Origin of the sequence: Streptomyces sp. NPDC088766 (genome assembly GCF_044750845.1) — a bacterium.
Classification (GTDB): domain Bacteria; phylum Actinomycetota; class Actinomycetes; order Streptomycetales; family Streptomycetaceae; genus Streptomyces.
Map to the genome: position 1 here is coordinate 1 of NZ_JBIVKQ010000037.1, position 57,671 is coordinate 57,671.

45 protein-coding genes and 2 pseudogenes are annotated in these 57,671 nt (G+C 72.3%); 22 read left to right on the plus strand and 25 right to left on the minus strand.

Annotated features, from left to right (window positions below):
* Nucleotides 1–301 precede the first annotated feature (301 nt).
* Both ACIP5W_RS33345 and acnA read right to left on the minus strand, forming a co-directional pair.
* Complete coding sequence (locus ACIP5W_RS33345; protein ID WP_401481409.1) at nt 302–979, minus strand: hypothetical protein; 678 nt, start codon at nt 977–979, stop codon at nt 302–304.
* Between the two features lie 118 nt (nt 980–1,097).
* On the minus strand, nt 1,098–3,815 hold the full coding sequence (gene acnA, locus ACIP5W_RS33350) for an aconitate hydratase AcnA (protein WP_401481411.1): 2,718 nt from the start codon (nt 3,813–3,815) through the stop codon (nt 1,098–1,100).
* 615 nt (nt 3,816–4,430) lie between these two features.
* Between acnA and ACIP5W_RS33355 the strand changes: the two genes are divergently transcribed.
* The 3 genes from ACIP5W_RS33355 to ACIP5W_RS33365 all read left to right on the plus strand — a co-directional run bounded on the left by ACIP5W_RS33355 (nt 4,431) and on the right by ACIP5W_RS33365 (nt 7,765).
* Nucleotides 4,431–4,631 (plus strand): DUF4236 domain-containing protein, encoded by a 201-nt coding sequence (locus ACIP5W_RS33355; RefSeq protein WP_363090398.1) that lies wholly within the window; start codon nt 4,431–4,433, stop codon nt 4,629–4,631.
* Between the two features lie 64 nt (nt 4,632–4,695).
* Nucleotides 4,696–6,225 (plus strand): helix-turn-helix domain-containing protein, encoded by a 1,530-nt coding sequence (locus ACIP5W_RS33360; protein ID WP_401481413.1) that lies wholly within the window; start codon nt 4,696–4,698, stop codon nt 6,223–6,225.
* Between the two features lie 382 nt (nt 6,226–6,607).
* Entirely contained in the window at nt 6,608–7,765 is a 1,158-nt protein-coding gene (locus ACIP5W_RS33365; RefSeq protein ID WP_401481415.1) for a DUF4765 family protein, read from the plus strand.
* A gap of 871 nt (nt 7,766–8,636) precedes the next feature.
* On the opposite strand, the gene ACIP5W_RS33370 is transcribed toward ACIP5W_RS33365, so the two are convergent.
* From ACIP5W_RS33370 to ACIP5W_RS33395, 6 genes are all read right to left on the minus strand, one after another.
* Nucleotides 8,637–9,725 carry a CU044_5270 family protein gene (locus tag ACIP5W_RS33370; protein WP_401481417.1) on the minus strand — a complete coding sequence of 363 codons (1,089 nt, stop codon included), beginning with the start codon at nt 9,723–9,725 and terminating at the stop codon, nt 8,637–8,639.
* The gene (locus ACIP5W_RS33375; RefSeq protein ID WP_401481419.1) at nt 9,722–10,378 is read right to left on the minus strand and encodes an RNA polymerase sigma factor; all 657 of its coding nucleotides are present in this window, start codon (nt 10,376–10,378) and stop codon (nt 9,722–9,724) included. Before ACIP5W_RS33375 ends, ACIP5W_RS33370 begins: the two co-directional genes overlap by 4 nt.
* Nucleotides 10,379–10,436: 58 nt before the next feature.
* Nucleotides 10,437–12,737, minus strand: a complete 2,301-nt coding sequence (gene secD, locus ACIP5W_RS33380) for a protein translocase subunit SecD (protein WP_401481421.1) — start codon at nt 12,735–12,737, stop codon at nt 10,437–10,439.
* 63 nt (nt 12,738–12,800) lie between these two features.
* Complete coding sequence (locus ACIP5W_RS33385) at nt 12,801–13,199, minus strand: hypothetical protein (protein WP_401481423.1); 399 nt, start codon at nt 13,197–13,199, stop codon at nt 12,801–12,803.
* A gap of 135 nt (nt 13,200–13,334) precedes the next feature.
* Nucleotides 13,335–14,003, minus strand: a complete 669-nt coding sequence (locus ACIP5W_RS33390) for a response regulator (RefSeq protein ID WP_401481425.1) — start codon at nt 14,001–14,003, stop codon at nt 13,335–13,337.
* Entirely contained in the window at nt 14,000–14,950 is a 951-nt protein-coding gene (locus ACIP5W_RS33395) for a HAMP domain-containing sensor histidine kinase (protein ID WP_401481427.1), read from the minus strand. Before ACIP5W_RS33395 ends, ACIP5W_RS33390 begins: the two co-directional genes overlap by 4 nt.
* 403 nt (nt 14,951–15,353) lie before the next feature.
* Between ACIP5W_RS33395 and ACIP5W_RS33400 the strand changes: the two genes are divergently transcribed.
* Genes ACIP5W_RS33400 through ACIP5W_RS33410 form a run of 3 tightly spaced genes read left to right on the plus strand, consistent with a single transcriptional unit; the run spans nt 15,354 to nt 16,999 of the window.
* The gene (locus ACIP5W_RS33400) at nt 15,354–15,683 is read left to right on the plus strand and encodes a TraR/DksA family transcriptional regulator (RefSeq protein WP_401481429.1); all 330 of its coding nucleotides are present in this window, start codon (nt 15,354–15,356) and stop codon (nt 15,681–15,683) included.
* A gap of 45 nt (nt 15,684–15,728) precedes the next feature.
* Nucleotides 15,729–16,097: a TraR/DksA family transcriptional regulator gene (locus ACIP5W_RS33405; RefSeq protein ID WP_401481506.1), complete on the plus strand. Its 369-nt coding sequence runs from the start codon at nt 15,729–15,731 to the stop codon at nt 16,095–16,097.
* Nucleotides 16,094–16,999 (plus strand): hypothetical protein, encoded by a 906-nt coding sequence (locus tag ACIP5W_RS33410; protein WP_401481431.1) that lies wholly within the window; start codon nt 16,094–16,096, stop codon nt 16,997–16,999. Before ACIP5W_RS33405 ends, ACIP5W_RS33410 begins: the two co-directional genes overlap by 4 nt.
* A gap of 12 nt (nt 17,000–17,011) precedes the next feature.
* Here ACIP5W_RS33410 and ACIP5W_RS33415 read toward each other — a convergent pair whose 3' ends face one another.
* The gene (locus ACIP5W_RS33415; protein WP_401481433.1) at nt 17,012–17,458 is read right to left on the minus strand and encodes a DUF6299 family protein; all 447 of its coding nucleotides are present in this window, start codon (nt 17,456–17,458) and stop codon (nt 17,012–17,014) included.
* A 225-nt stretch (nt 17,459–17,683) separates the two neighbouring features.
* On the opposite strand from ACIP5W_RS33415, the gene ACIP5W_RS33420 reads away from it, so the two are divergent.
* Nucleotides 17,684–17,872: a DUF5999 family protein gene (locus ACIP5W_RS33420; protein WP_401481435.1), complete on the plus strand. Its 189-nt coding sequence runs from the start codon at nt 17,684–17,686 to the stop codon at nt 17,870–17,872.
* On the opposite strand, the gene ACIP5W_RS33425 is transcribed toward ACIP5W_RS33420, so the two are convergent.
* Nucleotides 17,873–18,274 carry a RidA family protein gene (locus ACIP5W_RS33425; RefSeq protein WP_401481437.1) on the minus strand — a complete coding sequence of 134 codons (402 nt, stop codon included), beginning with the start codon at nt 18,272–18,274 and terminating at the stop codon, nt 17,873–17,875.
* Nucleotides 18,271–19,551, minus strand: coding sequence for an acyl-CoA dehydrogenase family protein (locus ACIP5W_RS33430; RefSeq protein ID WP_401481439.1), 1,281 nt, complete (start codon nt 19,549–19,551; stop codon nt 18,271–18,273). Before ACIP5W_RS33430 ends, ACIP5W_RS33425 begins: the two co-directional genes overlap by 4 nt.
* A 157-nt stretch (nt 19,552–19,708) precedes the next feature.
* Here ACIP5W_RS33430 and ACIP5W_RS33435 point away from each other — a divergent pair, with 157 nt between their 5' ends.
* Nucleotides 19,709–21,313, plus strand: a complete 1,605-nt coding sequence (locus ACIP5W_RS33435; protein WP_401481441.1) for an AMP-binding protein — start codon at nt 19,709–19,711, stop codon at nt 21,311–21,313.
* A 15-nt stretch (nt 21,314–21,328) separates the two neighbouring features.
* On the plus strand, nt 21,329–22,153 hold the full coding sequence (locus ACIP5W_RS33440) for a PaaX family transcriptional regulator C-terminal domain-containing protein (RefSeq protein WP_401481443.1): 825 nt from the start codon (nt 21,329–21,331) through the stop codon (nt 22,151–22,153).
* Nucleotides 22,154–22,166: 13 nt separating this feature from the next.
* Here the strand turns inward: ACIP5W_RS33440 and ACIP5W_RS33445 are convergent, their stop codons facing one another.
* Together ACIP5W_RS33445 and ACIP5W_RS33450 are read right to left on the minus strand one after the other, a co-directional pair.
* A complete protein-coding gene (locus tag ACIP5W_RS33445) occupies nt 22,167–24,569 on the minus strand; it encodes a bifunctional salicylyl-CoA 5-hydroxylase/oxidoreductase (protein WP_401481445.1) in 2,403 nt (800 codons plus the stop codon).
* Nucleotides 24,554–25,381 carry an enoyl-CoA hydratase family protein gene (locus tag ACIP5W_RS33450; RefSeq protein ID WP_401481447.1) on the minus strand — a complete coding sequence of 276 codons (828 nt, stop codon included), beginning with the start codon at nt 25,379–25,381 and terminating at the stop codon, nt 24,554–24,556. Before ACIP5W_RS33450 ends, ACIP5W_RS33445 begins: the two co-directional genes overlap by 16 nt.
* Before the next feature lie 339 nt (nt 25,382–25,720).
* Between ACIP5W_RS33450 and ACIP5W_RS33455 the strand changes: the two genes are divergently transcribed.
* Nucleotides 25,721–26,182: an ATP-binding protein gene (locus ACIP5W_RS33455; RefSeq protein WP_401481449.1), complete on the plus strand. Its 462-nt coding sequence runs from the start codon at nt 25,721–25,723 to the stop codon at nt 26,180–26,182.
* Between the two features lie 181 nt (nt 26,183–26,363).
* On the opposite strand, the gene argF is transcribed toward ACIP5W_RS33455, so the two are convergent.
* Nucleotides 26,364–27,374, minus strand: coding sequence for an ornithine carbamoyltransferase (gene argF, locus ACIP5W_RS33460; protein ID WP_401481451.1), 1,011 nt, complete (start codon nt 27,372–27,374; stop codon nt 26,364–26,366).
* A gap of 228 nt (nt 27,375–27,602) precedes the next feature.
* A complete protein-coding gene (locus tag ACIP5W_RS33465) occupies nt 27,603–28,826 on the minus strand; it encodes an arginine deiminase (RefSeq protein ID WP_401481453.1) in 1,224 nt (407 codons plus the stop codon).
* Nucleotides 28,827–28,966: 140 nt separating this feature from the next.
* On the opposite strand from ACIP5W_RS33465, the gene ACIP5W_RS33470 reads away from it, so the two are divergent.
* The gene (locus ACIP5W_RS33470) at nt 28,967–30,031 is read left to right on the plus strand and encodes an SPFH domain-containing protein (RefSeq protein ID WP_401481455.1); all 1,065 of its coding nucleotides are present in this window, start codon (nt 28,967–28,969) and stop codon (nt 30,029–30,031) included.
* Nucleotides 30,028–30,921 carry a hypothetical protein gene (locus ACIP5W_RS33475; RefSeq protein WP_401481457.1) on the plus strand — a complete coding sequence of 298 codons (894 nt, stop codon included), beginning with the start codon at nt 30,028–30,030 and terminating at the stop codon, nt 30,919–30,921. The genes ACIP5W_RS33470 and ACIP5W_RS33475 overlap by 4 nt, the downstream gene beginning before the upstream one ends.
* 452 nt (nt 30,922–31,373) lie before the next feature.
* Here the strand turns inward: ACIP5W_RS33475 and ACIP5W_RS33480 are convergent, their stop codons facing one another.
* From ACIP5W_RS33480 to ACIP5W_RS33515, 8 genes and pseudogenes are all read right to left on the minus strand, one after another.
* A complete protein-coding gene (locus ACIP5W_RS33480; RefSeq protein ID WP_401481459.1) occupies nt 31,374–33,962 on the minus strand; it encodes a polynucleotide kinase-phosphatase in 2,589 nt (862 codons plus the stop codon).
* The gene (locus ACIP5W_RS33485) at nt 33,959–35,428 is read right to left on the minus strand and encodes a 3' terminal RNA ribose 2'-O-methyltransferase Hen1 (RefSeq protein WP_401481461.1); all 1,470 of its coding nucleotides are present in this window, start codon (nt 35,426–35,428) and stop codon (nt 33,959–33,961) included. Before ACIP5W_RS33485 ends, ACIP5W_RS33480 begins: the two co-directional genes overlap by 4 nt.
* 107 nt (nt 35,429–35,535) lie before the next feature.
* Entirely contained in the window at nt 35,536–36,459 is a 924-nt protein-coding gene (locus ACIP5W_RS33490) for a DUF4232 domain-containing protein (RefSeq protein WP_401481463.1), read from the minus strand.
* A 329-nt stretch (nt 36,460–36,788) separates the two neighbouring features.
* Complete coding sequence (locus ACIP5W_RS33495) at nt 36,789–37,712, minus strand: LLM class F420-dependent oxidoreductase (protein ID WP_401481465.1); 924 nt, start codon at nt 37,710–37,712, stop codon at nt 36,789–36,791.
* 143 nt (nt 37,713–37,855) lie between these two features.
* Nucleotides 37,856–38,317 carry a DUF6099 family protein gene (locus ACIP5W_RS33500; RefSeq protein ID WP_401481508.1) on the minus strand — a complete coding sequence of 154 codons (462 nt, stop codon included), beginning with the start codon at nt 38,315–38,317 and terminating at the stop codon, nt 37,856–37,858.
* A 257-nt stretch (nt 38,318–38,574) separates the two neighbouring features.
* Nucleotides 38,575–38,901 carry a nucleotide pyrophosphohydrolase gene (locus ACIP5W_RS33505; RefSeq protein WP_363090362.1) on the minus strand — a complete coding sequence of 109 codons (327 nt, stop codon included), beginning with the start codon at nt 38,899–38,901 and terminating at the stop codon, nt 38,575–38,577.
* 28 nt (nt 38,902–38,929) lie between these two features.
* Nucleotides 38,930–39,272 (minus strand): annotated as a pseudogene (locus ACIP5W_RS33510) (ATP-binding protein); the annotation flags it as partial.
* Nucleotides 39,273–39,348: 76 nt separating this feature from the next.
* Nucleotides 39,349–39,729 carry a cell division protein SepF gene (locus ACIP5W_RS33515; RefSeq protein ID WP_401481467.1) on the minus strand — a complete coding sequence of 127 codons (381 nt, stop codon included), beginning with the start codon at nt 39,727–39,729 and terminating at the stop codon, nt 39,349–39,351.
* 482 nt (nt 39,730–40,211) lie between these two features.
* Here ACIP5W_RS33515 and ACIP5W_RS33520 point away from each other — a divergent pair, with 482 nt between their 5' ends.
* The 7 genes and pseudogenes from ACIP5W_RS33520 to ACIP5W_RS33550 all read left to right on the plus strand — a co-directional run bounded on the left by ACIP5W_RS33520 (nt 40,212) and on the right by ACIP5W_RS33550 (nt 50,757).
* Nucleotides 40,212–40,652, plus strand: coding sequence for a Fur family transcriptional regulator (locus ACIP5W_RS33520; protein ID WP_401481468.1), 441 nt, complete (start codon nt 40,212–40,214; stop codon nt 40,650–40,652).
* 104 nt (nt 40,653–40,756) lie between these two features.
* Nucleotides 40,757–42,982: a catalase/peroxidase HPI gene (gene katG, locus ACIP5W_RS33525; protein WP_401481470.1), complete on the plus strand. Its 2,226-nt coding sequence runs from the start codon at nt 40,757–40,759 to the stop codon at nt 42,980–42,982.
* Between the two features lie 675 nt (nt 42,983–43,657).
* Nucleotides 43,658–44,074, plus strand: coding sequence for a hypothetical protein (locus ACIP5W_RS33530; protein ID WP_401481472.1), 417 nt, complete (start codon nt 43,658–43,660; stop codon nt 44,072–44,074).
* Nucleotides 44,071–44,736 carry a hypothetical protein gene (locus tag ACIP5W_RS33535; RefSeq protein ID WP_401481474.1) on the plus strand — a complete coding sequence of 222 codons (666 nt, stop codon included), beginning with the start codon at nt 44,071–44,073 and terminating at the stop codon, nt 44,734–44,736. The genes ACIP5W_RS33530 and ACIP5W_RS33535 overlap by 4 nt, the downstream gene beginning before the upstream one ends.
* 2 nt (nt 44,737–44,738) lie before the next feature.
* Nucleotides 44,739–49,499, plus strand: a complete 4,761-nt coding sequence (locus tag ACIP5W_RS33540; protein ID WP_401481476.1) for a putative T7SS-secreted protein — start codon at nt 44,739–44,741, stop codon at nt 49,497–49,499.
* Nucleotides 49,496–49,858, plus strand: coding sequence for a hypothetical protein (locus tag ACIP5W_RS33545; protein WP_401481478.1), 363 nt, complete (start codon nt 49,496–49,498; stop codon nt 49,856–49,858). The genes ACIP5W_RS33540 and ACIP5W_RS33545 overlap by 4 nt, the downstream gene beginning before the upstream one ends.
* Before the next feature lie 93 nt (nt 49,859–49,951).
* A pseudogene (locus ACIP5W_RS33550) lies at nt 49,952–50,757 on the plus strand (IS5 family transposase).
* A gap of 912 nt (nt 50,758–51,669) precedes the next feature.
* Here ACIP5W_RS33550 and ACIP5W_RS33555 read toward each other — a convergent pair.
* Nucleotides 51,670–51,882, minus strand: coding sequence for a hypothetical protein (locus tag ACIP5W_RS33555; RefSeq protein ID WP_401481479.1), 213 nt, complete (start codon nt 51,880–51,882; stop codon nt 51,670–51,672).
* Between the two features lie 153 nt (nt 51,883–52,035).
* Complete coding sequence (locus tag ACIP5W_RS33560; protein ID WP_401481481.1) at nt 52,036–53,019, minus strand: hypothetical protein; 984 nt, start codon at nt 53,017–53,019, stop codon at nt 52,036–52,038.
* Nucleotides 53,020–53,210: 191 nt separating this feature from the next.
* Here ACIP5W_RS33560 and tap point away from each other — a divergent pair, with 191 nt between their 5' ends.
* The 3 genes from tap to ACIP5W_RS33575 all read left to right on the plus strand — a co-directional run bounded on the left by tap (nt 53,211) and on the right by ACIP5W_RS33575 (nt 56,919).
* The gene (gene tap / locus ACIP5W_RS33565; RefSeq protein WP_401481483.1) at nt 53,211–55,520 is read left to right on the plus strand and encodes a telomere-associated protein Tap; all 2,310 of its coding nucleotides are present in this window, start codon (nt 53,211–53,213) and stop codon (nt 55,518–55,520) included.
* A 12-nt stretch (nt 55,521–55,532) separates the two neighbouring features.
* Entirely contained in the window at nt 55,533–56,090 is a 558-nt protein-coding gene (gene tpg / locus ACIP5W_RS33570) for a telomere-protecting terminal protein Tpg (protein ID WP_401481485.1), read from the plus strand.
* Between the two features lie 130 nt (nt 56,091–56,220).
* The gene (locus ACIP5W_RS33575; RefSeq protein WP_401481487.1) at nt 56,221–56,919 is read left to right on the plus strand and encodes a TIGR02391 family protein; all 699 of its coding nucleotides are present in this window, start codon (nt 56,221–56,223) and stop codon (nt 56,917–56,919) included.
* Nucleotides 56,920–57,671 lie beyond the last annotated feature (752 nt).

The following is a 57,671-nucleotide window of genomic DNA, read 5'->3' on the forward strand; positions in this document are numbered from 1 at the left end:
CCCGGCCGGGGGGGGGCCGGGGGGCTGTGGGGGGGGGGCGGCGCGGGGGGGGGGGGGGGGGGGGGGCCCCCCCCCCCCCCCCCCACCGGACCGGCACGGCCGCTGCGGCGCGAGCGGGTCCGCGGTGGGGCGACGGAGGAGGGTTGAGGCGGGAGCGCCCCCGGCGGGTTCCGGTCCACCGGGTGGGAGCGCTCCCACCTCACCTGTGGCGCAACGTAGCGCCGGAGAGCCGACTTGTAAACGGAATCGGCGTCACTTCACGAAACCGAGGTCCGGCCGGGACGCGGAGGCGGCGGACGCGTCACCGTTGTCTCTCGTGGGCGGGTGTGCCGTACCAGCGCCATCGGGTGAGGCGGGGGTGGTCCGGGAGGTCCGTGCGGCCGGTGGCCCACAGGAGGGTGGGCCACCGGGGGGTGTCCGTGGGGGCGTTCGGGAAGAGCCTGTTCAGCACCCGGCCGCACAGGGCGTCGTCGGGTGTCCAGGCGAGGCCGAGTCCCTCGGCGACGTCGTGCAGGTGCACCAGCGTCTCGACGACGCCCATCGCGGCGAAGCCCTCCGGATCGGCCGCGCCGAAGACGTGGTGCGACCGTACCGTCGGCGGCGTGGTGCGCACGACGGCCGCGAGCAGCGCGCCGCACGCCTCCAGGACCTGCAACAGGCCCGCCGGGCCGGCGGCACGGTCGGCGAAGACGACATTGGCCGGACCGCCCGGCCTCCTCCGGCTCCACACGAACGGCACGTGGGTGTCCGACGGCGGGTTCCGCGGGCCCAGTTGGGCGGCGTAGGAGAACAGGTCGTCGGCGAGGTGCTCGACGGTCTCCCAGCAGTCCCACTCCAGGCTGCCGGCCCTGGCTTCCCAGTCCGGTGCCTTCGCTCCCCGCAGGGTGGCCACGGCCAGCCGGACGGCGTGCTCGACGTCGGCCGCGGTGACGGATCCGCCGGTTGCGGAGGAGCCGCTCGCTCCGTGTGTTTCAGGCATGGCCGGACCGTATCAACGGCCCCCGGGGGCAACGTCGGTGCGGCTCACGGCACGGCGAAGGGCCGCACCCCCGTCACCGGGGGAACGGCCCTCGCACGCCTGCCGGACCGCCGGCCGGTTACTTGCGGATCAGGCTGCGCAGCACGTACTGCATGATGCCGCCGTTGCGGTAGTAGTCGGCCTCACCGGGGGTGTCGATGCGGACGACCGCGTCGAACTCGACGCCGGTGTCGGTGGTGACCTTGACCGTGCGCGGGGTGGTGCCGTTGTTCAGCTCCTCGACGCCGGTGAAGGAGAAGGTCTCCTCGCCGGTCAGGCCGAGGGAGGCCGCGGAGGCGCCCTCCGGGAACTGGAGCGGCAGGACGCCCATGCCGATGAGGTTCGAGCGGTGGATGCGCTCGTACGACTCGGCGATGACGGCCTTGACGCCGAGGAGCGCGGTGCCCTTGGCGGCCCAGTCGCGGGACGAGCCGGAGCCGTACTCCTTGCCGGCCAGGACGACCAGCGGGATGCCCTGCTCGATGTAGTTGCGCGAGGCGTCGTAGATGAACGACACCGGCGCGCCCTCGACCGTGAAGTCGCGGGTGTAGCCGCCCTCGGTGCCCGGCGCGATCTGGTTGCGCAGGCGGATGTTGGCGAACGTGCCGCGGATCATGACCTCGTGGTTGCCCCGGCGGGAGCCGTAGGAGTTGAAGTCACGACGCTCCACACCGTGCTCGGTGAGGTACTTGCCGGCCGGGGTGTCGGCCTTGATGGCGCCGGCCGGGGAGATGTGGTCGGTGGTGACCGAGTCGCCCAGCTTGGCCAGGACGCGGGCGCCCGTGATGTCGGAGACCGGGGTGGTCTCCATCGTCATGCCCTCGAAGTACGGGGGCTTGCGGACGTACGTCGACTGCGGGTCCCACTCGAAGGTGTTGCCGGTCGGGATCGGCAGGGACTGCCACTGGGCGTCACCCGCGAAGACGTCCTGGTAGGACTTGTTGAACATGTCCTCGCCGATGGCGTTCGCCACGACGTCGTTGACCTCGGCCTCGGAGGGCCAGATGTCCTTCAGGTAGACCGGGTTGCCGTCCTGGTCGATGCCCAGGGCGTCCTTGGTGATGTCCACCTTCATGGAGCCGGCGAGGGCGTACGCGACGACCAGCGGCGGGGAGGCCAGGTAGTTCATCTTGACGTCGGGGTTGATCCGGCCCTCGAAGTTCCGGTTGCCGGAGAGGACCGAGGTGACCGCGAGGTCGTGGTCGTTGACGGCCTTGGAGACCTCCTCCGGCAGCGGGCCGGAGTTGCCGATGCAGGTGGTGCAGCCGTAGCCGACGAGGTTGAAGCCGACCTTGTCGAGGTACGGGGTCAGGCCCGCCTTGTCGAAGTAGTCGGTGACGACCTTCGAACCCGGAGCGAGGGTGGTCTTGACCCAGGGCTTGCGGGTCAGACCCTTCTCCACGGCCTTCTTCGCGACGAGCGCGGCGGCGACCATGACGTACGGGTTGGAGGTGTTGGTGCAGGAGGTGATGGCCGCGACCGTCACCGCACCGTGGTCGATCTCGTACGTCGAGCCGTCGGGGGCGGTCACGGTGACCGGGTTGGACGGGGCGCCGTCGGGGTGGATGGCCGGGGCGTCGGAGGCCGGGAAGGACTCCTTGCCGGCCTCGTCGACCTCGTCGACGTAGTTGCGCACGTCCGTCGTGAACTGCTCGGCGGCCTTGGCGAGGACGATGCGGTCCTGCGGGCGCTTCGGGCCGGCGATCGAGGGGACGACGGTGGACAGGTCCAGCTCGAGCTTCTCGGAGAAGTCCGGCTCGGCCTTCGGGTCCAGCCAGAGGCCCTGCTCCTTGGCGTACGCCTCGACGAGCGCGACCTGCTGCTCGGAACGGCCGGTGAGCTTGAGGTACTTCAGGGTCTCGTCGTCGATCGGGAAGATCGCGGCGGTGGAGCCGAACTCCGGCGACATGTTGCCGATGGTGGCGCGGTTCGCCAGGGAGGTGGCGGCGACGCCCTCGCCGTAGAACTCGACGAACTTGCCGACGACGCCGTGCTTGCGCAGCATCTCGGTGATCGTGAGGACCAGGTCGGTGGCGGTGGTGCCGGCCGGCAGCTCGCCGGTCAGCTTGAAGCCGACGACGCGCGGGATGAGCATGGAGACAGGCTGGCCGAGCATCGCGGCCTCGGCCTCGATGCCGCCGACGCCCCAGCCGAGGACGCCGAGGCCGTTGACCATGGTGGTGTGCGAGTCGGTGCCGACCAGGGTGTCGGGGTAGGCCTGGCCGCCTCGGACCATGACCGTGCGGGCCAGGTGCTCGATGTTCACCTGGTGGACGATGCCGGTGCCGGGCGGGACGACCTTGAAGTCGTCGAAGGCGGTCTGGCCCCAGCGCAGGAACTGGTAGCGCTCCTTGTTGCGGCCGTACTCCAGCTCGACGTTCTGCGCGAAGGCGTCGTTGGTGCCGAACTTGTCGGCGATGACGGAGTGGTCGATGACCAGCTCGGCCGGGGAGAGCGGGTTGACCTTCGCCGGGTCGCCGCCCAGCTCCTTGACGGCCTCACGCATGGTGGCGAGGTCGACGACACAGGGCACGCCGGTGAAGTCCTGCATGATCACGCGGGCCGGCGTGAACTGGATCTCCTGGGAGGGCTGGGCCTGCGAGTCCCAGTTGCCGAGGGCGCGGATGTGGTCGGCGGTGATGTTCGCGCCGTCCTCCGTGCGGAGCAGGTTCTCCAGCAGCACCTTCAGGCTGTAGGGAAGGCGCGCGGAGCCCTCGACCTTGTCCAGCCGGAAGATCTCGTACGACTCGTCGCCCACCTGCAGCGTGCTGCGGGCGTCGAAGCTGTTCGCCGACACGACAGTCTCCTTCATTGATGTGCGCGTACCACCGCATCCTGCCGTCACGCGGACTTGGCCGATCCGCTTAGGACAGGCTAAGTTAGGTCACCCTTACTCGAGTGGCGGCTGCGGTGCGCCTCGGCAGATATCTCGATGTCGAGATAACTCTAGTACATGGGGGCTGGTTGGTCATGCCCGGGCCCGCCGCGTCACGGAACCTTCCCGACATCGAGGCCGGGGTGACGGACGGCGAAGCCCCGGCGGGAGCGGCGGCCGGAAGGCCGCCGCGGTGACCGTCCGGCCGACGCGGTGACCGTCCCGACTCACGCCCGCCGGAGCCGGAGGGGGAACCACTCGGCTTCGCCCCCGGACCGCGGGGCAGCCACCGGGCGCACCTCCGGCCGGAGCAGCGGCCACCGGGCACGCCTTCGGACGGAGCGGCGACCCCGCCGGCGAGGGCGGCCGCCGGGTCGCCCGTCCTCGCCCGCCGGACGCCCGACGGCACGTCAGCTGCCGGTGCGTCAGCCCGGCCGCGCGACGGCCATACCCCGGCCGAGCGGGGGTAGACGGAAGCGGAGCGTTCCCGGCGCACCCGCGGAGCGCTCCCGACGCACCGACGAGAAGGAGACCCCGATGCCCCTCACTTTCCGCAAGAGCTTCCGCATCCTTCCGGGGGTGCGCCTGAACATCAACAAGCGCTCGTGGTCCATCACCACCGGCGGCGGCTCGCACGGCCCGCGCCACACCCACAGCAGCACCGGACGTCGTACGACATCGATGGATTTGCCCGGACCTTTCGGGTGGCGTCGTACGCGTACCGCCAAGCGACGTTGACGAGGCGTCACCCGAACGGACCCCCCAAGAGGCGCGATCTCATATCTGAGATAACCTCAGCCTCATGGCAGACGACTACCTCGTACGCATCGGCAGGCTCATCCGTGACGCCCGGCAACACCGTGGCTGGACACAGGCGCAACTGGCCGAGGCGCTCGGAACCAGCCAGAGCGCCGTCAACCGCATCGAGCGCGGGAACCAAAACATCAGCCTTGAGATGATCGCTCGAATCGGTGAAGCCCTGGACAGTGAGATCGTCTCACTGGGCTACGCGGGGCCGATGCACCTGCGCGTCGTGGGCGGCCGACGGCTGTCCGGCGCCATCGACGTGAAGACGAGCAAGAACGCGTGCGTGGCACTGCTGTGCGCCTCCCTGCTGAACCGGGGGCGCACGGTGCTGCGCCGGGTCGCCCGCATCGAGGAGGTCTACCGCCTCCTGGAGGTGCTGAACTCGATCGGGGTCCGCACGCGCTGGATCAACGAGGGCGTCGACCTGGAGATCGTGCCGCCGGCCGAACTGGACATGGCGGCCATCGACGCCGAGGCCGCCGTGCGCACCCGCTCGATCATCATGTTCCTCGGCCCGCTGCTGCACCGCACGGACCGCTTCATGCTGCCGTACGCCGGCGGCTGCGACCTCGGCACCCGGACCATCGAGCCGCACATGATCGCGCTGCGCCGGTTCGGGCTGGACATCGCCGCGACGGAGGGGCAGTACCACGCCGTCGTCGACCGCGCCGTCCGCCCGGACCGTCCGATCGTGCTGACCGAGCGCGGGGACACCGTCACCGAGAACGCGCTGCTGGCCGCCGCCCGGCACGACGGGGTGACCGTCATCCGCAACGCCTCCTCCAACTACATGGTCCAGGACCTCTGCTTCTTCCTGGAGGCGCTCGGCGTCGCGGTCGAGGGCATCGGCACCACCACGCTCACCGTGCACGGCGTGCCGGACATCGACGTCGACGTGGACTACTCCCCCTCCGAGGACCCGGTCGAGGCGATGAGCCTGCTGGCCGCCGCCGTCGTCACGGAGTCGGAGCTGACGGTGCGCCGGGTGCCGATCGAGTTCCTGGAGATCGAGCTGGCGGTCCTGGAGGAGATGGGCCTCGACCACGACCGTACGCCCGAGTACTCCGCGGACAACGGCCGTACCCGCCTGGTGGACCTGACCGTGCGGCCCTCCAAGCTGGAGGCGCCGATCGACAAGATCCACCCGATGCCGTTCCCCGGCCTGAACATCGACAACGTGCCGTTCTTCGCGGCCATCGCGGCCGTCGCCCAGGGCAAGACCCTCATCCACGACTGGGTCTACGACAACCGCGCGATCTACCTCACCGACCTCAACCGCCTCGGCGGCCGGCTCCAGCTCCTCGACCCGCACCGGGTCCTGGTCGAGGGCCCCACCCGCTGGCGCGCCGCCGAGATGATGTGCCCGCCGGCCCTGCGGCCCGCGGTGGTCGTCCTGCTGGCGATGATGGCGGCGGAGGGCACCTCCGTGCTGCGCAACGTCTACGTCATCAACCGGGGTTACGAGGACCTGGCCGAGCGGCTGAACTCGATCGGGGCGCAGATCGAGATCTTCCGGGACATCTGAAGGCCTTCAGGAACAGCGGCGCCGAACCCACTCCATCACCTGCGTACAGGTGAGCCGGGAGGGGTTCGGCTTCCGCTGCGCGCAGAGCCGCATCGGCCGTGTCGGCCGTGTCGGCCGTGTCGGCCGGACCGTCCGGGAGGCGCGGTCTCCCGGCTTCGGGGGGGGGCGGTCCCACCCGCTCAAGGCACACGCGAGCGGGCGCGGACCAGCCGGTCCGGTGTGACCGAGCGCGCCGGTCGGCGAGTCGAGCAACCCCATGGGCAACGGTGGCTGCCCATAAGGGCAAGGTCGTTGCGCCATGGAGCAGTATCCGCGTAAGGCGGTTTCACGTTGTGGTCGGGCATGGTGGAGTTCCCGGCAAGCCAAGGAGAGGTCCTCACCGATGCGCCACGACGACAAGGCCCGCACGTCCCCTCGGTCTCCGGCGCGGACGCCACCGAAACCGGTGCCGTCCCGGACGACAGCGGCGGCCGGTTCGTCCGGGGGGCTGATGGCTCTGCAGCGCAGTGTCGGCAACGCCGCCGTGGTGCAGTTGCTGGCTGCCCAGCGAGCCGAGGAGGAGCACCAGCACCGTGAGGGCTGCGGGCACCGGCCGGTACAGCGTTCCGCTGCCGAGGAGGTCCTGCGTTCGGCCGGCCGCCCGCTCGAATCCGGCAAACGCAGGGAGATGGAAGCCCGGCTGGGGGCCGACTTCTCCGATGTCAAGGTGCACACCGACGCTGTGGCCCAGCGTTCGACCGCAGACCTCGGCGCCCGGGCCTGGACCTCGGGCAATCATGTCGTCATAGGCAAGGACGGCGGTGACGACCACACGCTGGCCCATGAACTCACGCACGTGATCCAGCAGCGCTCGGGACCGGTCGCCGGAACCGTCGGAGGCGACGGCCTCAAGGTCAGCGATCCGAGCGACCGCTTCGAAAAAGCGGCCGAGGCCAACGCCTCACGGGTCATGTCGCAGCCCGTCCCCGCTGTGCAGCGGGCGAAGCCGGAGGAGACGAGCAGGTCGTCCGAGGCGGAGACGTCCGTGCAACGGGCCCGCTACACGACCTCGAAAACGGAGCGTGACCCGGACAGCGACAACTACGACTCGGACGACGACAACTTCGACACGTTGATCGGGAATCTGACTCCTCCCACGGACTACGCGACCGTGGCAAGCATGGTCGAGGAGGGATCCGAGCACGGGGTCTACCTCTGGCGCGGCACCGGCCTGGCCACCGCCAGCAAGATGGCGAGCAAGGGAAGCGCGGGGGGAAGGACGCCAGACCCGAGTGTCGGCGCGCCGAGCAGCGCGAGCAGCCGGTCCCAGGTGGGGCACGGCGGTCAGCTGCCTGAGTTCACCACGCACACAGGGGTGGCCGAAGGCTTCAGCTTCCGGAACGCGCTGGTCGTCGTCTATATCGCCGCGAAGTACCTGTCCAAGGGCAGCTCCAGCGAGGAAGGCTGGATCGCGAACCCGAAGGCGCCGCTCATCGTGGTGGACATCGTCGACCGCACACGCCAGCAGAGTTCCGGCCGACGCACCGCGAACGCGTCCTGAATCGGCCGGCTCCCCCGCCCGCCGGCAGGGCGGGGGCGGTCGAGGGTGTCGACGGGTGGCCGGGCCACCGCGTCGGGCACGGGTCGCCGTCCATGAACAGAGAGGCACGTCCCCGACCCCGTGCCGCCCTTTGCCGGTCCCCCGGAACAGCAGGAGTCCGTCCCTGGACTCGTCTCACCTGTCGCTCCGGGGTGGAGGCAGCGGGGTCAGGAAGCGGCTCGGTTCGCCGTGCCAGGTGATGGCGAGCGCGTCCCGGGCGCGGGTCGCCGCGACGAAGAGCAGCGAGCGTGCCCGGTGCAGTTCCCGCCGGTGGCGGCCGGGTGGAGCAGGGAGATCAGGTCGGCGCAGGACCGCCTGTCGCCGTTGTGCGGGGTGTCGTCGGCGGTCTCGGCGAGCGGCAGCGGGCCGTGCTCGGTGACAAGGGTCCGCAGACCCGGTCCGGGGACGTGCTCCACCGCGAGCCAGGGCGGGTCGGCGTCCGCGTCGGCCCCCACGAAGGCCGCGACGAAGGCCGCGAAACGGCCCGTACACCGTGCGCAGGCTGTCCACCTCCGGCACGAAGCGCGCCCGGGTGTCCTCGTCCAGGACCGTCCCGGCGGCTCCTGCCGCTCCCGATCACGCAGTGCCCGTTCCGGGCCGGCTGGGCAGCGTCACGGATCGGCGCCGGGCGGCGGACGCGGCGTACCGGGATCGGGGCGCCGCAGGGAACTGGACGCCGTCCGAACCGTCCGCGTGCCGCCCACCGATGACTTCCGGTGGGCGGCACGGCCGTCGGTGCGCGAGAGCCCTGCCGTCCCTTTCGGGCGGCAGGGCTTCGGTGCGCGGGGCACCGGGCCAGGCATCGGGGCCGGGGTGTGCGTGCAGGGGACCGTTACGGCATCTGCTTCATGCCGTCAACCACCGCCCGTTCGATGACGGCGCTGGTGAAGGTGACCGTGCCGGGCTTGATCAGGGCGTCCTCGCCGGTCCGCTCCTCCACCTGGACCGTGCGCTCGCCCAGGAAGACGTACGTCTTCGGGTCGAAGATCCACTCCTCTCGCTGCCCGCTGGTCTCGTCGAGCCGGGCCACCGCCACGCCGTGCCGGCCCACCGCGTCCACGGCGTCCTGGACGACGACGACGCCGGGGATCTTCGCGGCGGTGCGGAACAGGGCGGAGTACAGCTCCGCCGGCGGGTAGCTCTCGCCGAGGAGGTCGCCGATGGTGGTGAAGGCCTCCTGGTCGGGGGTGTTCCCCTGGCCCTCGGTCTCCTTGTAGATCTTGGCGAGGAGGGCGTCGGGGTCGGTGGTCAGCTTGGACAGGTAGTCGTACGACGGGGCGTTGAGGTTGGCCTTCGGGGTGTTGCCCTGTTCGTCGGGGAGGCTGAGGGTCTCGCCCTCGGGGCTGTCGTTGACGGAGGGGTCGATCAGCCAGCCCTTGGTTCCGTCCGGGGACATCCACACCTGGCGTCGGTGCAGTTCGTGGCTCGCCAGGGACGTCTTGCCGTTGACGGTCTTCAGGAAGGTCTCGGCGGCCTTGGACTCGATGTAGACGAACTGGCCGGGCTTGACCTCCGGGTGGGAGGCCTCGGCGGCCGCCAGCGAGATCCGGTCGAGCAGTTGCGGTACTCCCTTGGCGCTCGCGGCGCCGATCGGCGTGGTCAGGGCCGGTCCGGTCGCGACACCCTGGTCCGCGGGGGCACCGGAGGTCACCACGGCGGCGACGACCGCCGCGGCCACGAGGGCCGCCGTCGCCGGCAGGGTGATCGCCGGACGCGGCAGCCGCTGCCACCATGCCCGGCCCGCGGCCGGGGCGGGGGCCGGTGCCTGGGCAGCCGTGCGCTGTTCGTCGTGGATCTGGGCCATCAGACGCTCCTTGTGGAACTGGTGACGGCCCGACGGCAGGTCACGCGCCGTCCGGGAGAAGAGGGTGCTGTCCTCTTCCCGCTCGGCCGGACTCTGCCGGGGCGTGTTCGCGTTCATCGGTTTCCTCCCTGCGCGGGCCGGACCACGGGTGCGTGGTCATCTCTTGTCTGTCGGCCGGGGCGGCCCCCTTCCCGTTTTCCGGGGGGAGATTTCGGCGCGGCACCCGCCACGGGTCCCGCCGGGGCGTCCGCGGTGAGGGAACGCAGCTTCTTGCGCGCCCGGGACAGGCGGGACGCGACGGTGCCGACCGGGATCCCGAGGGCCTCCGCGGCTGCCCCGTAGTCCAGCCCCTCCCCCAGGCACAGCGTCACCACCTCGCGCTCCGTCCGGCGCAGGCCCGCCAGCGCGGTCAGCGCCCGCGCGAGGCGCCGCCGGTCGTCGACCCGGTCGGCCACCTCCTCGGCGTGGTCGGGAACCGACAGTTCGGCCGCCGCGGCCGCGTTCGCCGCCGCCCGGTACCGGCGGTTGCTGCGGTACTGGTTGCGGGCGGTGTTGGTGGCGATCCCGAGCAGCCACGGCCGCAGCGAGCCGCCCTCGGGGTCGACCCTGTCGCGCAGCCGCCACGCCTCCATGAAGGTCGCGGCCATGACGTCCTCGGCCGTCGACCAGTCGGCGGTCAGCCGGAAGGCATGGTTGTAGACCGTCTTCGCCCAGCTGTCGAACAGCTCCGCGAAGGCGGTGGGGTCCCCGGCCCGTACCCGGGTACGCATATCAGTGCTCACCTCCATGAGCTGTCCGGCACCCCCCGCCCCCTTCCCGTGACCTGTGTCACAACGGCCGTGTTCCCGGGCGGCGTTCATGGAGCACGACGGCCAGCGGCATCGCCGTGAACATGGAGGAGTACGTTCCCACGGCGAGGCCGACGAGCAGGGCCAGGGCGAAGTCGGTGAGGGAGTCGCCACCGAACACCGCCAGCGCGGTGAGGACGAGCGCGGCGCCCGTCCCGGTGTTGACCGTGCGGGGCAGGGTCTGCACGAGCGCCCGGTCGGCGACGCGGCGGAAGGGAGCGGTGCGCCCCTTGTCCGCGCGCCGGGCCAGTTCCCTGACGCGGTCGAAGACGACGACGGAGTCGTTGACGGAGTAGCCGATGACGGTGAGGAGCGCGGCCAGGAAGACGCCGTCGACAGGTTTGCCGAGCCAGGCGAAGACGCCGACGAGGATCACGACGTCGTGCGCGAGGGCGGCGACGGCGGCCGTGCCGAGCAGCAGGCGGAACCGGGCCGCCAGGTAGACGAGTTGGGCGCCGAGGGCGACGGAGAGCGCGATGAGCGCCCCCCGGCGCAGTTCCGCGCCGAGACTGGGGCCGATGGCCTCGTCGCGGAGTTCGTCCGCGCGGCCCGTCAGTTCGCCGACGGCCGCGCCGACGGCGTCCGCCTGCGCGTCGCTCAACCGGCCGATCCGGACGGTGAGCCGGTTCTCGCCGGAGGTCTGCACGACGGCCCGCGGGAAACCGGCGTCGGCCAGGGCGGCGCGGGCCCGGTCGGGGTCGACCGCGGTGGAGGTGGCGTACTCGATCTGGCGGCCGCCGGTGAACTCGATGCCGAGGTCGAGGCCGCGCAGGGCGATTCCGGTTCCGGCGAGGACCAGTGCGGCGGCGGAGACGGCCAGCCACCGGCGGGGACTGCGCATCAGGTGCGGGTCCCTGCGGGCGAGCCGGTCGCGGACGGCGCCGGTGTGCGCGATGCCCGTCAAGTGGGGCCGGCGGCGCGGGCCCGGGCGGGCCACGGCGAGGTCGGCGAGCGCGCGGGTGACGACCAGCGCGCTGACCATCGAGGCGAGGACGCCGATGCCGAGGGTGACGCCGAAGCCGCGGACGGGGCCCGAGGCGAGGAGGAACAGCAGTCCGGCGGCGATGAGGGTGGTGATGTTGGAGTCGGCGATCGCGCTGAAGGCGTTGCGGAAGCCGGCGGCCAGGGCCGAGCGCGGGGTGGGCCGCCGGCGCACCGCGTACTCCTCCCGGGCTCGCTCGAAGACGAGCACGTTGGCGTCCACCGCCATGCCGATGGCCAGGACGAACCCGGCCAGTCCGGGCAGGGTGAGGGTGGCGCCGAGGGCGGCCAGGGCGGCGTAGGAGATCAGGCCGTAGCAGACCAGGGCCGTGGCGGCCAGGACGCCCAGCAGCCGGTAGACGACGATGACGAACAGGGCGGTCAGCGCGCTGCCGACGGCGGCGGCCCGGGCGCCGGCGGTGACGGCCTGCGCGCCGAGGGTGGGGCCGACGGTGCGCTGCTCGACGGTCTCGACCGGTACGGGCAGGGCGCCGCCGTTGACGAGCAGGGCGAGTTCGCGGGCGTCGCCGTCGTCGAAGGCGCCGTTGATCATCGTGGAGCCGCCGTCGATGCCGACGCCACAGTCCACCGAGGGGTCGACCTGCGGTGAGGAGATGATCCTGTCGTCGAGGACGATCGCCACCCGGCGGGCCGGGTCCCCCGCCGGCCGGCACGCCGCCTCGCCGGTCAGGCGGGCCCAGCGGTCGCGGCCCGCGTCCTCGAAGTCGACGGTGACGTGCCAGCCCGCGCCGCCCTGCTGGTCGAACCGGGCGGCGGCCTTCTCCACGTGGCTGCCGGTCAGCGCGGCCGCGCCGAGGCGCAGCGGCCGGCCGGACTCGTCGGGCAGGACGCGCGGACGGGTGGGGTCGGGTCGCGGATCGGAGGTGGGGGTGGGGTCGGGTCCGGCTTCGGGCGCGGTCTCGGACGCGGCCCCCGTCCCCGTACCCAGTACCCGGTGGAAGGTCAGCTGAGCGGTGCGGCCCAGTACCTGCGCCGCCTCCGCCGGGTCCTGGACGCCGGGGAGTTCGACGACGATGCGGTCGTCGCCGGAGCGGACGATGGTGGGTTCGGCGACACCGAGCGCGTCGACGCGGCCGCGCAGCACCTCCACGGTGCGGTCGACGGTGTCGTCGGTGTCTGCGTCGGCGGTGTCGGTGTCGGTGGGGCGGGTCTCCAGCACGATCTGGGTGCCGCCGCGCAGGTCGAGCCCGAGGTGGACGGGCACGGTCACGGCGACGTACAGGGACAGGGCGACGACGGCGAGGGCGAGCAGCCCTCGGATGCGCTGGGCGCGGGTCAAGCGGGCCTCCGGCAGGCGTGCCGCGGCCCGGGCGGGGCCGCGGTGAAGGAAGAAGAGGGGATGTCAGGCGCCTGGAGGAGGGGGCGGGGCGCGCAGGGGGTGACCGTCCGCCGGTCGCGGGCGGACGGGCGGAGGTACGGCCGTCGGCGGGGCCGGGGTTCCCGGCGAAGCGGTGTCGGCCGGGTCCCGGGGCGTGAGGCCGGCCGGGGGCGGCGGGGCGGGGAGGTCGCCGTGGACGCGGGCCGCTGCCGTGCGGACGGCGGGCGGCGTGTCGTCGGCGACGGGGGCGCCGCCCGCCTCGACGCCCCCGGAGACGCTGTGCGGGGCATGGAGGTGAGGGCCGTGGTGGGCGGCCGGGACGAGGAGGGTGGCGAGGACGACGAGGAGGGCGGTGAGCAGGGCGGCCGCCGTTGCCGCCGGGCGGGGCCCGCCACGGGGGACGGGACGCGCGGAGCACGTCATGTGCCGTCCCCCCTCTCCTCGTTTCCGTGCGGCCGGTTCGGGTTGCCTCCGTGCGGGCGGCCGCTCTCCTCTTCGACGTACGGGCGGCCTGCTTCGTGCCGTGCGGGCGGCCTGCTTCGTGCCGTGCGGGCCGGTTCAGGGTTCGATGAGGCCCGCGCGGATGGCGTACCGGGTGAGTTCCAGCCGGTCGCGCATGCCGAGTTTGTGCAGGAGGTTCGCCCGGTGGCGGTGGACGGTCTTGATGCTGATGAACAGCGTCTCCGCGATCTCCTTGGAGGTGTTGCCCTCCGCCACGAGCTTGAGGACCTCCTCCTCGCGCGCGGTCAGCACCCGTTGCGGGGGTTCCTCGCCGTGCCGGACGCGGTCGAGGTAGTTGCGCACGAGGGCGGTGACCGCGCCGGGGTAGAGGAAGGGTTCGTCGCGCACGGCGGCCCGGCAGGCGGCGACCAGGTCGCGGTCGGCCACGGACTTGAGGACGTATCCGCCGGCCCCGGCCTTCAACGCCTGGAAGAAGTACTGCTCGTTGTCGTGCATGGTCAGCATCAGGATGCGCAGGCCCGGCCTCAGCGCGGCGAGTTCGCGGGCCGCCTGGAGGCCGGTCATCCGGGGCATGGCGATGTCCAGTACGGCCAGGTCGATGTCGTGGGCCCGCGCCAGGGCGATGGCCTCGGCGCCGTCCCCGGCCTCGGCGACGACCTCGAGGTCGGGTTCCCGGTCGAGGATGAGGCGTACTCCGCGACGCACCAGGGCGTGGTCGTCGGCGAGGAGGATGCGGATCGGGGACGGGTCGGTCGGGGTGGTCATGGCACCTTCTTCTCGGCGGGCACGGTCAGCCGGACCTGGGTGCCGGCCGGCTGGGAGACGATGTCCAGGGTGGCCCCCACGAGCAGCGCCCGCTCACGCATCCCCCGGATGCCGGCGCCCTCGTGCGCGATGCCGGTTCCGTGGCCGTCGTCGGCGACGGCCAGCAGCAGCGAGCCGTCCGCGTGGGACAGGCTCACCTCGACCCGGCCGGCCCCGGCGTGGCGGGCCGCGTTGGTCAGGCTCTCCTGGGCGACCCGGTACAGCACCAGCTCCGTCTGCGGGTCGAGGGCCGGCAGGTCCGCGTCGAACCGGCGCAGGACGCGCAGTCCGGTGTGGGCGGCGAACTCGGTGGTGAGCGAGGTCAGGGCGCTGACCAGGCCGAGGTCGTCCAGCACCCCCGGGCGCAGCCGGCGTACCAGGCGGCGCACTTCGTCCAGGCTTCCCCGGGTGATCTCCTGGGCCTGCTGGAGTTCGCCCCGCAGGGGCTCGTCCGCCTCGTCCGCCGCCCGCTTCAGCGAGAGCAGGATCGCGGTCATCGTCTGCCCCACCTCGTCGTGCAGTTCCTGGGCGATACGGCGCCGTTCGGCCTCCTGCGCGAGCAGCACACGGCCGCTGCTCGCCGCCCTCTCGCTCTCCAGCCGGTCGAGCATGGCGTTGAAGGTGCGGATGAGGTCGGCGACCTCGCGCAGGCCGTGCGCGGGCAGCCGCTGGCCTGGGCGCAGCAGGTCGACCGTGGTCATCAGACGGGTGAGCCGGTCGAGGGGGGCCAGCGCGAGCCGCAGCAGGGCGGCGTCGGCGACCAGCATGACCAGCATGCCGCCGACCAGGATCACGGCCTCGGTCAGCAGGACCGGCACGGAGACGGTGACCGGGGCCCACAGCAGCAACGCGGTGGCCATGCCCAGCACCACCGCGTTCAGCCCGAAGATCCGCCAGAACAGGGACATCGGGATCGCGCCTTTCGCAGGGATCGCAGGAACACGCTTCGTACGGTCGGTCTCGTCGTCGGGGCCGCTGGGCCCGTCGTCACCCTCCCACTCGCCCTGCGGGCGGACGGCGGGGAGGTGACGACAGGGCCCGGGCGCGCCCGCGCGCGTGAGACGCGGGACGCGGACCGGCCGGCCCTCCGAACAGCGTGCGCGCTGTCCGCCGCCGCGTCGATGGGCTCTGATGCCCATTTCCCGACGTGCGCGCCAGCCGGGGCGGCGGCCCTCGAGAGGCAGCGCGTGCGGCTGCGGATGGGTACTGCGCCCGATAGGCAGGGCGCGGCGCGTCGGCGACGGTGGAGAAGGAGCGGCGACCACCACCGGACCGCTCCCCCGCCGAGCCGTCCGAGGAAGAGGTCCCGCCATGTCGTCGCTCGACACGCCCCCCACCGAAGGCCGTCCCGAGCGTCTGACGACGCACGAGGCCCGTCAGCGTCTCGAGCACGAGCGCAACGCGCGGCTGACCCAGCTGCGGGCCCTCGACGAGGCCGGGCAGGAGGTGACGGACCAGGTGACGGCCGCGCAGAAGGACGCCGTCCGGCGCGTGCTCACCGAGATCGAGGCGGCCTTCGCACGCGTCGCGGACGGCAGTTACGGCACCTGTGCGGGCTGCTCCCGGCCGGTGCCCGCCGAACGCCTGGAGATCCTGCCGTACACGCGGTTCTGCGTCGCCTGCCAGCGTCACAGCGTCTGATCCCGCGCGTCTCCGTTTCCCGTCCTGCCCTGACCGAGGGGTGACATCGTGAACCACCGGACCATCGGCGAGCGTGCCCCGGCCCTGTCCGCGGAGGACCTCGCCGCGCTCCGCGAGAACCTGCACGAGCAGCTGCGGTTCCGCCGCGAACAGATCGAGCAGCTCACGTCCGCCGCCCCCGGCGACGGGCCCGGCGGGCGGCGGGCCGCCGCCCAGGCCGAGGTCGGGGCCCAGCTCGCCGCCTCCGCCCGTATGGTCCTCGCCGACGTGGAGGCGGCGCTGCGCCGCATGGACGAGGGCCGCTACGGCTCCTGCCGCCTGTGCCGACGGCCCATCGCCCGCGAGCTGCTGGCGATCGTGCCGCAGGCCCGCCACTGTGCCCGTTGCCGCCAGGTCAGGGAGGCGGGCCGGTGATCCCCGCGGTCCGTCGCGGCTTTGGCCGGCACCGGCCGTGGCCGCTGTGCCGGCAGTGCTACGGCCTCGCCCTCGACGTGGGCGGCGCCCGTACGCGGGCCTGGACGTCCGACCGGGGCACGATCCTCGACGTCCCCACCGCGGCCGGCTCCGGGACCGGGGCACCACCTCGGCGGGGCGGCGTCGACAGCGCCGGTACGGCACGGTTGCTCGACCGGCTGTTCGGCGACCACGGGGCGGGGGGCGGCCGCGGCCGCCCCCTGGTCATCGTGAGCGGGCCCGTCCTGGACGGTGTCGCCCACCGGGACCGGGTCCGCGCCGCCGTCGACGTGCTGCGCCCGCGTGCCGTGCTCACCGTCCCCACCGCACGTGCCGTCGCCGTGGCCGCGCGGGCCGACCTGTCCCGGCCGCTGCTCGTCGTGGACCTCGGCGCCCGCCTCACGGAGGTCGTCCTGCTGGCGGACGGGGCGGTGGTCGACGCCCGCGGTGCCGCGCTGGGGACGGGCGACGTGGCCGGCGGCGCGCCGGGCACGGCCGGCGGCGACGGCGTCCCGGTGAGCACGGCCGGCGGCGACGGCACCGTCCCACCGGCAGCCCCGCCGGCCGCCCCACCGGCCGCCCTCCTCGTCGACGCGGTCACCGCCATGGTGACCGCGATGCTGGAGGAGGACCGCACGCCGCAGACGCTCGACGCCCTGCGGCGCGGTGTCCTGCTGGCCGGCGGAGGTGCGTCGCGGCCCGAGATCCCCTACCGGCTGACCGGCCGCCTGCACGCCCCGGTCCGCCCGGTGCCCGCCCCGCACACCGCGGCCGTACGGGGTGCCGCGGAACTCCTGCGGGCCGCGCACACCCACCCCTCGGCCGCAGGCGTCGCGGGGGCCGGGACGCCCCGGCCCCGCTGACGGCGGGCGACGTCAGCTCGTCGTCAGCGTGACGTCCTGCGCGCCCGCCGCGTGGAAGTACGGCAGCGGCAGGAGGCCCGCCGGGCGCAGTTCCGTCAGGGTGGCCTCGACACGGACCGCGCCGGGCGCGATCGGGTCCGGCGCGGGCCTGCCCGTGTTCACCCAGCGGTGCACGGCGCCGTCGCAGACGGCACGGGTGCCGCCGATGCCGTACCGGGTGGTCGAGTCCTTCCGTCCGACGGAGGAACTGACGAAGACGGGGCCTGAGCTGCCGACGCAGCGGTAGGTGCCGGTGAGGGTGACGGTGCCGTCGGCGGCGATCCGGCCGACCGGGTCGACGGTCACGCTCTCGGACGGGTCGGCGGCCGCGGGCGCGGCCACCGCGGGCGCGGCCGGCAGGAGCAGGGCGGCACCGGCGGCCGCGGTCAGGACGGGGCGCAGGACGGGGCGGAAAGGCATGAAGACCTCCTGGTAGGGGTCTCCACTGGTACCGGGAGGCCGGGTCCGCGACCGTGACGTCACTCCTTCGGTGGCGAGTCCGCACCGTGCGTCGGCGAACGGTCCGCGAGTTGTCCTGGTGCTGTCACACTCCCCGGCGGACCCTGGCGGCGGTGCCTCGCGCGGGCGCATGGTCGGTCCGACGGGGCCCACCGCCCGGTGGCCCCACCGACGTGGAGGTGCGCCATGTGTACCCACCCGACAACGAGCCCCACGGCCGACCACGCACACGTCGTCGCGGCCCGCCCCGAGCAGGGCTGGACCCTGCTGTGCGACGGCACGATCGTCTTCGACGACTCCGGCGAGCTGCTGCCCGACGGCCGCGTCGTGGCCCCGCACCGCGTGCCGGACGAACGGCTCGCCGTCGCCGCCTGATCAGTCCCCGAGGACGGCGAACCCGTCCAGCTCGACGAGGGCCTCCTCGTCCCACAGCCGTACGATCCCGACGACCGCCATGGCGGGATAGTCCCGGCCCGCCGAGTCCCGCCACAGGCGGCCGAGTTCGGGTGCGCAGGCCCGGTACGCGGCGACGTCGGTGACGTACACGGTGACGCGTGCGAGGTCCGCCGGGGTGCCGCCGGCCGCCGCGAGGGCGGTCAGGAGGTTGGCCAGGGCGCGGGCGAACTGGTCGGGCAGCGAGTCGCCGACCACCTTTCCGCCGGCGTCCAGCGCGGTCTGGCCGGCCAGGAACACCAGCCGGGAGCCGGTCGCGACGACCGCGTGCGAGAAGCCGGCCGGCGGTGACAGCTCCGGCGGGTTGACGCGCTCGGCGGTCACCGGACGCCCTCCGGTCCGGGCTGCGAGGGACCGCCCTCGCCCGCCGCCGCTCGATCCGGCGCCGTACGACCGGGCCCCGCGGGATCCGCAACCGCGCGACCCGGCGCCGCGCGATCCGACGCCGTACGATCCGACGCCGTACGATCCGGCGCCGTACGATCCGCCTCCATGTACAACTCCTTGGCGATGACCGCGCGTTGCACCTCGCTCGCCCCCTCGTAGATCCTTGGTGCCCGTACCTCGCGGTACAGGTGTTCCAGCAGGTGGCCCCGGCGCAGGGCGCGGGCGCCGTGGAGCTGGACGGCCGTGTCGACGACGTACTGGGCGGTCTCGGTGGCGAGGAGTTTCGCCATGGCGGCGCGGCGCGGCACGTCCGGCGCGCCGGTGTCGTACGCCGTGGCGGCGGCGTACACCATCAGGCGGGCCGACTCCGTGCGCAGGGACATCTCGGCGACCTGGTGGGCGACCGTCTGGAGGTCCCTCAGCTTGCCGCCGAAGGCGTCCCGGCGCGCGGTGTGGGTCAGGGTGGCGTCGAGGGCGGCCTGGGCCATGCCGACGGCGAAGGCTCCGACGCTGGGCCGGAAGAGGTTGAGGGTGGACATGGCCACGCGGAAGCCGCGGTCCGGTTCGCCGAGCAGGTCGGCCCCGGTGACCGGGACGGCGTCAAGGGCGAGGGCGCCGATGGGGTGCGGGGAGAGCATGTCGAGGGCGGTGCCGGTGAGGCCGGGGCGGTCGGCGGGGAGCAGGAAGGCGGTGACGCCGCGGGCGCCCGCTCCGGGTGTCGTGCGGGCGAAGACGGTGTAGAAGTCGGCTTCGGGGGCGTTGGAGATCCAGCGTTTCCCGCCGGTCAGGCGCCAGCCGTCGGCGCCGTCGGGCTCCGCGGTGAGGGAGAGCGCGGCCGCGTCCGAGCCCGCCCCCGGCTCGCTGAGCGCGAAGGCGGCGACGGCGCTGCCGTCGGTGACGCGGGGCAGCCAGCGCTCCCGCTGGTCGCGGCTGCCGTGCGCGTGGACGGGGTGCGCGCCGAGGCCCTGGAGGGCGAGGGCGGTCTCGGCCTCGGTGCAGGCCTGGGCGAGGGATTCGCGCATCAGGCAGAGGTCGAGGGCGCCGGAGGTGAACAGGCGGGCGAGCAGGCCCAGTCGGCCGAGTTCGGCGAGGAGGGGCCGGTTGATCCGGCCGGGTTGGCCCTTCTCCGCGAGCGGGCGCAGCCGGTCGGCGGCCAGGGTGCGCAGTTCGGCGCACCAGACGGTCTGTGCCGGTTCGAGCGAGAATGCGGGCATCGCCGCCCCTCTCCGCCGATGGCCTCGGCTCTGCCGCTCTCACGGTATCGCGAACCATTGACTGCCGTCACCAACGCGATACGCTCGGTGCGCGAGCCCACCGTCACGCCCGCCACGGCGCTCCCGGGCGCCCACCAAGGCAAGGGGGCGACCCGCCATGCACGCCTCGGCCCACGTCGACACCTTCGCGCGCGACCACCTCCCGCCGCCCGGTCAGTGGCCCGGGCTGCGCTTCGACCTGCCGGAGCTGCGCTACCCCGGACGGCTGAACGCCGCCGCCGAGCTGCTCGCCGGCGGCGCCCCCGGGCGGCCGGTGTTCCGCACCCCGGCGGGGCCGCCCTGGACGTACGGGGAGCTGCGTGCCCGCGTCGACCGGCTGGCGCACGTCCTCACCGGCGAGCTGGGCGTCGTACCGGGCAACCGGGTGCTGCTGCGCGGGCCGACCACGCCGTGGCTGGCGGCCTGCTGGCTGGCGGTGCTGAAGGCGGGCGCGATCGCGGTCACCGTGCTGGCGCAGCAGCGCCCGCAGGAGCTGCGCACGATGTGCGCGATCGCCCGGGTGGGGCACGCCCTGTGCGACATCCGGTCCGTGGACGACCTCGCCGAGGCGGGGATACCGGGGCTGCGGATCGCGGTGTACGGCGGTGCCGCGCCCGACGACCTGCTGAACCGGCGGGCGCCCGCCGGCCCGTTCCCGGCCGTGGACACCGCCGCCGACGACGTGGCGCTGATCGCCTTCACCTCGGGCACCACCGGCCGGCCCAAGGGGTGCCTGCACTTCCACCGGGACGTGCTGGCGATCGCCGACACCTTCTCCCGGCACGTGCTGGCGCCGCGCGCCGACGACGTGTTCGCGGGCAGTCCCCCGCTCGGTTTCACCTTCGGTCTCGGCGGCCTGCTGGTCTTCCCGATGCGGGCCGGCGCGAGCGCCCTGCTGCTCGAACAGGCCGGTCCGCGGCAGCTGTTGGCGGCGGTCGCCGAGCACCGGGTGTCCGTGCTGTTCACCGCGCCCACGGCCTACCGGGCGATGCTCGGCGACCTCGACGGGCACGACGTCTCGTCGCTGCGCCGCTGTGTCTCCGCCGGCGAGAACCTGCCCGCGGCCACCTGGCGGGCCTGGCACGAGCGGACCGGGCTGCGCCTGATCAACGGGATCGGGGCCACCGAGCTGCTGCACATCTTCATCTCCGCGGCCGACGGGCGGATCCGGCCGGGCACCACGGGCGTCCCCGTGCCGGGCTGGCAGGCGCGGGTGCAGGACGACGACGGCGACCCCGTCCCCGACGGCCTGCCCGGACTGCTCGCCGTGCGCGGCCCGGTGGGCTGCCGCTACCTCGCCGACCCCCGGCAGCGGGAGTACGTGCGCAACGGGTGGAACGTCACCGGCGACACCTACGTCCGCGAGGCGGACGGCTACTTCCGGTACGTGGCCCGCGCCGACGACATGATCGTCTCCGCCGGGTACAACATCGCGGGCCCCGAGGTGGAGGACGCGCTGCTGCGGCATCCCGACGTCGTCGAGACGGCGGTCGTCGGGCGGCCCGACGAGGCGCGCGGCCGGGTGGTGGTGGCGTTCGCCGTCCTGCGGGCCGGGGCGCGCCCGGACGCGGAGGCGCTGCGGGCCTTCCTCAAGACGGAGCTGGCGCCGTACAAGTGTCCGCGCGAGATCGTGTTCCTGGACGCGCTGCCGCGCACCGCGACCGGCAAACTCCAGCGCTTCCGGCTGCGCCCCACCGGTGACACCGATGGTGACCAGCAGTGATGCCGACGACCTAAGATGATCAACGTGTCCGACCAGCCCGCACCTCGGTCCCTCATCGTCACGCTCTACGGCGCGTACGGCCGCTTCGCGCCGGGCCCGGTGCCCGTCGCCGAACTGATCCGGCTGCTCGCCGCGGTCGGCGTCGACGCGCCGTCCGTGCGCTCCTCGGTGTCCCGGCTGAAACGACGCGGCCTGCTGCTGCCCGCCCGCACCCCGCAGGGCGCCGCCGGGTACGAACTGTCGGCGGAGGCACGGCAGTTGCTGGAGGACGGCGACCGGCGCATCTACGCCACCGCCCCGCCCGAGGACGAGGGCTGGGTGCTGGCGGTGTTCTCGGTGCCGGAGTCGGAGCGGCAGAAGCGGCACGTGCTGCGTTCCCGGCTGGCCGGCCTCGGCTTCGGCACGGCCGCCCCCGGCGTGTGGATCGCCCCGGCCCGGCTGTACGACGAGACCCGGCACACCCTGGAACGGCTGCGACTGGACGGCTACGTGGACTTCTTCCGCGGCGAGCACCTCGGTTTCGCGCCGACCGTCGAGGCCGTCGGCCGCTGGTGGGACCTGGCGGCCGTCGCCAAGGAGCACGAGGCGTTCCTCGACCGCCACGCGCACGTGCTGCGGGCCTGGGAGCGGCGCCCGGACACCCCCGCGGAGGAGGCGTACCGCGACTACCTGCTCGCCCTGGACGCCTGGCGTCATCTGCCCTACGCCGACCCCGGCCTGCCCGCCGGACTGCTCCCCGGTGACTGGCCGGGGACGCGCTCGGCGGCGGTGTTCCGGGGGCTGCACGACCGGCTGCGGGACGCGGGCGCCGCCTTCACGGGCCTGCTCCCGGACGCCTGAGCCGCCTCCGTCCTCAACTCTCCAGCTTCAGGCGCGGTTTGGGGGCGTCCGTACGGCCGGTCCGCGGTGGCCGGCTGCCCGCCAGGTACGGGGCCGGCCAGACGGCGCCCGGTCCGTCGTAGCCCTGTTCGGCGGCCGCGTGCAGGGTCCAGTGCGGGTCGTACAGGTGCGGGCGGGCCAGCGCGCACAGGTCCGCGCGCCCGGCCAGCAGCAGCGAGTTGACGTCGTCCCAGGAGGAGATGGCGCCGACCGCGATCACCGGGATCCGCGCCTCGTGCCGGATCCGGTCCGCGAACGGCGTCTGGTACGACCGGCCGTACTGCGGTGCCTCGTCGGCGACGACCTGCCCGGTGGAGACGTCGATCGCGTCGGCTCCGTGTGCGGCGAAGGCGCGGGCGATCTCGACGGCGTCCTCGGCCGTGGTCCCGCCGTCGGCCCAGTCGGTCGCGGATATCCGTACGGTCATGGGCCGTTCCTCCGGCCACACGGCCCGTACGGCGTCGAAGACCTCCAGCGGGAACCGCAGCCGCCGTTCCGGCGAGCCGCCGTAGGCGTCGGTGCGCCGGTTGGTCAGCGGGGAGAGGAATCCGGACAGCAGGTAGCCGTGGGCGCAGTGCAGTTCGAGGAGGTCGAAACCGGCCCGCGCGGCCCGCCCGGCCGCCGCCGCGAACTGATGCCTCAGATCCGTTAGTCGGGCCCGGCCGAGTTCCCGGGGCAGCTGGCTGCCCGGCTTGTACGGCAGCGGGGAGGCGGCCACGACGGGCCAGTTGCCCTCCGGCAGGGGCTCGTCCATGCCCTCCCACATCAGCCGGGTCGAGCCCTTGCGCCCGGAGTGGCCGAGCTGCACGCCGATCGCGGTGCCCGGCGCCCGCTCGTGCACGAAGCCGGTGATCCGCCGCCACGCCTCGGCCTGCCGTGCGGTGTAGAGGCCGGTGCAGCCGGGTGTGATGCGCCCCTCGGGCGACACGCACACCATCTCCGTCATGACCAGCCCGGCCCCGCCGAGGGCGCGGGCGCCGAGGTGGACGAGGTGGAGGTCGCCGGGGACGCCGTCGGCCGCGGAGTACAGGTCCATCGGGGAGACGACGACCCGGTTGCGCAGGGTCAGGCCGCGCAGCCGCAGCGGCGTGAACATCGGCGGGGTGCCGGGCGGGCAGCCGAACTCCCGCTCCACGCCGCCGGTGAAGCGTGCGTCGCGCAGCCGCAGGTTGTCGTGGGTGACGCGGCGGCTGCGGGTGAGCAGGTTGAAGGCGAACCGGCGCGGCGGCTGGTCGACGTACAGGGCGAGGTTCTCGAACCATTCCAGGCTGGCGCGGGCGGCACGCTGGGTGGAGGCGACGACCGGCTTGCGCTCCTCCTCGTAGGCGGTCAGCGCCGAGCGCAGGTCGGGCTGTTCCTCCAGGCAGGCCGTCAGCGCCAGGGCGTCCTCGACGGCGAGCTTGGTGCCGGAGCCGACGGAGAAGTGGGCGGTGTGGGCGGCGTCGCCCAGCAGCACCACGTTGTTGTGGGACCAGCGTTCGTTGACCACCGTGCGGAACGTGGTCCACGCCGAGTCGTTGGACCGCAGCGGCCTGCCGCCGAGCGCGTCCGCGAAGATCTCGGCGCAGCGTTCGACGGACTCCCGCGGGGTGGCCTGGTCGAACCCGGCCGCGTGCCACACCTCCTCGCGCATCTCGACGATGACGGTGGAGGCACCGGATGGGTTCCGCGGCCCGGAGGGCCCCGTTGCGGGGTGGTGGTCGGGAGACGGGCGGGCGTAGGGGTAGCCGTGCAGTTGCATCACGCCGTGCTCGGTCTCGGCGATCTCGAACCGGAAGGCGTCGAAGGGGAAGTCGACGGCCAGCCAGAGGTAGCGGCAGCGGTGGGTGGTGACCCGGGGGCGGAACACCTGGGCGTAGGTCTCGCGGGTGGCGCTGTGCACGCCGTCGGCGGCGACGACCAGGTCGTGGGTCCGCGCGAGGCGCGCCACGGGCGGGGCCTCGGTGTGGCGCAGGTCGACGCCGAGGGCGTGGCAGCGGGTGTGCAGGATCTCCAGGAGGCGTTTTCGGCCCAGGGCGGCGAAGCCGTGGCCTGTACAGGTGTGGCGGGTGTTTCTGTGGACGACGTCCACGTCGTCCCAGCGGACGAAGTTCCGCCGCAGGGCGTCGTGGACGGCGGGGTCGGCGTGCTCGATGCCGCCGAGGGTCTCGTCGGAGAGGACCACACCGAAGCCGAAGGTGCGGTCGGCGGGGGTGCGTTCCCAGAGGGTGACCCGGCGGTCGGGGGCGCGGCGTTTGAGCAGGGCGGCGGTGTAGAGGCCGCCCGGGCCGCCGCCGATGATCGCGATGCGCGAAGGACGGGCGGGCCCGTCGTCGGCGGGCCGCGCCGTCGTGACGGGTCGCGTCCCCGAGGACGGCGTGCTCAACGCCCCTGCCATTTCGGCGACCTCTTCTCCGTGAACGCCGCGTGGAACTCCGCGTAGTCCTCGCCGTTCATCAGGAGGGCCTGCGTCGCCGCGTCCAGTTCCACCGCCGCCGCCAGCGGCATGTCGAGTTCGGCCGTCAGCAGGGCCTTGGTCTGGGCGTACGCCAGTGCCGGGCCGTCGGCCAGGCGGCGGGCGAGGCGGTGGGCGGCCTCGTCGGCGTGGGCCTCCTGCGTCAGCTCGCTGACGAGGCCGATCCGCTCCGCCTCGGCGGCGCGGACCGGTTCGCCGAGCATGAGCAGGCGGGTCGCGTGGCCGAGGCCGACGACGCGGGGCAGGAGGTAGGCGGCACCCATGTCGCCACCGGAGAGGCCGACACGGGTGAAGAGGAACGCGAAGCGGGCGCTGGGGTCGGCGACGCGGAAGTCCGCGGCCAGGGCCAGCACCGCGCCCGCTCCGGCGGCCACCCCGTGCACGGCCGCGATCACCGGGAACGGGCACTCCCGTACCGCCCGGACGACCTGGCCGGTCATCCGGTTGAAGTCGAGCAGCTGGGCGGTGTCCAGGGCGAGGGTGGCACCGATGATCTCCTCGACGTCTCCGCCGGAGCAGAAGCCGCGCCCCTCGCCGGCCAGCACCAGGGCGCGCACGGAGCGCTCCCTGGACAGCTCGGCGAGCAGGTCGCGCAGGTCGGCGTAGGCGCCGAAGGTGAGCGCGTTGAGCTTCTCGGGGCGGGCGAGGGTGACGGTGGCGACGCCGTCGGCGCGGGTGACGCGCAGGTGGTGCCAGTCGGAGGTGCGGGCGGCGGAGCCGGTGAAGGGACTCATGAGGGCGGCCTCCTCGACGAGCGGTCACCCTCGAAGTTATCACCTGTATGTGACTGTCGTCAGGAGCGCGCGACAAGGCAGGCGGGTGTGCGACGGACGCGTCACCGCGCGAGGGGTCCGCGTCACCTGCGTCACCGGTCCTCGACAACGCGGTAACGACGGGATCAGGGGTGCGCCCGGGGCCGTTGTGCCGGGTAGGCCGACCGGCGACGGGACGGACGTCCGCCGTACGGCGGACGGTCCCGTACGGCGGCCGGTCCGGGCCTCCGGCGGAGGCCGCCGTACCATTCCTCGAATCGAAAGCAGGGACGCCTGATGCCGCACACGGGGACCTGCGCCATGAACGGACTCGCCTTGCACGAACGCCCCTCCTCCGCCGCGTCCTGGCGCATCGCGCTGCCGCACTCCGCCGCGGCCGTGCCGGTCGCGCGTGCCCTGGTCCGCACGGCGCTGGCGGAGCTGGAGCACGGGGCGGACAGCGACACGGCGGAGCTGCTGACCGCCGAGCTGGTGGCGAACGCCGTGGAGCACACCGCCGGGGACGACCCGATAGAGCTGGTGGTGCGGCTGCTGCCGACCGGCTGCCAGGTCGAGGTGCACGACCCCGACCCGGTGCCGCCCGGCGACCTGACCCGTCCGGCCCCCGGCCGGGAGCCCGACCCGTGGCAGGAACACGGGCGCGGGCTGCTGCTGATCCGCGCGCTCAGCTCGTCCTGCGGTCACCGGCCGACGGAGACCGGCAAGGCGGTGTGGTTCCGGCTGGCCGTCGTTCCGCCGCAGGGACGCCCGCGTCCCGTGTGAGCCGGGCCCCGTGGGGCCGGCGCCACCGCGGCCTCGCGGCCGGCGTCACCGCAGCCTCGCGGCCGGCGGCGCGGTAGCCCCTCGGGCCGGCGTCACGTAAGCCCCCTCGGGCCGACGTCGCCACGGGCCCGTGGCCGGGCCGGCATGGCCGCGGCCTCGCGGCCGGCGCACCGCCGCGGCCCTACCGGGCCAGCGTCGCCACCAGGACGGCCTTGATGGTGTGCAGCCGGTTCTCGGCCTCGTCGAAGACGACGGAGTGCGCGGACTCGAAGACCTCGTCGGTCACCTCCAGCGAGTCCAGACCGTGCCGGTCGTGGATCTCGCGGCCGACCTTGGTGCCGAGGTCGTGGAAGGCGGGCAGGCAGTGCAGGAACTTGACGTCCGGATTGCCGGTGGCGCGCAGGACGTCCATGGTCACGGCGTATGGGGCGAGGGCCTCGATCCGCTCGTCCCAGACCTCCTTGGGCTCCCCCATGGAGACCCACACGTCGGTGGCGACGAAGTCGGCGCCGCGCACGCCCTCGGCGAGCGACTCGGTGAGCGTGACGCGCGCGCCGCCGGCCTCGGCCAGTTCGCGGGCGCGGTCGACGACCTCCTGGGCGGGCCAGTAGGACTTGGGGGCGACGATGCGCACGTCCATGCCGAGCAGGGCGCCGGTGACCAGGTAGGAGTTGCCCATGTTGAAGCGGGCGTCGCCGAGGTAGGCGAGGGTGATCTCGTGCAGCGGCCGGTCGGTGTGCTCGGTCATGGTGAGCACGTCGGCGAGCATCTGGGTGGGGTGCCAGTCGTCGGTGAGGCCGTTGTAGACGGGCACGCCGGCGTACGCGGCCAGCTCCTCGACCTTGTCCTGGCTGTCGCCGCGGTACTGGATGCCGTCGTACATCCGGCCGAGCACGCGCGCGGTGTCCTTCACGGACTCCTTGTGGCCGATCTGCGAGCCGCTCGGGTCGAGGTACGTGGTGGAGGCGCCCTGGTCGGCGGCGGCGACCTCGAACGCGCAGCGGGTGCGCGTGGAGGTCTTCTCGAAGATCAGGGCGATGTTGCGGCCGGTGAGGTACCGCGTCTCGGTCCCGGCCTTCTTGGCGGCCTTCAGCTCGGCGGCCAGCTCGATCAGCCCGCGGAACTCCTCCTGGGTGAGATCCAGCTCCTTGAGGAGGTGGCGGCCGGCGAGGGCGGTCGGGACTGTCGCCATGGGGGCGCTCCAGAGGTGCGGTGAACAGGTTCCGCGGCAGGTTCGCTGACGCGTTCATTGACGGTCTCAATGACAGGGGATTGGAAGTCTATACGACGTTAGGCATTTATATACATCCCTGTCCCGCTCCCCATCGGCTTCCCGCGGACTTCCCACCGGGACCGCACCGGGACCACGCCGGGACCGCACCGGGAGCACGCCGGCCCGCACCGGCCCGCACGCCCTCGGCTACACCGGCCCCCGCTCCACCGGGCAGCTCATGCAGCGCGGCCCGCCCCTCCCCCGCCCCAGCTCGCTGCCCGGGATCTCTATGACCTCGATGCCCTGCTTGCGCAGATGGGTGTTGGTGGTGGCGTTGCGCTCGTAGGCGACGACGACGCCCGGCTCGACGGCCAGGACGTTGCAGCCGTCGTCCCACTGCTCGCGTTCGGCGGCGTGCACGTCCTGGGTGGCGGTGAGGACGCGGATCTCGCTGAGGCCGAGGGCGGCGGCGATCGCGCGGTGCATGTGCTCCGGCGGGTGGTCGGTGACCTTGAGCTCCTTCTCGCCGACGCCGGGCTCGATGGTGTACGAGCGGAGCATGCCGAGGCCGGCGTACTGGGTGAAGGTGTCGCCGTCGACCATCGTCATCACGGTGTCGAGGTGCATGAACGCGCGCCGCTTCGGCATGTCGAGGGCGACGATCGTGGCGGCCGAGCCCGCCGCGAACAGCTTGTGGGCGAGCATCTCGACGGCCTGCGGGGTGGTGCGCTCGCTCATGCCGATGAGGACGGCGCCGTTGCCGATGACGAGGACGTCCCCGCCCTCGATGGTGGAGGGGTAGTCGGCCTGCCCCTCGGACCAGAGGTGGAACTCCTCGGCACGGAAGAGGGGGTGGTGGCGGTAGATCGCCTCGAAGTGCACGGTCTCCCGACGGCGGGCCGGCCAGCGCATGGCGTTGATGGAGACGCCGTCGTAGATCCAGGCGGAGGTGTCACGGGTGAAGAGGTGGTTGGGGAGGGGACCGAGGAGGAAGTCGTCGAGCTCCATGACGTGGAAGCGCACGGAGGTCGGCTCGGGGTGCGCGTCGAGGAACTCCCGCTTAGTCATGCCGCCGACGAGGACCTCCGCCAGTGCGGGCGCGGGCAGGTTCTCGAAGGCCGCGCGGAGGTGGTCGGTGGCGAGCACCCCGTACTCCTTCTCGTCGAAGACCCGGTCCAGGACGAGCGCTCGGGCCGCCGGGATCTCCAGGGCCTCGGTGAGCAGGTCGCCGAAGAGGTGGACGTCGACGCCGCGGTCGCGCAGCACGTCCGCGAAGCCGTCGTGCTCGGCGCGCGCCCGCCGCACCCACAGCACGTCGTCGAAGAGGAGGGCGTCCTTGTTGCTGGGGGTGAGCCTTTTGAGCTCGAGATCGGGCCGGTGCAGGATGACGCGGCGCAGCCGCCCGGCCTCGGAGTCGACGTGGAATCCCATGCCTCCATCCTGACCACCGGGACCCGCCTTCACCCGCCCCCGGCCCGATTCCGTACCAGCTTGTTCTCGTCCTCTTGACGACAAGCGGATCTTCCATTTATCGTCCTGGTGACGAAAACAGTCCGACCGAGGGGGATCCCGTGGCCGACATCACCCGGCGCCTGGGGTGGCGCCACCTGCGGGGCGCTCCGACGGCGCACATCCGCCACCACCGCTCCGGCAGACTGGCGCACGACGGTACGGGGCTCAGCTTCTGGTTCCGCCCGCTGACCGCCGCGCTCTCCGAGGTCCCGGTGGACGACCGTGAACTGGCCATGACCTTCCACGCCCGTACGGCCGACTTCCAGGATGTGGCCGTCCAGGCGACCGTGACCTACCGGGTCGGCGACCCGGCGCTCGCCGCCGCCCGTCTCGACTTCTCGATCGACCCCGACACCGGGGCCTGGCGCGGCGCTCCCCTGGAGCAGCTCGGCACCCTGCTGACCGAGACGGCCCAGCAGCACGCGCTGGACGTGCTCGCCCGCACGCCGCTGTCGGCGGCGCTGGTCGACGGGGTGACGGCGGTGCGCGAGCGGGTCGCGGCCGGGCTCGCGGCGGAGCCCCGGCTGCCCGCCACCGGCATCGAGATCGTCGCCGTACGCGTGGTGGCGCTGCGGCCGGAACCCGAGGTGGAGCGGGCGCTGCGCACCCCGGCGCGCGAGCAGATCCAGCAGGAGGCCGACCGGGCGACGTACGAGCGGCGGGCGGTGGCCGTCGAGCGGGAGCGCACGATCGCCGAGAACGAACTCGCCAGCCGGATCGAACTCGCCCGGCGCGAGGAGCAGTTGGTCGACCAGCGCGGTACCAACGCGCGCCGCGGGGCCGAGGAGGACGCGGCGGCCGACAAGGTGCGCGCCGAGGCGGAGGCCGCCCGCCTGGTCCGGCTGGCGGAGGCGGAGGCGGCCCGTGCCGTGGCCCTCGGCGACGCGGAGGCGACCCGCTCGCTGCGGCTCGCCCGCGCGGAGGCGGAGGCGGCCCGTGAGGTGGGCGAGGCGCGGGCGCAGGCCCAGGCGGCCTGGCTCCGGGTGCACGCGGACGTCGACGTCGCCACCCTGCACGCCCTCACCGGCACCCGGCTCGCGGAGAACCTGCCGCACATCGACAGCCTGACCGTCTCGCCCGACGTGCTGACCGGGCTGCTGGCCAGGCTGGGAGCACCGCAGTGAGTCTCGCCCCGCGGGCCGTGCTGGTCCACCGCACCACGGAGTACGAGGAGTTGGTGGCCCGGCACGGCACGCACGGCCAGGCCGCCTTCTTCCTCTCCTCGCGGGGCCGGGACATCGAGGAGATCGCCGAACGCCACCGCGCCACCCGGCGCGCGCTGGCCCGGGTGACGGCGGCGATCCCCCTGACCTGGCGTCAGAGCCGGGTCGAACGGCGGGACCTGGACCGTTTCCTGTTCGCGCCCGAGGACGTGGTGATCGTGGTCGGCCAGGACGGGCTGGTGGCGAACGTCGCCAAGTACCTGTCGGGCCAGCCGGTCGTGGGCATCGACACGGACCCCGGCCGCAACCCGGGCGTCCTGGTCCGCCACCGGCCCGCCGACACCGAGGCGCTGCTGGCGGCCGGCACCGGGGGCGTCGAGGAACTGACCATGGTCGAGGCCGTCGCCGACGACACCCAACGGCTGGTGGCCCTGAACGAGATCTATCTCGGCGCGGCCGGCCACCAGACCGCCCGGTACCGCCTGGGCCTCGACGGCGACGGGGGTGTCGCCGAGGCCCAGGCCTCCTCCGGAGTGCTGGTCGGCACCGGTACGGGAGCCACCGGCTGGATCCGCTCGGTCCGGCAGCAGCGCGGCGGCGACGGCCCGCGCCCGCCGGGCCCGTCCGAACAGCGGCTGCTGTGGTTCGTCCGGGAGGCCTGGCCGTCCCCGGCCACCGGAACCTCCCTGGTCGCGGGCGAACTCACGGCCGGCGCCCGGCTGACCCTGACCGTCGAGTCGGAACGGCTGATCGCCTTCGGCGACGGCATCGAGAGCGACGCGGTGGAACTGACCTGGGGGCAGCGGGTGACGGTGGGCGTGTGCGAGGAGCGGCTGCGGCTGGTGCGCTGACACCCCCTCCTTCGCCGCCGCGGTCCGCCCTGCCCGTCGGCCCGGCGCCCCGCCGCGGTCCGCCCCACCCGTCGGCCCGGCGCCCCGCCGCGGTCCGCCCCACCCGTCGGCCCGGCACCCCGCCGCCCTTCGCCTCCGGCCCGGCCCGCGGGCCGCTTGGTCCCGGCCCGCACACCCGAACCGGCCCGCCACTTGGTCCCGGCCCGCGTGCCACACCCCGGCCTTCCCCGGGGGCCACCGGCGTCCGTGACGTCCCGGACCCCGCCGGACCAGGGCGTCGGGCTGTACGCGTGACTGCGGACCCCGTCCCTCCGGACCCTCGTTTCCAGCCCGCCCGTTGTTCGAGGACGTGGTCCGTCCGGGGCCGGTGCGGGGGTCCGGGGGCGCGGCCCCCGGGGCCGGGACGGGGAGGGGCGGCGGGGGCGAGAACCGCCCCCCGCCGCCCCCGCGCCTCACAGCCGGGGGTCCACCGGCTCCGACTCCAGGGCCAGCACGCCGAAGACCGCCTCGTGCACGCGCCACAGGGGCTCGCCCTCCGCCAGCCGGTCCAGGGCCTCCAGGCCGAGGGCGTACTCGCGGACCGCCAGGGAGCGCTTGTGGTTCAGGAAGCGCTGCCGCAGCCGGGCGAGGTTGTCGGGGCGGGTGTACTCCGGGCCGTAGATGATCCGCAGGTACTCGCGTCCCCGGCACTTGATGCCCGGCTGGACCAGGCGGCCCGCCCGGCTGCGCACCAGCGCCCCCAGCGGCTTGACGACCATGCCCTCACCGCCGCGCTCCGTCATCTCCAGCCACCAGTCGACGCCGGCCCGCACCGACTCGGGGTCGGCCGTGTCGACGTACAGGCGCCGGGTCGTCCGGAGCAGACCGGTGCCGTCGTGCTCCACCAGCCGGTCCAGCAGGGCCAGTTGTCCGTCGTGGGGCAGGGCGGCAAGGCTGCGCCCCTGGACGGCGAGGAGCTGGAACGGCGCCAGACGGACCCCGTCCAGACCGTCCGTGCTCCAGCAGTAGCGGCGGTACGCCTCGGTGAACGCGGCCGCGTCCGACGCGCGTTCGCGCTGCCGGGACAGCAGGTCCTCGACGTCGACCCCGCGCGCCGCCGCGCCCTCCAGGGCGGCCAGGGCGCCCGGGAAGACGGCGCCGGACGCGGCGCCGACCGCCGCGTACTGCGAGCGCAGCAGCCCGGCCGCCTTCAGCGACCACGGCATCAGCTCCGCGTCCAGCAGCAGCCAGTCCGTGTCGAGTTCGTCCCAGAGACCGGCCTCGCCGACCGCCGTGCGGACCCGGTCGAGGATCTTCTCGGTGACCGACTCGTCGTCGAAGAACGGGCGGCCGGTGCGGGTGTAGAGCGAGCCCGTGGGGCCTCCCCCGCTCCCGGCCGTGCTCGAGGGGGAGGTGCCCCCGACGCCGAAGCGCCTGCGCGCCGTCTCCGCGTCCCGGCACACCAGGACCACCGCCCGCGAACCCATGTGCTTCTCCTCGCACACGACCCGCGCCACACCGTCCTCGGCGTACTGCGCGAACGCCTCCGCCGGGTGCTCCAGGTACCCCTCGACGCGGCTGGTCGCCGTCGGCGCCATGGTGGGCGGCAGGTAGGGCAGCAGGCGCGGGTCGACGGCGAACCGGCTCATGACCTCCAGGGCCGCCGCTGCGTTCTCCTCGCGCACGGACACCCGTCCCGCGTGCCGGGTCTCGACCACCCGCCGGCCGTGCACGTCCTTCAGATCCAGCGGACGTCCGTCGTGCCCGCCCGGCGCCTCGGACCGCAACGGCTTCACCGGCTCGTACCAGACCCGCTCGGCCGGTACGTCGACCAGCTCCCGCTCCGGCCAGCGCAGCGCGGTCAGCCTGCCGCCGAACACGGCACCGGTGTCCAGGCAGATGGTGTTGTTGAGCCAGCTCGCCTCCGGGACCGGGGTGTGGCCGTAGACGACCGCGGCCCGGCCCCGGTAGTCCTCCGCCCACGGGTAGCGCACCGGCAGGCCGAACTCGTCGGTCTCGCCGGTGGTGTCGCCGTACAGGGCGTGCGAGCGGACCCGGCCCGAGGTGCGGCCGTGGTACTTCTCGGGCAGGCCGGCGTGGCACACCACCAGCCTGCCGCCGTCGAGGACGTAGTGGCTGACGAGCCCGTCGAGGAACTCCCGCACCTCGGCGCGGAACTCCTCGCTCTCGCGCTCCATCTGCTCGATGGTCTCGGCGAGGCCGTGAGTGGGCCGGACCCTGCGGCCGCGCAGGTGACGGCCGTACTTGTTCTCGTGGTTGCCGGGCACGCACAGCGCGTTGCCCGATTTGACCATCGCCATCACGCGGCGCAGCACGCCGGGGCTGTCGGGGCCGCGGTCGACGAGGTCGCCGACGAAGACGGCACGGCGGCCCTCCGGGTGCACGCCGTCGACGTAGCCGAGCTTGCCGAGCAGCGACTCCAGTTCGGCGGCGCAGCCGTGGATGTCGCCGACGATGTCGAAGGGGCCGGTGAGGTGGGTCAGGTCGTTGAAGCGCTTCTCGGTGACGACGGTGGCGTTCTCGACGTCCGCCACGCCCCGCAGGACGTGCACCTTGCGGAAGCCCTCGCGTTCCAGGTGCCGCAGCGAGCGGCGCAGTTCGCGGGTGTGGCGCTGGACGACCCGGCGGGGCATGTCGGCGCGGTCGGCACGGGCCGCGTTGCGTTCGGCGCACACCTCCTCCGGCACGTCCAGCACGATCGCGATGGGCAGCACGTCGTACTGCCGGGCCAGGTCGATCAGCCGGCGCCGGGCGTCCTGCTGCACGCTGGTCGCGTCGACGACCGTGCGCCGGCCCGCCGCGAGGCGCTTGCCGGCGATGTGGTGCAGGACGTCGAAGGCGTCCCGCGAGGCGCTCTGGTCGTTCTCGTCGTCGGCGACCAGGCCGCGGCAGAAGTCGGAGGAGAGGACCTCGGTGGGCTTGAAGTGCCGCCGGGCGAAGGTGGACTTGCCCGACCCGGACGCGCCGATCAGCACGACGAGGGAGAGGTCGGTGACGGGCAGGACGCGGCCCTGCCCGGTGGTCGCCCGTGTGTCGGTCATGCTGCCTTCGCCTCCTTCTCGTTCGTGGTCCGCAGGGTGAACACGGCCATCTGGGTCGGCGGTCCGACCTCGGGGTCCTCCGGTCCGACGGGCGTGAACTCCACGGCGTAGCCGTGCCGTTCGGCCACCGCGCCGGCCCAGGTGCGGAACTCCTCGCGGGTCCACTCGAAGCGGTGGTCGCCGTGCCGGACGTGGCCGGCCGGGAGGGTTTCCCAGCGGACGTTGTACTCGACGTTCGGGGTGGTCACGAGGACCGTGCGGGGGCGGGCCGAGCCGAACACCGCGTACTCCAGGGCGGGCAGCCGCGGCAGGTCGAGGTGCTCGACGACCTCGCTGAGCACGGCCGCGTCATAGCCCTTGAGCCGGGTGTCGGTGTAGGCGAGCGAGCCCTGCAGCAGCTGGACGCGGGAGGCCTGCCGCTCGCCCATCCGGTCCAGCTTCAGCCGCCGGGAGGCGATGGTCAGCGCGCGCATCGACACGTCGACGCCGACGATCTCCGTGAACCGCGGGTCCTTCAGCAGTGCCTGCACCAACTGGCCCTGTCCGCAGCCCAGGTCGAGGACCCGGGCGGCGCCGGACTCGCCCAGCGCGGCGATGATCGCGTCCCGGCGCTGCACGGCGAGCGGGGTCGGCTTCTCCTCCGCCTCCGCCTCCGCCTCGACGGCGTTGTCGATCTCCTCGACCGCGGTGTCGTCGGTCTCGGCGAGCCGCACCAGTTCCAGGCGTTCCATCGCCTGCCGGGTCAGCGACCAGCGGCGCGACAGGTAACGGCTGGTGATGAGCTTCTGCTCGGGGTGGCCGGGCAGCCAGCCCTCCCCGGCGCGCAGCAGCTTGTCGACCTCGTCGGGGGACACCCAGTAGTGCTTGGCGTCGTCGAGGACGGGCAGCAGGACGTACAGGTGCCGCAGGGCCTCGGCGAGGGTCAGCGCCTCGGACTCCAGCACGAGACGCACGTACCGCGAGTCGCCCCAGTCGGGGAACTCCGCGTCCAGCGCGACCGGTTCGGCGGTCACCGTCCAGCCGAGCGGCTCGAAGAGGCGCTGCACGAGGCCGGGGCCGCCGCGCGCGGGCAGCGCGGGCACCTCGACGCGCAAGGGCCTCGGCTGCGAGGGGAGTTCGGGCTTCGCCGCGCACACGCCCCGCATGGCGCTGGAGAAGACGCCGCTCAGCGCGACGGCGAGCAGCGAGGAGGCCGCGTACGGGCGGTCGTTGACGTACTGGGCGAGCGCCGCGTCGGGGGCGCCACCGCGGCCCTTGCCCTTGCCCCGGCGGACCAGCGCCACGGCGTCCACCTCCAGCAGCAGCGCCGCCGTGCAGCGTTCGGCCTCCGCCTCGGGGTAGAGGACGTGCGCCGTGCCGTACGAGGTCGAGAACGCCTGCGCGTTGTCGGGGTGCTTGTGCAGCAGGAAGCCCAGGTCGGTGGCGGGGCGTTCGGGGGTGCCGGTGGTGGTGATCGTCAGGAACACGGTGGTCGCCTCGAAAAGGTTCGGAAGGAGCGAAAGCGCTGGTGATGCGCCTGCACGCCTCTCCAACGTACAGAGGTCGGTGCACGGGCACCCGGGATTTCTCCGCGCTACTCCGCCGCCCGTTTCCACGGCCGGACACCGAGCTTTCCGGTGGTGCCGAGGTCGAGTCCGGGCGTCACGACGACCGGTGGGGCGCCCGCCCTGGCCCGGACCCGGACGTAAGGGACGTTCACCGGTGTGCCGAAGTCGGTGGTGTTGCGCCACACCAGACCCGCCCTCGCCGTCTCGCCCGGCTTCAGGGTGACGGGCTCGGGCGCCTCGTCGGGCCCGGCCCCGGTGGTGATCTCGCCGCTGCCCTCGAGGATCTCGACGCCGTCGACCGGCTCGTGGTCGTCGTCCAGCAGTTCCAGCAGCGGATAGCCGTGGACGGTGTAGTCGCGCGGTCCGCAGTTCTCCAGGTGCAGGCCCACCACGCGCAGGCCCATCGCCGCGTCGCCCTGGTCGGCGGTGACCCGGATCCCCGAGGACGGGCAGTCGCCCGCCTCGGCCGGCGCCTCGGCCGCGGGCACCTTGGTGACGTCGGCGACCTCGGCCCGCGTCACCCGCGAGGATCCCGGCACCATGACGCCCAGGGGGACGGTGCCGCGGACGGTCTTTCCGGGGCCGACCGCGCGCACGGTCTCGCGCTGGTTGCCCATGACCTCACCGGCGTCGTCGGTGAAGTCGACGAGGATCGTGTACGTCATCGCCTCGGAGCCCTGGTTGGTGACCTCGTAGGCGGCGGAGATGCCGGAGCCGGTGGGCAGCCGGTCGGCGGTGACCGACAGGCTGCGCCGGGGGGACGGGGAGGGCGACGGGACGGTCACCGAGGTGATCCGGACCCCGTCGATGCCCGGGTCGGTCATCCGGGCGCCGGGTAAGGGGGTGCCCGCACCGAGGCCGGTGCTCCCGGTGTCGGCGCGCTGCGTTCCGCACGCCGAGAGCAGCAGGACGGCGGCGAGGGCCGGGAGGAGGGGGGTGGGTCCGCGCATCCGGCCACCTCATCAGGGGGAGGCCCCGGCGAGTGTGATGGAGGCCATAATTCCGGTCACAGGGCTGTCACAGTGTCCGCCGTCGCCTTCCGGGCCTCGGACATCGTTGTCCGAGACCCGGGAGTCCGGGGTGCGGGTGCCCGCGCGCCGTCGCGGTCCGGGCGCCGGACATCGTTGTCCGAGACCCGGGAGTCCGGGGCGCGGGGCGCACGGCGTGCGGCGTGCGGCGTGCGGCGTGCGGCGTGCGCGGTACGCGACGTGTGCGTCCGGCTTGTGCGGCACGCGACGTGTGCGCACGGCGCCGGGAACACGCGAGGCGTGCGGCGTCGTTACGGCAGCTGCGACTGGACCTGGGCGGAGATCAGCTCCAGGTGGTCCAGGTCGTGCAGGTCGAGGACCTGGAGATAGAGGCGCGTGGAGCCGATCTCGGCGTAGCGTCCGATCTTCTCGACGACCTCGGCCGGGGTGCCCGCCAGGCCGTTCTCCTTCAGCTCGTCGACCTCGCGGCCGATCGCGGCGGCACGGCGGGCGACCTCCTGGTCGTCCTTGCCGACGCACACCACGAGGGCGTTGGAGTAGGTGATCGCGCCGGGTGCGCGCCCCGCCTTCTCCGCGGCGGCCCGGACCCGGCCGAACTGCCGCTCGGTGTCCTGGACCGAACTGAACGGCATGTTGAACTCGTCGGCGTAACGGGCGGCCAGCCGGGGCGTACGGGTCGCCCCGTGACCGCCGATGAGCACGGGGATCTTCGCCTGGGCGGGCTTGGGCAGCGCGGGCGAGTCCTTGAGCTGGTAGTACTCGCCCTGGAAGTCGAAGGTCCGGTCGGCGTCCGTCGCCCACAGGCCCGTGACGATCTCGAGCTGCTCCTCCAGGCGGCCGAACTTCTCCTTCGGGAACGGGATGCCGTACGCGGCGTGCTCCTCGGCGAACCAGCCGGCGCCCAGGCCGAGTTCGACGCGGCCGCCGGACATCTGGTCCACCTGGGCGACCTGGATGGCGAGGACGCCGGGCAGCCGGAAGGTGGCGGCGGTCATGAGCGTGCCGAGCCGGATGTGCCTGGTCTCCCGGGCGAGGCCGGCGAGGGTGATCCAGGCATCGGTGGGGCCGGGCAGGCCGTCCACGTCACCCATCTTCAGGTAGTGGTCGGAGCGGAAGAAGGCGTCGAAACCGAGGTCTTCGGTGGCCTTCGCCACCGTGAGGAGCGTGTCGTAGGTGGCGCCCTGCTGGGGCTCGGTGAAGATGCGGAGGTCCATACCTCCATCCTGCACGAGAAACCTCGTCGACCTCGGCAGCCCCTCCTGCACCGTCCGTCCCGTCCGCCCCGTCCGTCCCGTCCGAGGGTGGCATGAAGGGCCGGCACGTCAGGTGCACCGGCGGCGCCCGCCCCTTCGCGGGGTCACCCCTCCCGCAGCGCCCCTTCCCGTGCCGCCAGCTTGCGCAGCATCTCCAGGACCCGGTCCCTCGACTCGTCCGCAGCGTCGATGGCCTCCATGCACTGCCAGTACGTCCCCTCGTCGGCCGCCGAACTGGCGACGCCGACGAGGGCGATGCCGACCTCGCCGAGCAGGCCGCCCAGGCGGAGGAGGGTTTCGCGGGCGTCGTCCAGCTCGGTGAGCCGGGCGGCGAGCAGGTCACCCGGGTCGAGGTCCGGGGTGTCCAGCACCCCGCAGCCCCGGCCCGCCAGTTCGGTCAACCTCAGCGCCTCGCCCCGCAGTTCGGGTGGACCGGAGACCGCGAGGCGACTGCCGATCGCCTGGGCCAGGGCCTGCGCCTGCCACACCTCGGTCAGGGTCCGTCTCCCGCCGTCGCTGCCCGCGAGAGCCCGGCTGTTCGTCAGGATGAGCCGCACCGCGTCCATGGGGCGCCCCCGTCTGTCCCGACGTGCTCCGCGCACGTCCACGTCACCTCATCACTACCCAGAGTGAAGTGTGATGGGACGAAAAGCCAGAGGAAGACCGAAATCTGTGGACAACAAATCAGTGTCGGACTCCGAAGTGCTCACGAAGAGTGATAACGGAGGGCAGGGTTCCACTGGTCGGCCGGCCGGTCGGCCGGTGACCCCGGCGCCGTGACCGGCCCGCCCCGGCGTCCGCCCCGCCGCCTGCGCGGGGCCGGTCACGGCGCCGGAAATCTCCGCTCGTTGCGGTCGATCTTCGCGTCGAGTGCGGCCAGTGGATCGATGCCGAGCACCTCGCACAGTTGCAGCAGATACGCGAGGACGTCGGCGACCTCGTCCGTCACCCGGTGCGCGCTGTCCGGGTCGTCCATCACGCGCGCCGACTCCTCCGGCGTCAACCACTGGAAGATCTCCACCAGTTCGGAGGCCTCCACACTGAGCGCGGAGACGAGGTTCTTGGGGGTGTGGTAGGGCTGCCAGTTCCGGGCCGCCGCGAACTCGGCCAGCCTGCGCTGCAGCTTCGCCACGTCGAGATGTTCTGTCACGGCTCCAGGTGTACCACCGTCACTCCGGCGGTCCCCGCCGCCCAGCAGCCGTCCGGAACCCGTGCGGACGGGGCGCGCATCCGATGCGGAAGCCGCGCCGGCGCCGGGCGTCGGGCCTGCCCCGGTCCGGCAGGCAGGCGACCGGGTCCGCGAACGCCTCCCCGACCGCACACACGCCCGCCCGCGAGCCGGGCCGGCGCCTCGTACGCCCGCAGCGCGCTCGTCTTCGCACTGCCGCCAGGCCCGGCGAAGAGCGTGACCGGGCCCAGCGGATAAACGGCTCTCCGATGCCGGGCGAAGGCGGAGAGCCGCAGCTCGGTGGGGCCGGGCGGGAGGGGCGGGCCGCCGTCCCCGCCCGGCGCACCCGGCACCCGGCACCCGGCACCCGGCACCCGGCGCACACTTCCGCGCCCCGCTCCTCTCACGCTCTCGCACCCGGCGCCGGGCTCACACTCCCGCGTCCTCCATGAGTCCGCTCACCTCGGTGCCCGGCGGGGTCAGCAGGAAGACGTTGCGGTCGACCCGGTGCATGCCGCTGGCGAGGCCGAAGACCACGCCGGTGGAGAAGTCCAGGACCCGCTTGGCGACGTCGGTCTCCGCGCTGCTCAGATCGAGCAGCACCGGAATGCCGGCCATCAGGGTCTCGGCGACCTCGCGCGCGTCCGCGAAGACGCTGACCCGCAGGACGACGAAACGCCGCCGGGTCTCCGTCGCCGCGTCCGGCAGCGCGCGGTGGCCCACCGCCGACGGCCAGGCGTCCCGGCCGCGCAACGGAACGACCTGAGCGAGCCCTTCCCACTGTTCATCGGTGACGTCGTAACGGTTCACCGGCACCCCCCGAACTGACTCGCTTTCACTGCCTGCACCAGCCATTCTTACGCCAAGTCACCCGTTCAGCCCAACACCGACACGGGCCGCGACAGCAGCGGAAGCCGCCGAACCGCTTCCCGGCCGCCTCACGGCGCAGCCTTCACCTCCGCGAACACCTCGTTCACCGGCCCCGATCGCCTTCCCCTGCCACGTACTTGACGGGAATCACGCCGGTGGCACCGGCCCGGCGAAGCCGGCCGACCCCGTACGCCCTCCCCGGAACCATCCGGACGGCGACCGCCGCGCCGCCCCCTCCCGGCGCCCGTTCGCTTCTGCACCAGCCCCGGAACCCGCCGCGGTCACCTCGCGCACGACACGTTCACCCGTGACTCCTTGCGCACGCCATGACACGCACACCATGATCACGACACGACGCGACTCAGAATTGGATCAATTCCATTTCTTGAACCGTTCGTGTTTGTGGGGGTAGGTTGGTGTCCATGACCGCACCCGGGATCCCGTCCACGGCGGAGGAGCTGCGCGGTGCCGGCCTGCGGGTGACGGCCGCCCGTGTCGCGCTGCTCGACACCGTGCGCGAAGGCGACCACCTCGGGGTCGAGGCGATAGCCGCGGGCGTCCGTGACCGCGTGGGCCACATATCGCTGCAAGCCGTGTACGAGGCGCTGCACGCGCTCACCGCGGCCGGTCTCCTGCGGCGTCTCGAGCCGCCGGGCAGCCCCGCCCGGTTCGAGGGCCGTGTCGGGGACAACCACCACCACCTCGTGTGCCGCTCCTGCGGTGCCATCGCCGACGTCGACTGCGCGGTCGGCCACGCCCCCTGTCTGACCGCCTCCGACCACCGCGGCTTCTCCGTCGACGAGGCCGAGGTCATCTACTGGGGGCTCTGCCCCGACTGCTCCAGGGCCCCGTCGACCACCTGATCCACCGATGTACCGATGTACCACCGATGTACCGATCCACCCGATCCACTGATCCACGCGGCAGCCGAGCCCCGTGATCCACGCAGTTCGGAAGGAACCCCCCAATGACCGAGAACCACGACGCGATCGTCACGGAACCGAAGGCGGAGGAGGCCGGCGGCTGCCCGGTCGCGCACGGGCGCGCCCTGCACCCGACCCAGGGCGGCGGAAACCGCCAGTGGTGGCCGGAACGCCTCAATGTCAAGATCCTCGCCAAGAACCCGGCCGTGGCCAACCCGCTCGGTGAGGAGTTCGACTACGCCGAGGCGTTCAAGGCCCTCGACCTCGCGGCCGTGAAGCAGGACATCGCCGAGGTGCTGACGACCTCGCAGGACTGGTGGCCGGCCGACTTCGGCAACTACGGCCCGCTGATGATCCGGATGGCCTGGCACAGCGCCGGCACCTACCGCATCAGCGACGGCCGCGGCGGCGCCGGCGCCGGCCAGCAGCGCTTCGCCCCGCTCAACAGCTGGCCGGACAACGCCAACCTGGACAAGGCCCGCCGACTGCTGTGGCCGGTCAAGAAGAAGTACGGCCAGAGCCTCTCCTGGGCCGACCTGATGGTCCTCACCGGCAACGTGGCGCTGGAGCAGATGGGCTTCGAGACCTTCGGCTTCGGCGGCGGCCGCGAGGACGTCTGGGAGCCCGAGGAGGACGTGTACTGGGGTCCCGAGACCACCTGGCTCGACGACCGGCGCTACACCGGTGACCGCGAGCTGGAGAACCCGCTCGGCGCCGTCCAGATGGGCCTCATCTACGTCAACCCCGAGGGCCCGAACGGCAACCCGGACCCGCTGGCCGCGGCCCGCGACATCCGTGAGACGTTCCGCCGCATGGCCATGAACGACGAGGAGACCGTCGCGCTGATCGCCGGCGGCCACACCTTCGGCAAGACCCACGGCGCGGGCCCCGCCGACCACGTCGGCGACGACCCCGAGGCCGCCTCCCTCGCGGAACAGGGCCTCGGCTGGAAGAGCACCTACGGCACCGGCAAGGGCGGCGACACCATCACGTCCGGCCTCGAGGTCACCTGGACCGCCACGCCGACGCAGTGGAGCAACGGCTTCTTCAAGAACCTGTTCGAGTTCGAGTACGAGCTGACCGAGTCCCCGGCCGGCGCCAAGCAGTGGGTGGCCAAGGACGCCGAGGCCATCATCCCCGACGCCCACGACGCGTCGAAGAAGCACCTTCCGACCATGCTCACCACCGACCTGGCGCTGCGCTTCGACCCGGTCTACGAGCAGATCTCGCGCCGCTTCTACGAGAACCCCGACCAGTTCGCGGACGCCTTCGCCCGCGCCTGGTACAAGCTGACCCACCGCGACATGGGCCCGAAGTCGCTGTACCTCGGCCCGGAGGTCCCGGAGGAGACCCTGCTGTGGCAGGACCCGCTGCCGGAGCGGACGTACGAGCTGATCGACGCCGACGACATCGCCGGTCTGAAGGAGCAGATCCTCGCCTCGGGCCTGACGGTTTCGCAGCTGGTCTCCACCGCCTGGGCGTCGGCCTCGACGTTCCGCGGCAGCGACAAGCGCGGCGGCGCCAACGGCGCGCGCATCCGTCTGGAGCCGCAGCGCGGCTGGGAGGTCAACGACCCCGACCAGCTCGCGCTCGTGCTGCGCACCCTGGAGGGCGTCCAGCAGTCCTTCAACTCCGGCCGCACCGACGGCAAGCAGGTCTCTCTGGCCGACCTGATCGTGCTGGCCGGTACCGCCGCGGTCGAGCGGGCCGCGAAGGAGGGCGGCGTCGAGGTCGAGGTGCCGTTCACGCCGGGCCGGGTGGACGCGACCGAGGAGCACACCGACGCGGAGTCCTTCGCCGCGCTGGAGCCGACCGCCGACGGGTTCCGCAACTACGTCGGCAAGGGCAACCGGCTGCCGGCCGAGTACCTGCTGCTCGACAAGGCCAACCTGCTGACCCTGAGCGCCCCCGAGATGACCGTCCTGGTCGGCGGCCTGCGCGTGCTGGGCGCGAACCACCAGCAGTCGCAGCTCGGCGTCCTCACCACCACGCCCGGCGCCCTGACCAACGACTTCTTCGTCAACCTGCTCGACCTGGGCACGACGTGGAAGGCGACCTCCGAGGACCAGAGCACCTTCGAGGGCCGTGACGCCGCCACCGGCGAGGTCAAGTGGGCCGGCACCCGTGCCGACCTCGTCTTCGGCTCGAACTCCGAGCTGCGCGCGCTGGCGGAGGTCTACGCGAGCGACGACGCGAAGGAGAAGTTCGTCAAGGACTTCGTCGACGCCTGGGTCAAGGTCTCCGACCTGGACCGCTTCGACCTGGTCTGACCTTCCCGCACACCGGCCGGGCCGCTCCCCTCGGGGCGGCCCGGCCGTCCTCGTCCGCCCCGGGGCCGGGATCGAGCGGCACCGCCCCCGGTACGAGGCGGCGGATCCCCTCCGTGCCCTGATGTGCCGCGTGCGTGAGCAGCGACAGCACGCCGAGATCGTCCACCGGCGCCGCGGTCCGTGGCGGGGGCGCTCTGCGAGCCGGTCACGCTCGTCCCGGCTCCCACCGGACTGCGTGCGCACGACCGGGCGTCGGGGATCGTCTTCCGGACCGCTCCCGTCAGGCTCCCGTCAGGGCGAGCGGACGCCTCACCCGCTTCGCGACCCTTCGCCCGAGCATGGAGGGCCGCCGGTACGACCTGGTCGGACGCGACGCCGGCCGGTCCCCCGCGCCGAGCGCCGAACAGGAGCGGCACCTCGCCGCCCTGCGGCAGCCCTGGGCATCCGGCCCCGTCGGCTCCACGAACTCCACCGGCGCCGTGGACCGGTTGCTGAACGCGGGAGCCGCGGGCAGGATGCGTGCCCGGTACGCCCGGCTCGGCACGGCGGGGACCCGCCCGAGCCGGTACGAGCCGGTTCCCCTCCGCGGCCTCGGTACCTTCACAAGAACCGACTCCGTCATACCGCGCGTCCTGTTCTACGGTGCCATCAGTCACCCACGACCAGGGAGGAACCGTGCAGCAGCCCGGGGCGGCACTTGCCGAGCGGATCGCCGAGCGGAGAAGGGGAGGGGACGATCCCCGTGCCCTGGTCGGTGAGATGCGGCGCTCGGTGCTTCTGGTGCCGGTGGCCGACGGCGGTCTGTGGTCGGTGCGTTCGGGCGGGGTGCGGTGGATCTGCGGGTTCACCGACGAGACGGCACTGGCCCGGTTCGCGCTGCGGCACGGGCCCGGTGACCGGCCGATGGAGTACGCGGCGCTGCTGGGCGCGCGCATCGTCGACGAGATCGTGCCCGCCCTGGACGAGCCGGCCGGTCTCGCCGTCGACATCGCCACCGAGGACGGGTCGATGTTCTTCCCGCCGGTCGTCGGCATCGTCCCGGACGCGGTCGCCGTCGACGCCGGTACGGCGGGAGAGGGGGCGCGGTCGTGAGCGGGGACGGTACGGACCTCAATCTCGACAAGGCGTCCGTCGCGAAGTTCACGCAGGGCGTGGGCGCGACGATCGACCAGCTCGGTGACCTCGGCGGCTCCACAGGCTCGATCATGGGAAAGGGGTTCTCGGAGCTGGCGATGACCGGGATGGAGGCCGGGCACCACGGCCTCTCGGTCGACTTCGAGGACTTCTGCGAGCGCTGGGAGTGGGGGGTGCGGGCGCTGGTGCACGACGCCGGCGAGCTCGCGAACCGCCTCGGGCTGGCGGCGGGCACCCTGTGGGAGCACGACCAGTACGTGGCGGGCACGCTCAAGGTGGGCGCCAACTCCCTGTTCGGCGGCAACCCGCACGCCGGCGAGGAGGAGATCGCCAAGCAGAACTGGGGCGACATCTTCACACCGGACTACCTGAACCCCGACTGGAGTGCCGAGTCGTGGGACAAGGCCGGTGAGGAGATGGAGCAGACCTGGAAGGACACCGGCCGCACCGTCCTCACCGAGGGCCGGGGCGGTCAGCAGTCGGAGATGCTCAACGACGCGCTCGGCATCTCCGACGACCGGTGGAACCAGGCGCTGGACGACACCTTCGGCCCGTCGCCGGAGGAACGCGCCGCGCAGGAACAACAGTCACAGCAGCAGGGCGATTCCGGGGGGAACTGACCGTGGGCATCGGCGACTTCATCAGCGACATCACGCCCGACTCGGTCGAGGACGTGGTCGAGGACGGCGTCGAGTGGGTGGGCAACCGGGTCGAGGACGCGGGCAACTGGACCGCCGACCGGCTGGACGACGTCGGCTGGGAGTCCGGCGCGGACTGGGTGCGCGAGCAGTCCCGTTCGGTGGCCAACCGGCTGGGCGCCGAGGTCGACGAGATGGACCTCGGGCAGACCGAGGACAAGACCAAGCTGATCCACGGCAGCCCCGGCAGGATCACCGCCACCGCCGAGAAGCTCCGCGCCTTCCAGAAGGCCTTCGACGGCACCGGCGACGGCCTCAAGGGCATGGACCCGTCCCGGCTCAAGGGCGAGACGGCCGACGCGCTGCGCACCGCGGTGAGCACCCAGCCGCCCAAGTGGTACAACGCCGCCGACGCCTGCGCGAAGGCCGTCGGCGCGCTGGACGCGTTCGCCGACACCGTCACCTGGGCGCAGGGGCAGGCGCAGACGGCGATCGACAAGTGGAAGGAGGGCGTCAAGGCCTCGAAGGACGCCGCCGACGCCCACCGCAAGAAGGTCGACGACTACAACAGTGCCGTCGACCGCCTCAACGCCCAGCCCGCGGACAAGCGCGACCCGGCCTCGCTGCCGCCCAAGCCCGCGGCGACGTTCGACGACCCCGGCAAGAAGCTGATGAAGGAGGCCCAGGACATCCTCGCCGAGGCCCGCACGCAGCGGAACTCGGCCGCGGAGACCGCCCGCACGGCGGTGCGCGCCGCCCGCGACATGGCCCCGAAGAAGCCGTCGTACGCCGAGCAGCTGGGCGACGGGCTGCAGGAACTGCAGATCATGGGCGATCACGTCGGCGGCGGCATCATCAAGGGCACGGCCGGACTGCTCAACTTCGTCCGCAGCGTCAACCCGATGGACCCGTACAACATCACGCACCCGGCCGAGTACGCCACGTCCCTGAACAGCCTGGCCGCGGGACTGGTGGTTGCCGCCAACGATCCCGTCGGCACCGGCAAGCAGATGATCGGCGACTTCATGAAGGACCCGGCCGAGGGCTTCGGCCGGCTCATCCCCGACCTGGCGCTGACCGCGGCCACCGGTGGCGGCGGCGCCGCGGTGAAGGGCATCCGCATCGCCGAGGATGCCGCCGACGCCGCACGGCTGCGCCGGCTGGTCGACGACGCCCCCGACGGCACCCACAACCGCCCCGACGGCGAACGCACCACCGACGGCACCGACCCCGTCGACCTCGCCTCGGGCCGGATGTTCCTGCCCCAGACCGACCTGGAGATCCCCGGCATCCTGCCGCTGGTCTTCACCCGCCGCACCGAGTCCGGCTGCACGGCCGGCCGCTTCCTGGGACCCGCCTGGACGTCCACCGTCGACGAGCGCCTCCAGGTCGACGCCGTCGGTGTCCTGCACGTCACCGCCGACGGACTGCTGATCACCTACCCGCACCCGGTCCCCGGCGTGCCCACCACACCGGAGTCGGGCAGGGCCCGCACCCTGCTGACCCGCGAGACCGACGGCGACTACACCCTCACCGACCCCGACACCGGCCTGGTCCGCCGCTTCACCGCCCCGCCCGGCACCGAACCGGGCGACGACGACACCGCCTGGCTCTCCACCGTCACCGAACGCAACGGCCACACGGTCACCGTCGACCGCGCCGAGGACGGCCTGCCCCTGGCCCTGGTCCACTCGGCGGGCCACCGGGTGAAGCTGACCACCGCCGACGGCCTGGTCACCGCCCTGTCCCTGGCCGGCGCGGGCGACGACGGCACGGACCTGCCCCTGATGAGCTACGGCTACCAGGACGGCGACCTCACCACCGTCACCAAACCCTCCGGCGCCACCACCACCTTCCTCCACGACGACCGCCACCGCGTCATCGCCTGGATCGACTCCAACGGCAGCCGCTACGACTACCTCTACGACGACCACGACCGCGTCATCGCCGAGGGCGGCGAGGCCGGCCACGTCCAGATCACCCTCGCCTACACCGGACCCGACCCCGCCACCGGCCACCGCACCACCACCCTCACCACCGCCGGCGGCCACGCCACCCGCCACCTCATCGACCAGCACTCCCGGGTGATCGCCACCACGGACCCCCTCGGCCACACCACCCGCTTCACCCACGACGCCCGCGGCAACGTCCTCACCCGCACCGACCCGCTGGGCCGCACCACCGCCTTCAGCTACGACGACGCCGGCCGGGTCGTCTCCGCCACCCGCCCCGACGGAAGCGAACTGCGCACCGTGCGCGGCCCGTTCGGCCTGCCGGTGGAGGTCGTCGCACCGGACGGCACCCGCATGGTCCACGCGTACGACGAACGCGGCAACCGCACCTCGGTCACCGACCAGGCCGGCTCCACCACCCGCTACACCTACGACGACGCCGGCCGGCTCACCTCCGTCACCGACGCCCTCGGAGCCACGACACGTGCGGTGTGCGACGCGGCCGGGCTGCCCGTGGAGGTGACCGGTCCCGGCGGCGCCGTCACCCGCACGCAGCGGGACGGCCTCGGCAGGCCGGTCCGGGTCACCGATCCGACGGGCGGCGTCACCCTCCTGGAGTGGCACGCCGACGGGCAGCTCGCCCGGCGCACCGGCCCCGACGGCGCCACCGAGTCATGGACCTACGACGGCGAGGGCAACTGCCTCACCCACACCGACGCGTCCGGTGGCATCTCCCGCTTCGAGTACACCCACTTCGACCTGCTCTCCACCCGCGTCCAGCCGGACGGCTCACGGTACGAGTTCGAGCACGACGCCAACCTGCGTCTCACTCGGGTCATCAACCCCCAGGGACTCTGCTGGACATACACGTACGACGCGGCGGACCGCCTCGTGTCGGAAACCGACTTCGACGGCCGAACCCTCAGTTACCACCTCGATGCCGCAGGGCAACTGATGTCCCGGACCGACGCTCTCGGCGGCGTTCTCAAGCTGGAACACGACCAACTCGGCCGAATGATCAGGAAGGAAGCCGGAGGCAGGACCACTACATACGCCTATGACGCGTCGGGACGTCTCTTGCAGGCATCCGGCCCGGACGGCGACCTGATCCGCCAGTACGACCGGCGTGGCCTGCTCAAGACCGAACTCGTCGACGGCCGCGCCATCACCTACGTGCACGATGCACTCGGCCGCCGGACTCGACGCGTGACTCCGACCGGCCATGTCACCACGTATGCCTACGACCGGGCAGGCCGCCTCGATCTGATGACCGCGAGCGGCCATCAGATCGGCTTCACCCATGACGCCGCAGACCGTGAAGTGTCGCGCTCCTACGGCGACACGATGAGTCTGTCGTCCGTCCGGGACGAAGCCGGCAGACTCACCGCCCAGTACCTCACAGCCGGTGAACAGGCCCTGAGCAGCCGTACGTACACCTACCGTGCCGACGGTCACCTCACCTCTGTGACCGATCAGCTGTCCGGCACCCGGTCGTTCGAGCTCGACGATGCCGGCCGTGTCACCGCCGTCAACGCCCATAGGTGGACGGAGCGCTACGCCTATGACCTGGTTGGCAACCAAACCGAAGCTTCCTGGCCCTCTACGCATCCAGGTCACGGGACAACCGGCCCTCGCACGTACACCGGCACCAAGATCACCCGTGCTGGCGACAGCCGCTTCGAACATGACCGCCTGGGGCGTGTGATCCTCAAGCAGCGGACCTGTCTGTCTCACAAACCGCAGACCTGGCGCTACGCATGGGACGGTGAGAGCCGCCTCACCTCGGTCGTCACTCCGGACGGCACCCTTTGGAAATACCGTTACGACCCGCTGGGTCGCCGCATCGCCAAGCAGCGTCTCTCGGACGACGGCGAGAGCGTCTTGGAGGAAACCCGGTTCACCTGGGACGGCATGATCCTGTGCGAACAGACGACTGCTTCCCCTGACCTGCCGAACATCGTCGCACTCACCTGGGACCAGCGCGGCTCGACTCCTGTCACCCAGACCGAACGCATCATCGCCGACGAAGCGAGTGAGAGGGAGATCGACCGCCGCTTCTTCGCCATCGTCACGGACCTTGTCGGCACCCCGACCGAACTGGTCGCCGAGAACGGGAACGTCGTCTGGCGCGCCCGGTCCACCCTCTGGGGCACCACCGCCTGGAACCGGAGCAGCACCGCCTACACGCCTCTCCGTTTTCCCGGCCAGTACTACGACCCGGAGACCGGCCTCCACTACAATCTCTTCCGGCACTATGACCCCGCCACGGCTCGTTATCTCACCCCAGATCCGCTCGGCCTCACTCCCGCACCCAACCCCGCCACATACGTCCATAATCCGCACACCTGGGCGGACCCCCTGGGCCTTTCTCCCTATCAAGACAAGGGAGGAAACGCGGAGATCGATTCCCGAAAGCTCGACTACCTGTTCAACAAGGACATCAAACCGGACTCGCACAACTCGCCGAGGGCGCTCCAGAACGAACTGCAACTCCACCGGATCGGCATACCGGACACTCCGGAGATGCGACGGTACGTCACCGATCATCTGTCGCAGGCGTCCCAACAGCCGTTCGGGCGCACATTCACCAAGGAGTGGCCCGGCGGAAGTGGAGAATTCGGTGTGACCGAATCCGTCCTCCACGGCCCCCACGGAGCCCTTGGCGTGGAGAGCACATGGCAGATCCTGCCGGACGGCGGGCATAGACTTTCCACAGTCATCTTCCGCGGCAGCGGCCCCAATGTCAGCATTCACGGCAGCCTGGACCACTGGCCGCCGTACACCGGAAAATGAAGGTGAACGTGTACCGAGAGTTTCTCACCCCGGACGACGAAGAGGTTTACGAGGCCATCGGCGAATGGCCGGATTCGGACGAGAACGGCACGCGGATTCTCACCCTGGAGGATGCCTCCGGCCAATCCATTGCTTTCTCCTACGATGCGCTGGCGAGGTCGGTGAGGATCCGCTGGGTGAACGATCAGGGAATCGAGATGTTGGATTCTTTCCGTGAAGGCGCCACACGCCTTTCGGTAACGTCGGAGCAATCAACCAAGCATATTTCGATCGATTTCCACACGGGCGAGTGCGCGGGGACCATGGTGATTCAGGTGGCTCCCCACTTCTCGGTACACGACCGCCTCCTGTTCCAATAGACAGCACTAAGAGCTCGTAACACGATCTTGTTGAAGCGTGCTGGTGGGGCGTAACCGGTGTGACGATTCGGCCGTTCGCGGGGGGGGGTGGGTATTCGACCGTGGATCGTGGACGATGAGTTGTGGGCGCTGATCGAGCCGTTGCTGCCGCCGTGGCCGGAGCGGTCCCCGGGGCCACGACCGGTGGCAGATCGGCTCTGCCTCCAGGGCGTCCTGTTCGTCCTCTATAACGACATAGCCTGGCAACTCCTGCCCCTGGAGCTGGGGTTCGGCTCGGGGCAGACCTGCTGGCGGCGTCTGGAGCGGTGACAGAAAGCAGGAGTCTTCGACCGGCTGCACCGGGTTCTGCTCGCAAAGCTGAACGCGGCCGGCGAACTCGACAGGTCACGTGCGTGCGTGGACGGCTCTCACATCCGTGCGAAAAAGGGGGCGCCGACACCGGTCCGTCGCCGGTCGACCGGCGGAAAACGGGCAGCAAACACCACCTGATCTGCGACGGACGCGGCACCCCGCTCAAGGTCATCACGACTGCGGCCAACGTCAACGACGTCACCCAGACCCTCGCCCTGGTCGACGGCGTCCCGCCCGTCGCGGGCCGCCCCGGCCGGCCCCGCCGCAGGCCCGAAGCCCTGCTCGGCGACAAGGGCTACGACTCCAATGCCCACCGCGACGAGTTGCGTCGCCGACGGATCCTGCCCGTAATCTCCCGCAAGGGATCACCGAACATCAAGGGCCTGGGCAAGCTCCGCTACGTCGTCGAGCAGACCTTCGCTCTGCTCCACCAGTTCAAACGCCTCGCCGTCCGCTGGGAACGCCGCACCGAACTCCACGACGCCTTCGTCTCCCTGGCCTGCAGTCTCATCTGCTGGCGACGGCTTCGGGAGCCCAAAAACGACTGACCGGTGTCAGGGCAGGCCAGGGCCCCAGCGGGCTGCTTCAGAACGTTGGTACCCTCCGCACCTACGGCGAGGCAGGGGAGACGATCATGGGAGCCGTGCCGTCGAGCCCTCCGAGCCGCCGGTTCAGAAGAACTGGCCTCGGTGTCCTCTTCGGTGGACTGACCGCAGTGGTTTCCACTGCTGCCATAGGGAATGCATGGGCTGCTTGTGACATCGGCAACGGCGTAACCAATGGCATGACTTTGCTGGTTCTTGCGCCTCTCATATGGATCGCTGCTGCGGTTCCGTTGGTGATCCTGCACAGCACCCTCGGAACACGTCATCGCAGGACAGCCCTGGCTGCAGGGCTCATCTTCGCCCTGTGGTTCGCCTGGTTCCTTGTCACATGGCTCGGCATGCCGGACTCCTACCCCGCCCCGTTGTGCCCGGGCAATGTCCCACCCTGGTGGCCGAGCTTCATCCCAGCATGACTCCGGCATAGCCCGTGAACGGCCTCGGCACCGACAACCTCCCAACAGTGCCCCGGCCAGCCCTGGTGCGCCAGCAAGATCGTGTTATGAGTTCTTATCTACAACGCCCTGCGTGGCGCCGCCTACGCCACCGGCGCCGGCAGCGTCGGTCTCGCCTTCTACCTGATCCAGCAGCAGATCTGACTCCAGCGAACCAGACGCGCGTCGGGCCGCATCCTCTTGGTGCGGCCCGACGCGCGTCTGCGGGCGTTGAATGGCCCGCCAGGTGCCTCCTGCGCAGACGCGGTCGACCGCAGCCACCCCGGCGGCTTGACCAGGCCCTCCTTGCGCTTGCCGCTGCGCTGACCACCGCCACCAGGTTGTCGAGCCCGTTCGTTCTTACCCTTCGAAGATGGGACGGGCGTTCCGTCAGCCCCCGGACACGGGAGCCTGGGCAGGCGGATCAGGTCTCGGAGACGCCGCCGTCCGGGGTTCGCTCGAGGCGGCGGAGCAGCAGTTCCGCGCGGATGAGTGCGGCGATGCCGGTGAGCGTGGCGGCGAGCATGAACAGCCAGGCAGCGGCCTGCCACGTCGACTCGGTGCGCAGCACGTGCGGCGTGAACACCGCCATCACGACGGCGAGCACACTGATCGCGGCCAGCCAGACGAGTCTCATCACGTTCTCCTTCAGGGCGTCGTCAGGACAGGTCCGCCGGCGCCTTCTTCGGGGCCAGAGTGTCGAGCGGTTGCAGGGCGCGGCTGCCCCGCTTCCGGCGGCCGCCCCGGACCGGTCGGGGCGGCCGCTGTACGTTGTCATACGTGGTGCCGGTCAGTCGCTGGTCTCCTGCGGATAGCCGTCGTCCAGGACGATGCGGATGGTCTGGCCCTGCCCGGCGGGGTCGGTGAGTTCGGCCGCGATGCGGTTGTAGGTCATGGTGGCCAGTGCCCACTCACTCTGCAGCGGAGCCGCGGTGGAGCGGGTGTTCCACAGCTCGATCAGCAGGGCGATGAGGGAGCGCCCGGACAGGACGGTCTGGACGCGGCCCTCGCGGCCCTCCTTGATGTCCTCGACGGAGGGCGGAGTGCGGAAGTGGCTGTGGCCGGCGGCCAGGGCAGCAAGCCACTCCCAGGTGTCGCGGTGTGCGATCAGTTCGACGGAGGCCACGCCGGCGGCCTTCAGCAGCAGCACGCCGTGGGCGATGCGCGGGTCATCCGCGCCGGCGAAGGCCTGCGGCGCGGCCGCGGGGGGCTGGCCGGCGGATGTGCTGGTGCCCTGGTAGGCAGCCTCGATGGCGTTCTTCAGCGCGGGGTCCTGCTCCTGAGCGCCGTCCTCGGGCCGCGGCTGGTGCGCGGTGTTCTCCATGGTTCCCCCCTGGTGTTCGGTGTCGGCGGAGGCGGGCGGCCGGGCTTCTGCGGAGGCGGTCAGGCCATGGCCGGCCTCGGGGCCGGGCGGCTGTTCCGTCTCCGTGGAAGGCGCCGGCGTGCTCTCGCCGGGCGTCCCAGGCAGAGCGGAGGACCGCAGGACGTCAACGAGATCGAGCAGATGCCGCAGTTCGCCCCGTGTGTCGTTCAGGTCGCTGATCATCCGGTCCTGGCGCCGGCGGATTTCCCGGTTCTCCTCGCGCAGCCCGATGACGCCCCCCTCGATCTTTTCGAGGATCTTCAGTCGACTCTGCACCAGCTCGCCGTGCAGCGCGGTCAGCCCCACGGTCGGATCGTCGAGACGCTCGACCTTCTGCTGCGCCGTCGTCAGCCGGTCCTCTATCTCGGTGAGTTTCTTCATCGCCTTGTCGAACTCGTTCTTCCACCCCACGTGACCCCCTGGTTACTCCAAGCAAGACCGCTCCTACCTCCCCAGAACGGCTCCGCGTGACGCGACCGTTTCCGGCCCTTCCCTGGCCGGGATCAGCCCATCCGGGCGCGTACGCATTTCGTACGGCATTCGTACGCTAAAAATACGCAATAATTACGTTTCACGGTAGGGTGTGAGGCAGGAGGTGCTTCATGTCCGAGTTGTTCGATGCCGTCGACGCGCTGGTCGCGTCCCGTTCTCCGCTGCCGCCAGCGGAGGAGCGCAAGCGGCTGCGGGTCGCGCACGGCCTGACGCTGGACGAAGTCGCCGGCGCACTGAAGGTGCGGCGGGCCACGGTGTCCGCCTGGGAGTCGACGAAGAAACCGACTGAGCCGCGCGGCCCCGAGCGTGAGGCGTACGCGCGTTTACTCAAGCAGCTCGCGGAGCTCTACCCGGCCCCGGTGCCCGCCACGTTCACCGGCACGCCCGCCCCGGCAGGCGAAATGCCAGAGGTTCCGGACGCTGCAATCGACGACGTGGTCGAATCCCTGTCCCCCACCAGGGCCACGTCGACGTCGCACCGTTCCGGAACGCAGAAGGCGGCCCCGGCGGAAGCCCGAACTCTGTCCACAGGGGAGGCATCCGAGGCTGCGGACATGACTGCAACCGAGAACACCCAGCCCCCTGCCGCCGCTGCTCCGACCGCCGCGTCCCGCCCGGCGCGCACCACTAGGACGTCGCGCCGTCCCGGAGCACGGAAGGCGGCCCCGGCCGGCACCCCGGCGGGCGGCACCGACCCGCGGTTCGAGAACGGTCCGCTGGCGGCCGTCGACGTCGAAAACGGGCAGGTGCTGGCGTACTGCACCGGCGGCCTGGTCCTGGACGTGCCCGCCAAGAGCATCCCATCCCTGGTGGACTGGACGCTGAGGGAGGCCAAACTCGGGCAGCCGAAGCTCGCCGGACCTGGCAAGGACGCCGACCCGCTGATCGTGCTCACCGGGGCCGCGCTGGAGCGCTACGGCCTGCCCGTCACACTCACGGAGGAGGAGCGCCTTGCCGGGCGCCTGCCGGAGGGCCACAAGGTCATCAAGCAGCTCGCGCGCGCGGGGTGGAAGCTAACCAAGCGCGGGTTTGGGCCGTGGGCCAGGATCTACCGCCCCGCGACCGGCTCGGAGCGGGCCTGCGTGCAGCTGTGCATCCCGTCGTGGCACGCCTTGGACACCCGGCACTGGGGTGAGGCCGGGCAGCTCCCGCCAGCCGAACTCGCCCGCGTCCTGGGCGTGTACGCGTCCTGGGTCATGACGCCACGCGGATCGACCGCCGTGACCGGCCTGGAGCTGATGACCGCGCTGCACCCGGCGACCCGGGCCTCCGAGCCGGACGCCAGCGGCAAGCGGCACTCCGAGCACAACCCCGGCTCGCTGGGCAAGGACCCGGTCGACCCGGCGCCCTGCGAGGCCCCTGACGGCCACCCGGTCCTCAAGGACCTGCCCCGCTTCCACGTCCGCGGCCCCGGCGAGAAGCTGTTCGAGGAGGCGTACGACTGGGCGCGGCCGATGACCGACGCGGAGTGCACCCTGCGCCACCTGGTCGGCATCGACGTCAACATGGCCTTTGCAGCCGGCGCCAACGGCCTGACCCTCGGCCTCGGTGCCCCGACGCACGTCAAGGCCCCGGCATTCGACCCGAAGCTGCCCGGCAGCTGGCTGGTGGACCTGAGCCACGTCGACCTGTCAAAGGTGAAGGTCGGCAAGGAGTGGGTGGAGCTGGACGGCTCGCTGCTGCCCTCCCCGTTCACGCCGAAGGGCGAGCGCCCCGAGGGGTCGGCCTGGTACGCGACGCCCACTGTCGCCTACGCCCAGGAGCTCGGCTACGAGGTGCGCCCGATCGAGGCGTGGGTCCGGTACGAGAACGGCCGGTACCTGGACGGCTGGTACAACCGGCTGCGCGATGCCTACCTCGCCACGATGGCCGACCTCGGCGTCGACGCCGACCTGTCGCCGGCCGACTTCCTCGCCGCGATGGACGGCTACAAGAGCCGTGACCCGGAGCTGGCGATCGTCGTGGACGCGGTCAAGGCGACGGTGAAGGGCGGTCTGGGCAAGCTGCGCGAGCGGCCCCGGGGCGAGGGCTGGCGGCCCGGCGAGCCGTGGCGCGCCCTGTCCCGCCCGACGTGGCGGCCGGACATCCGCGCGGCGGTCATCTCCCGCACCCGGATCAACCTCCACCGCAAGATCGTCAAGCACGCCGCGTTCACCGGGCAGTACCCCATCGCGATCCTGTCCGACTGCGTCGTCTACGCCTCCAACGGGCCGAGCCCGCTGGACTTCCTGCCCTACCGGGAAGGCAAGCCGCTGCCCGGCGGCTTCAAACTCGGCATCAACCCCGGCCTGGTCAAGCACGAAGGCACCCAGAGCGTCCTGTGGGGTGAGGAAGTCCGGGAGCGGTTCAACGCGCCGGAGCTCAACCTCGCCCGGTACATCAAGGACGGCACCGTCACCGACGTCGACAACGGAGAGTAGGAGTGGGCCACGATGAGCCTGTTCGGGGACGGCCTGGAGGCCGCGGTGCAGAAGGCGTTCACCCGCCCGGCACCTAAGAGCGCGGGCGCGCAGATGCGGTACCTGGTCAAGCAGCTCAAGGGCACCAAGGCGGTCGCCCAGATGCTGCGGGTCTCCCAGCGCACCGTCGAACGGTACGTGAAGGACCAGATCAAAAAGCCCCGCCCCGACCTCGCCGCGCGCCTGGAGCGCGAGGTGAAGGCCCGCTGGCAGCCGCAGATCCGGGCCAAGGCCCGGCAGCAGGCGGCGACCACCGGCGGCATCGTCATCGACACCCGCGCCCGGATCGGCTACACCGCCCCGATCGGCTCCACCGACGAGGACCGCCTCCGCCACATCACGGTGGCACTGCCGCCCCACCACGCCGCCCGTCTCTTCGACGCCCAGGAGGCCGGCGCCACCGAACAGCGTCTGAAGGAGATCGCCGCTGAGGCGCTCAAGGAGGTGTACTTCCAGGACGGCGGGCGCCGCGCCGGACAGCTGGAGGAGGTCCGGTTCACGGACATCGAGCACCTTGAGTTCGACCTGTAGATCGCCCCGCAGCAAGGGCCCGAACCGGCTTCTGGGTTCGGGCCCTTGCTGCTGCTCCTGGCTTTGCCGAGCCGGTGGATCAGGGACTGTCAGAGCCCGCTCCTAGGATGCGGCCGTGGACCGAGACTGGATGCGACAGCAGCTTGAGGCGTTTGCTGACCTGGCCCTGCGCTACGAGCGCAGCACAAGGCCGGGCGACTACCTGGGGGATCCGACGCTCTACGAGCAGCTGCACCGCGCGGAGCCCACGGTCAAGCAGATCCTGCGGCTCCTGGACCCGCAGCTTGCCGAAAAGATCGACCTCGGTCAGATGGCAGGCGAGGCCATGGCCCGCAATGAGGTCCACCGGGGCCTGGGCATTCTGGCCGACATGGACGAATGGGCTGCCCGGCTCGTTCCTGATGCACCCACGCTGCCCGCCGACCAGTTCCACCCCTGGGTGTGGGAGCCGGCCGCCCCGCTGTGGGGCGCAGAGGCCCGGCAGGACGCTGTCCTGGCTGCTGCCCGCACCGTGAACCGCCGACTCCAGCAGAAGCTGGGACGCCACGACATCGGCGAGACGGACTTGTGCATGCAGGCCTTCGACATGAAGGAACCCGTCGCAGGGAAACCGCGCCTGCGGTTCGACGGCGACCGCAACACACCTACGTGGCGCGCCCGCCAGGAAGGCGCCAAGTACCTCGCGGCCGGTGCCTTCCTCGCCCTGCGCAACGTTGCCGCACACGAGGATGAGGTGACCTGGACCGAACAGGAGGCGTTGGAGCACCTGGCGACCTTGAGCGTCCTCGCCCGCTGGATCGAGCAGTGCGCTGTGGAGCGCGCCACCTAGACCCAGATCTCGTGCTCGTTGCGGTAGTGCGGCCACGGCCGCCCGGCCTGCCGTGCGGCGAGGACGTCCTTGATGCCGTGTGGAACTTCGCGTAATTCCCCAGGCTGAAGTTCATGGACGTCCCCATGGGGAAGGCGGAGTTGCTCCGCGGCGACCAGGCGGACGACGCACTTCCCGGGCCGCCTGGCAACCAGCCGATCCTTTAGGTCCGAGCCGGGCAGTCAAGGATGAGCGCAGCTCATCGCGGTATCGACGCCGCAGGCGTCCTTGACGGCCCGGCTCGGACCGGACACTTCACTGCCGGGCGGCCCGCCCCCCTTCCCCCTCGCCCGAATCGCACGAACGAGCGGGGACGACGGAGCCGGTCTGGGGCATTACGTGACCGTCGACAAGGTAGGAACATCTCGTCGACGGCGCGGTGGGAGTTGGCGCGTCCACGACCCGATGCACACCCCACTCCCGGATCGGAGGTGGGGAGATCAACAGAGCACGTCTGCCCGCCTGCAGAGCACCCGGTGGGATTTCCCCGGGTTCAGCCAAGGTGAGCCCAAAAGCCGCCACGAGATGACCTTGGAGTCCTGAAGGCGGCTGGTCAGGAAGCGGCAGGCGTCGCGCGGGCGAGCGGCGCCGGGCTTCCGTGCAGGGCGGCGTGCAGGGCGACTGCGAGTTCACGGGCCCGGCCCTCGAGTCCCTCACCTCAAGCCTGTTCACAGTGGCTTGCCCCGGATGCACCGCTCCACCGGGCGAGGCGT

Bases quoted from the DNA above. Each gene is read 5' to 3' on its own strand.
- ACIP5W_RS33385 (WP_401481423.1), bottom strand. From the start codon at position 13,199: ATGACGTGCTCCGCGCGTCCCGTCCCCCGTGGCGGGCCCCGCCCGGCG.
- ACIP5W_RS33500 (WP_401481508.1), bottom strand. From the start codon at position 38,317: ATGGACGCGGTGCGGCTCATCCTGACGAACAGCCGGGCTCTCGCGGGC.
- ACIP5W_RS33545 (WP_401481478.1), top strand. From the start codon at position 49,496: ATGAAGGTGAACGTGTACCGAGAGTTTCTCACCCCGGACGACGAAGAG.
- ACIP5W_RS33415 (WP_401481433.1), bottom strand. From the start codon at position 17,458: ATGCCTTTCCGCCCCGTCCTGCGCCCCGTCCTGACCGCGGCCGCCGGT.
- tpg (WP_401481485.1), top strand. From the start codon at position 55,533: ATGAGCCTGTTCGGGGACGGCCTGGAGGCCGCGGTGCAGAAGGCGTTC.
- ACIP5W_RS33430 (WP_401481439.1), bottom strand. From the start codon at position 19,551: ATGCCCGCATTCTCGCTCGAACCGGCACAGACCGTCTGGTGCGCCGAA.
- ACIP5W_RS33575 (WP_401481487.1), top strand. From the start codon at position 56,221: ATGCGACAGCAGCTTGAGGCGTTTGCTGACCTGGCCCTGCGCTACGAG.
- ACIP5W_RS33345 (WP_401481409.1), bottom strand. From the start codon at position 979: ATGCCTGAAACACACGGAGCGAGCGGCTCCTCCGCAACCGGCGGATCC.
- ACIP5W_RS33395 (WP_401481427.1), bottom strand. From the start codon at position 14,950: ATGTCCCTGTTCTGGCGGATCTTCGGGCTGAACGCGGTGGTGCTGGGC.
- ACIP5W_RS33495 (WP_401481465.1), bottom strand. From the start codon at position 37,712: ATGGACCTCCGCATCTTCACCGAGCCCCAGCAGGGCGCCACCTACGAC.
- ACIP5W_RS33400 (WP_401481429.1), top strand. From the start codon at position 15,354: ATGTCGTCGCTCGACACGCCCCCCACCGAAGGCCGTCCCGAGCGTCTG.
- ACIP5W_RS33450 (WP_401481447.1), bottom strand. From the start codon at position 25,381: ATGAGTCCCTTCACCGGCTCCGCCGCCCGCACCTCCGACTGGCACCAC.
- ACIP5W_RS33465 (WP_401481453.1), bottom strand. From the start codon at position 28,826: ATGGGATTCCACGTCGACTCCGAGGCCGGGCGGCTGCGCCGCGTCATC.
- ACIP5W_RS33365 (WP_401481415.1), top strand. From the start codon at position 6,608: ATGCGCCACGACGACAAGGCCCGCACGTCCCCTCGGTCTCCGGCGCGG.
- katG (WP_401481470.1), top strand. From the start codon at position 40,757: ATGACCGAGAACCACGACGCGATCGTCACGGAACCGAAGGCGGAGGAG.
- ACIP5W_RS33370 (WP_401481417.1), bottom strand. From the start codon at position 9,725: ATGAACGCGAACACGCCCCGGCAGAGTCCGGCCGAGCGGGAAGAGGAC.
- argF (WP_401481451.1), bottom strand. From the start codon at position 27,374: ATGGCGACAGTCCCGACCGCCCTCGCCGGCCGCCACCTCCTCAAGGAG.
- ACIP5W_RS33555 (WP_401481479.1), bottom strand. From the start codon at position 51,882: ATGAGACTCGTCTGGCTGGCCGCGATCAGTGTGCTCGCCGTCGTGATG.
- ACIP5W_RS33420 (WP_401481435.1), top strand. From the start codon at position 17,684: ATGTGTACCCACCCGACAACGAGCCCCACGGCCGACCACGCACACGTC.
- ACIP5W_RS33490 (WP_401481463.1), bottom strand. From the start codon at position 36,459: ATGCGCGGACCCACCCCCCTCCTCCCGGCCCTCGCCGCCGTCCTGCTG.
- ACIP5W_RS33355 (WP_363090398.1), top strand. From the start codon at position 4,431: ATGCCCCTCACTTTCCGCAAGAGCTTCCGCATCCTTCCGGGGGTGCGC.
- ACIP5W_RS33480 (WP_401481459.1), bottom strand. From the start codon at position 33,962: ATGACCGACACACGGGCGACCACCGGGCAGGGCCGCGTCCTGCCCGTC.
- ACIP5W_RS33445 (WP_401481445.1), bottom strand. From the start codon at position 24,569: ATGGCAGGGGCGTTGAGCACGCCGTCCTCGGGGACGCGACCCGTCACG.
- ACIP5W_RS33390 (WP_401481425.1), bottom strand. From the start codon at position 14,003: ATGACCACCCCGACCGACCCGTCCCCGATCCGCATCCTCCTCGCCGAC.
- ACIP5W_RS33375 (WP_401481419.1), bottom strand. From the start codon at position 10,378: ATGCGTACCCGGGTACGGGCCGGGGACCCCACCGCCTTCGCGGAGCTG.
- ACIP5W_RS33440 (WP_401481443.1), top strand. From the start codon at position 21,329: ATGATCAACGTGTCCGACCAGCCCGCACCTCGGTCCCTCATCGTCACG.
- ACIP5W_RS33455 (WP_401481449.1), top strand. From the start codon at position 25,721: ATGAACGGACTCGCCTTGCACGAACGCCCCTCCTCCGCCGCGTCCTGG.
- tap (WP_401481483.1), top strand. From the start codon at position 53,211: ATGTCCGAGTTGTTCGATGCCGTCGACGCGCTGGTCGCGTCCCGTTCT.
- ACIP5W_RS33360 (WP_401481413.1), top strand. From the start codon at position 4,696: ATGGCAGACGACTACCTCGTACGCATCGGCAGGCTCATCCGTGACGCC.
- ACIP5W_RS33435 (WP_401481441.1), top strand. From the start codon at position 19,709: ATGCACGCCTCGGCCCACGTCGACACCTTCGCGCGCGACCACCTCCCG.
- ACIP5W_RS33520 (WP_401481468.1), top strand. From the start codon at position 40,212: ATGACCGCACCCGGGATCCCGTCCACGGCGGAGGAGCTGCGCGGTGCC.